Below are 47,685 nucleotides of genomic sequence, written 5' to 3'. Positions count from 1 at the left end.
AGAAGTTTTAACTCTTGACAGAGAAGAAAGAAAAATCTCTTTAGGTATCAAACAATTATCTAAAGATCCTTGGGAAAATATCGAAACTAAATATCCAGTAGGTTCTAAGCATGTAGGAACTGTAAGAAACTTCACTAACTTTGGTGTATTCGTAGAGTTAGAAGAAGGTATCGACGGTCTTATCTACATCTCTGATCTTTCTTGGACTAAGAAAATCAAACATCCATCTGAGTTCTGCAACGTAGGAGATAAGTTAGATGTTGTTGTATTAGAATTAGATACTCAAGCTAGAAGACTTTCTTTAGGTCACAAACAACTTCAAGAAAATCCTTGGGATAAATTCGAAACTAAATATGCTGAAGGAACTGTACACACTGGTACTGCAGTAGAAGTTCATGATAAAGGAGCTTCTGTACAATTCGAAGATGCTGAAGTTGAAGCTTTCTGCCCATCAAGATTATTAGAGAAGGAAGACGGATCTAAAATCAAGAAAGGAGAAACTGCTGAGTTCAAAGTAATCGAATTCAACAAAGAATTCAAGAGAGTAGTTGTTTCTCACACAGGTATCTTCAGAGATGAGGAGAAAAAAGCTGTAAGAGAATCTAAAGCTGTAGTAGGTGGATCTTCTAACAACGAAGAAAAATCAACTCTAGGTGATATCGACGCTCTAGCAGAATTGAAAAAGAGAATGGAAGAAGGTAAATAATCCTTAATCCACTTTTAAATACTAAGCCGCTTCAGAAATGAAGCGGCTTTTTTTGTGGAATAAAACGAGGTTATGTTATCAGATATTTTGTAATTGAAAATTTCACATCGGGCAAACGTCGTTTCATATAATATTTTTTAGTAGGTTTTAAAACTAAATCATCTTTGGGCTATAATTTTAAAAATCCCAATCATGAAAAAGTTTTTCAAAATCCCGAGCATAACTTTAGCTGTAATTGTTATCCTTTATTGTATTGCTATTCCCATTTTTAGAAGTGATTTCGTATTACATCAAAAAGATATTTTTACGCCAACACCGTATCAAAAAGATTCTATAAGTGAGCAAATTAAAGACGCTAATGTTGCTTGGGTTTCCAAAGACTCAGTTCAGTTATTTGCATCGAAATCTTTGGCTTCTAAGGCCGAAATCTCTTTTAAATTAAATCATGTCGACATTCAAAGAAAGTTTATCAATGGTCAAGAATATTTTGATTTTAAACCTGAAAAAGTTGATCGAACGGTGATTTACTTTTTAGGAAATACAGCGAATGTCTTTTCTTATATTGATGATTTTACGGAGCTTGCAAAGTCAAGAAATATCGAAATTTTTGTTCCCGTATATTCTATTAATGGATTTTCTCAAGAGAAAGGCGAGTTGACGACTCAGTTTAAATTGAATCAAGATTTCTTGAATTTTGTTGAAAAAACTGCCAAAGTAGATGTTGTTATTGGACATTCTTTGGGGACGGTTTTTGCCACAAATGTAGCGGTGGATAATAAGATTCCAGAACTTGTTTTGTTAGCGCCAGTTTCTAATACTCAAGATGTGATAAAGAATGCTTATATGCAACTTTCAGGGATTTTGTATCCATTGAGACCTTTTTTCGATATCAAAGTCGGTGATGAGCTTTTGAAAAACGATCTTCCAAAGCGACTTAATCTAACCAAAAAAATAAAACCTTATCAAGGCAAGCTATTGATTTTTCACGGTACAAAAGATGAAAATCTTGCATTTTTCATGGGCGAAAATTTATTCAAGAGTTCTTCTGCGCCGCAAAAGGAATTTATTAGAATTGAAAATGGTGATCACGACGCAGCTTTTGAGAAAAGCAATTGGCAAAACCTGATGCAAAAGCTATAGTTTTTTGATATTTTTGCTCAAGATGACGCGCGCTCAACAAATTTTTCAGCGACTCAACCAAATCCCGCAAACTTATTTTCATGTGGGATTTTGGCTATTGTACATGGTTTATGTATTAGTCGTCAATTATCTCAACTTCGGAAAGCTTGATGTAAAGGAGATTTTGGCGTCTTTATTGCCGCTTATTTTGTTCTTTTATCTCTGTCTTCATGGTTTTAATTTGCTAAAGAAAAACCTCCCAAAAGGCATATTTTGGTTTGTAGGAATTTTCCTTTTGTTGTACGTTATTGGCTATTTTTTGATTGTCGATATATTTCCAAGTATTGGTATTTCGGTGATTGTAAGCACTTTTTCGTGGAAAGCTTATGTCGCAGAGATTATTCCGATTTCGGTTAAATTTTTTATTTATGCTCTGATTTTCTTTTTGATAAGTTCGGTGTTCAAATTCCAAATAAAGTTGGTGAAAGCCGAACAAGAGAAGCATAAAAACGAATTAGAAATTGCAGTATTAAGGCAAAAGGAATTGGAAATGATTGCCGAAAAAAGACAGTATGAATACGCTTTTCTTCGGGCACAGATTAATCCGCATTTTTTGTACAACACGCTGAATGTCCTTTTCTCCCAAGCCTTGAATTATTCCCAAGATTTGGCGGACAATATTTTGAAGTTAAGTGATTTGATGCGTTATTCCTTAGGTCAGGCGGAAGCTGAAACCTCGAAGATTTTGGCGAAAGATGAAATCCATCATTTGAAACTTTTATTGGATATTCATAAACTTAGGTTTTCGGATGATAATTTTATTGATTTTGAAGTGAAAGGAATTGTTGACAAACAACTTGTGCCGCCCTTGTCATTTTTAACGTTGGTCGAAAATGCTTTTAAATATGGCGATCTTCGCAATCCCGAATTTCCTTTAAAAATTGTAATTGAAGGTGAAAAGGATTTTGTCAAAATTGAAGTTTCCAATAAAAAGCGAAAGAATATAACTGAAATCGCCTCAAACCAAATTGGAATCGCTAATTTGAAACAGCGTTTGGATATTTCTTTCGAGCATAAATACAAGATAAATCTTGATGAAGGCGAGGATTTTTATACTTGCGAATTGATAATTTACCAAAACTAACAACATGAGATGCATTGCAATTGATGACGAAAAGCCAGCTTTGGAAGTGATGAAAAACTACATCGCCCGAATTCCTGAATTGATTTTGGTAGACGTTTTTACCAATCCAATCGAAGCGATGTTGGCAATTAAAAAGCAACAAATTGAGTTAGTCTTTTTGGATATTCAGATGCCTGAGTTGACAGGCTTGGAGCTAAAACAGCTCATTGACGACGACATAAAAGTAATTTTTTGTACGGCTTATTCGGAGTTTGCCGTAGAAGGATTCAATGTCAATGCGGTTGATTATTTGTTAAAGCCAATTTCGTTTGATCGTTTCTCCAAAGCGGTTTCCAAAGTTTTAAGTGTACAAAATAATAAAACAGAGGAAGTTTCGGATGACTATATTTTTGTAAAAACCGAACAAAAAGGCAAGATTATTAAAATCAATTTTAAGGAAATCGACTACATCGAATCCTTAGGGAATTATGTTTCTTTCCAGACCGAAAGTGATAAAGTTATTGCTTATTATTCGTTGAAAGAATTAGAAGAACTACTTCCAAAAGCTAATTTTCAAAGAATTCATAAATCCTTCATCATTAACACAGAAAAAATTTCTATGCTAGAAAATGGTTTTGTCATTCTAAAAAACAAAGCCAATAAAACACTAAAAGTGCCAATTGGTAATAGTTATAAGGAATATTTTTTATTGAAGTTGAAGAAAAAGCTTATTTGATAAAAGCTTAAAAGACACTTATTTAATGGACTAATTTTCTTACCTTTGCAACCCTTTATTTTAAAAATAAAAAAGGAGCAAGAAGAAGAAATTATGCAACAGAATAATGTTTTGAAAGGCGTTTTGCTAGTTGGGCTCGGCGCAAGTTTTTACGGAATGTTGGCAACTTTTGTCAAATTATCTTATAAAGAAGGCTTTACCACAGCAGAAGTTACGACTGCACAATTCGTTTTGGGGATTTTGGGAATGCTTTTACTAAATCTTTATCAATCCAAATTTTCAAAAAAATCATTTCCTAGCATCACAAGTGGAGATAAGAAAAAGCTTTTGATTGCAGGGACTTCCATGGGTTGTACGAGTTTATTTTATTATTTAGCAGTGCAATATATTAATGTATCGGTGGCTATTGTTCTATTGATGCAATCGGTTTGGATTAGTGTTGTCATTGAAGCATTTATTAAAAAAGAAATGCCGAGTCTTAGAAAGATTATTTCTGTGGCAATTGTGCTTGCTGGGACACTTTTGGCGACCAACATCATCAACCAAGATATTGCTTTGGATTGGCGCGGTATTATGTGGGGACTTTTGGCTGCTTCATCTTTTGCGACAACCATGTTTGCTGCCAATACGATTGCAACTTACGCTTCGCCACTTCGTAAAACCTTATATATGCTTTGTGGAGGTGGAATTATTGTAAGTCTGTTTTTATTCTTTGGACAGATTGGACCATATTATTTTGATGGACTAAAATCTTTTTATTCTAATTTCTCAGACAATCCAGCAAATATTCGCGCATTTGATTTTAGCATTTTTGTTAAATATGGTTTGATATTATCATTGTTTGGGACAATTTTGCCTCCGATATTATTTAACTCAGGTTTTCCGAAAGCGGGTTTAGGTTTAGGAAGTATTATCAGTTCTATGGAATTGCCAGTTTCTGTTGCCATGGCTTTCATACTTTTAGGAGAAAAAGTTGACGCAATCCAATGGTGCGGAATAGCGATGATTCTTTTTGCGATTGTGCTAATGAATTTGCCTCAGAGAAAGCTAAATTAATAAGTATATGCTTTTAAAATTATAAAATTCGCTCGTTTTTACCTGCGAATTTTTTTATTTCTAAAATTTTGATTATTCTTGCAGTCCTAAATTTTAAGATATTATATTTATGAAGAAAGTTCTATGTTCTTTAGCGGTTGTTTTTAGCCTCGGCTTAGCAACTGCGCAAATCTCAGTTAATGAGAATTTTACAACAACGCCAACTGCTGCAAGTGGTTTCACTTTTGTTGGTTTTAGCGGTTCAGCTACCAATCCTATTCCTTGTTCAAGTGGCAATCGTGCTATGAATAAGTCTTTTTATAGCGGAAGCGCAACTAATGCTACCAACGCTATTGTATACAGCTCCGACAATTCTAACGGTGGAAAACTTACGATATCTTTTCTCTATAAACATCCACCTGGGACAGTTAATGCGTCTGTTAATGGTAGCATGAAGGTTGAATATGCTATTGATAATGGCGAATATCAATTGTTGGACGAAGTAACGCTTAACAAGGTTGAGCAGTTTTGCCAAACTTATACAAAAACGATTGATGATGGTGTTGCTGTAAAGTCTAAAAATTTTAAATTAAAGATATCGGGAACCTATATTAGTGGCGATTATTATCTAGTGGTTGATGATTTGGTGATAACGCAAGCAGCTCCAACTTTGGCAGTTAATGATTTGTCAAAGGAGCAAATTTCAGTATATCCAAATCCAGTAATGGATGTTATTAGTTTATCAGATTTTAAAAATGTGAAGAGAGTTTCGATTTCTGATATTTCTGGAAAGCTTGTTAAAAATGTTGATAATCCTAAAGAATCTATAAATATTTCTGAACTTAAAAAAGGAAATTACATTTTGAACATCCAGACGGTTAATGGACAACAACAAACTCAAAAAATCATCAAAAAATAATTATATGAAAAAAGTTTTATTCTCGTTATCGCTTTTGATGAGCGCTGCTAGTTTTGCACAAATCAACTATACGGAAGGTTTTGAAACTGATAATGGAAATTTTGTAAATACTGGCTTTTTCAGAAGCAAATTCGCTCAAATTTGTAGTGGCGAATATGCGTTAATCCGAAATTTATATACCAATGCACCAACAGGTAATACGGTTTATTCGACGTTTTCTTCTAATGGTGGTGCTATTACAGCAAGCTTTAAATACAGAACATTTTTCTATGCTTTGCAAGGTGGCAAAGTTAATGGCGAAATGATTGTAGAGTATTCTAAAGATGGTGGCGCAAACTATACACAAATTGGTAAAGTAGATTTGACAACAGATATTACAACTTGTGCGACTTTTAGTTATACGATTCCTGAAAACGCTGTTCCAAAAAATGCAGGATTCAAATTTCGAGTAACTGGAAATCAAAAAGCAGATGGTGATTTTTATTTGATTTTGGATGATTTTAGTTTTTCACAATCCAATTTAGCTGTGTCAGATGTTATTAAAAATGATGTTAAAATCTATCCGAATCCAGTTAAAAATATGTTGATGATTAATTCTTCATCGAAATTGACTGAGGCGAAAATTACGGATTTCTCGGGAAGATTAGTACAGTCAAACAATTTGAAAGATAATAAAATCGATGTTTCTGCGCTTAAGGCTGGTAATTACATGATTACAGTAACTGATGAAAATTCTAAACAAACAACCACGAAATTTGTTAAGAATTAAGTATAAAAAAGGCTGTCAATTGACAGCCTTTTATTTTGGTTTTATTTGATTAGAACTTATAATTCAATCCAACTTGGAAAGTATTATTTCTGTTTTTGTGATCCGGATTATCAATGGATGTATTTCCGTTTTTGTTAATGTCAGTGAATCCCGCAACATATCTAGCATTGACACCAATGTTTTTAGTAAAATAATAACCTAGACCAAGACCTGCTCCCATATTGAAAGAGTTGAAATTGTCTTTATCAAGAGTTGTTGTATTGCTATTTCCATTAAGGTCATTTTTAGATTTTGCACTTACCAAAAATCCAAATTCTGGTCCAGCTTCTAAATAAAACTGTGGTGTTGCATTAAACTGGAACATTACCGGAACGGTAATATAATCAAGCTTTAATGAACTAGAATACTTATTACCTAGAGCCGTGTTGTCAACTTTTGCGCCCATTTGGCTATACATAACCTCTGGTTGAATGCTAAATTGCTCTGACAACGGTGCGTTCATAAATACACCTGCGTTGAAACCAACTTTTGATTTTACATCATCATATCCATCACTAGAAATTGAAGAAATGTTAGCTCCCGCTTTGATACCGAATTGTTGTGCGAATGACATCGATCCTACTACAACTGCTAATCCTACAAATAACTTTTTCATAATATTAAATTTTAATTTCAATTTTAAATTTTGTTTTACGACAAGTGTACTTCCAAATACTTTGCCAAAACTTTGATTTATTTCGAAATTTAATTCTATTATTCTTGATTATTTGTTAAAATTTAATTCTTAAATATCTGATTTTTAGTCAGTTGTAAATATTTTACAAAATTGTCAAATTTTACTGTTTTTAACAAAAATTCGGGGTGTTTTTTGACCTATTTTTTCATGTTTTTATAGAAATCTAGTCCCAAAATTAGGTTGGATTCGCTTACTTTTTGATCAAAAATGCCATTACCAATTCCATTAATTAGTGAAAAATTGATGTTGCCATCCGAATTTTTTTTGTCGTTAAACATCAATGCCAAAATATCGTCATCCTTGAACATCGAGATATCAACATAAGGAAAGAATTTCTGAATTTTAGTAATAATTTCGGTGCTCGTTTCTTGACTAATTAAGTTGTTAAGATAAGACAAGTGTGTCTCGATTATCATCCCCAAAGCCACAGCTTCTCCATGCGGAAGAAGTTGGTTGTTGGCAAGATAAAGGCTTTCAATAGCATGACCAACGGTATGTCCGAAGTTTAAGTTTTTACGAATATTTTGTTCTTTAAAATCCTTTTCTACAACTTCTTGTTTTATTTCGGTGCTTCGGAGGATAAAGTTTTCTAAGCTTTCTGCTGTCAACGATTCGATGCTCGTAAGCTCGTCCCAATGTTTTTTGTCTGCAATAAGACCATGTTTTAGCATCTCTGCAAAACCACTTCTAAGTTGTATGAAATCTAAAGTTTCAAGAAATTTTGGATAAATAAAAACCTGCTCAGACTGCGCAAAAGTGCCGATTATATTTTTTAAGAATTGATGATCGATTCCCGTTTTTCCGCCAATCGAAGCATCACACATCGCTAACAAACTTGTCGGAATGTTGATGAATTTAACCCCTCTTTTATAAGTAGAAGCAACGAATCCACCCAAATCGGTGATAACGCCGCCGCCAAGATTAATGACCAAAGCTTTTCTGTCTGCTTCGAATTCCGAAAGGATTTCCCAAAGCTGAACAGCGGTTTCAATATTTTTATGTTCTTCGCCAGCTTCGATTTCGATAATCTCAAACGGGACATCGGTTTCCATATTGGCAAGCAAGGTCGGAAGGCAATATTCATGTGTGTTTTCGTCAACCAAAATAAATATTTTGCTCGTCGAATTTTCGTTTAAAAATTGATTTAATCCGGAGAAATCGTCGTCTAGTAAAGTAATCATAAAAGGCTTTTTGCAAAAATATGAGAATTTTGACGAAGAAGTGGTTTTTAAAATGCATTATTTTTTATCGAATCGAAGTTTAAATGCTAAGGAATGCTTAATTTTGAACTTTCAAATTTATTCAAGATATGAGTATTTTTAACGATACTAAATTGGCCTTTGCGGATAAGACGGATTCGCAACTCAAGAAGGCTTATTGGATGTTCAAAGCGATAGAAAATCCTAGTTTAACAAGTGTTGGCGTTTCTATGCTCAACTTTGTTGTCAGAAATAATTTTCCATTTGTTGATGGTGTTGTCAAGAAAACTTTGTTCGAGCAATTTTGCGGTGGCGAAACGCGTGAAGAAAGTATGGCAGTTGTCAAAACTTTGTTTAAACACAGAATAGGAAGTATTTTCGATTATTCGATTGAAGGCAAAGTAGACGAAGAAACTTTTGATGCTTTTTGCAAGGAGATTAAAGATATTGTTCGTTTTTCGGTTGGTAATCCTGCGATTCCGTTTGTGGTTTTCAAACCAACAGCTTTCGGAAGAATCGATTTATATGAAGAAGTTGGTAAAGGTGCAGAGTTGACGACAAGTCAAAAAGCAGAGTGGGAGCGTGTTGTTAAACGTTTTGATGATGTTTGCAAATTGTGCTACGAAAGTGACAAAAAAGTGATGGTAGATGCTGAGGAAACTTGGATGCAAGGAGCTGCTGATCAACTTTGCGAGGAGATGATGGAGAAGTACAATAAGGAAAAACCAATTGTTTGGAATACCATCCAAATGTACAGAACGGGTCGTCTAGAATATATGGCAGAACATCTTGAAAGAGCGAAGGAAAAAGGCTACTTCATCGGTTACAAAATCGTTCGTGGCGCCTATATGGAGAAAGAAAGAGCGCGTGCTGCGGAAAAAGGCTATCCAGATCCAATCCAACCCAACAAAGAAGCTTCTGATATTAATTACAATGCTGGTATCGACTTTATGATGAATCATCTTGATAGAGTTTCGGCGTTTTTTGGTACGCATAACGAAAAGTCAACAGAGCTCATTATGGACAAAATGCAAGCTAAGGGATTGGAGCACGACAATCCGCATGTGTATTTTGGACAATTGTACGGGATGAGTGATAACATCAGTTTTTATCTTGCGGACAAAGGCTACAATGTTGCAAAATATCTTCCGTATGGACCCGTAAAAGATGTTGTCCCTTATTTAACAAGAAGAGCACAAGAAAATACTTCCGTTGCAGGACAAACTGGGCGTGAGCTTGGTCTTATCGAAAAAGAATTAAAACGTAGAAAACAAGCTTAAGTTTTGTTTTTAAGATAAATAAATCCTCGTCAGTTTTGGTGGGGATTTTTTGTGTTAAATGAGTATATTTATTTTATCAAAGTTTTTAAAATGAAAAAGGTTCTGTTTTCGGTTGCTGTCTTATTTTTATCAAGTCAAATTATGGCACAAAATCAATTCATTCCCAAACCTAAAGAAGTCAAAATTAATGATGGTTTTTTACAATTATCCAATGATTTTGTTATTCAAAGTATTGATTCAAATTCTGAAGCCGATTATTTAAAAAATCAACTAAAAATTAGTATAGGAAAAGATTTTAAAATTGGAAAATCAGGGAAGATTAGGTTGGCGGTTCTTCGAATAAAAGAGCCTACTGATAAGATGGCAGAATCTTATAGCCTTAATATCGATAAAAATGGAATTTCAATAACGGCATTTACCAACGTAGGGGTTTTCCGTGGTGTGCAGACTCTTTTACAGTTGATTGAAGAACATCAATCTGATTTAAAACTTCCTTATTTAGAAATTTCTGATTCTCCAAAATTCGCTTATCGAGGGATGCATCTCGATGTTTGTCGCCATTTTTTTACGGTTGAGGAAGTCAAAAAATATCTCGATTATCTCGCGATGTACAAATACAACAAATTTCATTGGCATTTAACGGACGACCAAGGTTGGAGAATCGAAATCAAAAAATATCCGAAGCTCACTTCTGTTGGCGCTTGGCGTAATGGTTCCCAAGTTGGAGCCTATTCGGATATGAAGTTTGATGACAAAAAATATGGTGGATTTTACACACAAGAACAAATCAAGGATGTTGTAAAATATGCCGAAAAATTGCATATTGATGTTATCCCAGAAATCGAAATGCCGGGACATGCGCAAGCGGCTTTGGCGGCATATCCAGAATTAGGATGTACAAAAGGACCTTTTGAAGTTTGGAAACAATGGGGCGTTTCCGAGGAAATCTATTGTCCAAAAGAAGAAACTTTTAAGTTTTTAGAAGATGTTTTGGACGAAGTGATGCCTCTTTTTCCGTATCGATATATCCATATTGGAGGCGATGAAGCGCCGAAAATCCGTTGGAAGCAAAGCGAGTTTTGTCAAGGTTTGATTAAAAAACTAAACTTAAAAGATGAAATGGGCTTGCAAAGCTATTTCATAACGAGAATGGAGAAATACATCAATTCCAAAGGCAAACAAATCATCGGTTGGGACGAAATTTTAGAAGGTGGTTTAGCTCCCAATGCAACGGTGATGAGTTGGACTGGTGTGCAAGGCGGTATTCATGCTGCAAAAACGGGACACCAAGCGATTATGACACCAACTTCTACTAATTATTTTGATTATTATCAGGGAAGTCCAGATACCGAACCTATTGCGATTGGCGGCGATGTGACTTTGAAAAAAGTTTACGATTACAGCCCAATTCCCAGTGAGTTGTCGGAGCAGGAAAGTGAATTTATCTGGGGAACACAAGGAAATTTGTGGACAGAATATATCTTGGATTTCAAACATGTGGAATATATGATTTTTCCGAGAATGATGGCGCTTTCGGAGGTTGCTTGGGGAACTTCAAATCCAGCTGAGTATAAAGAATTTGAAAACCGAGTGATTCAGCATTTTAATATTTTGGATAAAAAAAGAATCAATTATTCAAAAGCTATTTTTGAAGTTACAGGTAGTGTTTCGGTGAGCAGTCATGGGAAAGTTTTTTATGATTTAACTTCTGCAAATGACCCCAAAAATATTCGATACACAACCGATGGAACAGAGCCTACAAATGCATCCAATGTTTATAAAGATATTTTGGAAATTTATAAAACTGGTACTGTAAAATCTGCCTATTTTGAAAACGGACAACGTCTAAGTTCTGTAACAACGCAGGATTTTAATTTTTCAAAATCTACAGGAAAGTTTATTGAATTAGAAAATCCACCTGCCGAAGCTTACAGCACTGGTGGCAAAAATACTTTAGTAGACGGCGTTTTAGGAAATACCAAAAACTATGGCAAAAATTGGTTAGGCTTCAATGGAACCGATTTGGTAGCAATAATTGATTTTGATGATGTAGCAGAATTTAGCAATTTAAAATTCAATACTTTGGATAGACAAGGAAGCTGGATTTATCTTCCAAAATCGGTGACTATCTCGGTTTCTGACAATGGAAAAAGCTTTACAGAAATCAAAAAAGTTTCTCAAGACGACATTATCAAAAGCAAGGGGATAATGGATATTTCTTTCCCAAAACAAAAGAAAACCTACATCAAAATCGCTATCCAAAATTATGGTGTAATTCCCGATGGACAGGCTGGGGCAGGTAATCCAGCTTGGCTTTTTGTGGATGAGTTGTCGGTGAATTAAAAAAGTTTATCGCTTTTCCCATTTTGAATTGTTTTTGACGAACAGGAATGTTTTAGAATCTTCACTATAAGAATAATTTCGAAGGATGATTTCCACGCTGACTTTTTTCACATTTAGCGGTTGAAGGTCTAGTATTTTTTTCTTAATTTTTAAAGAATCATTATTAAAATGTTGTGTTGCAGTACTAAATTCGTTATTGAAAGCAGTTCCCGTGAAAAGTACTTTTCCATCAATATTATATTGCTCGTCAAAACCAGTTGAAAGGTCAATAAAATAAGGATTTTCTTTAATGTATTTTTGTTCCTCCAATTTTTCTTTTGCAGTCGTTTTACCATCATAACGCTCATCATTTCCGCAAACGCCAAGTATTCTTTGAGTTACTAAAAACAAACTGTCTTTTGGGGACATTGTTTTAGCAATTTCTTGGATCATTTCGCTTTTCAATTGTGCTGCATTTTCAACTTCGGTTTGTTTTAAGTCTTTGGAACCTGAACCGCAAGCGACTGATAATAAAGCAATCGAGAGAAATATAGATTGTTTTTGTATCCTTTTGTTAGTATTTGGAAAAAAGAGTTTCATCATTTTTTAGTTTGTATTATTAATCGGCACTAAAATAAAAAAACAAAAGTGAATCTATTTAGCATTAATTTTTCTTATCACGTAGACGCCTTCGTTATCGTCGGAATTCCACGAAGTTGAATATTTGTAATAAAGAAAGGATGGCGTATTTGCTTTTTTGAATTCATCAGCAACTTCAAAAATAAAAAAGTCCGTTTCTACAGGAGAAAAATTAAGTCCAGCTCCTTTCTGTGCTATCGATTTAAAGGTGATGCTGCTATTTTCGAATTCAAGTTTATTAACAGCCATTCCCGCAAACTGTACTGGAATAATTGTGTAAGGACCATCTTCAACGTCTTCTTTTTTAAAATATAGAGTTTTTATGTTGATGCGTTTACTGTATTTCAATTTGCTTTCTGGCTCGTTGCTAAAATCATATTGATTGCCAGAAGTAAGATAATCACTATAACTGTCATTGTGCTGAATATCTTTTAACAAATAAAGTCGATCGCATTTTTCAGGAATAATATTATCATCAAAACGGATTTCAGGATATTTGTTCATGCGGTATACGGAAGTAAATTCGTTGGTGTAGAGCACAATCCATTGACCATTTTGTCGAAAATACAAAGGATACAGTTTACCACCTAGTAATCCTTTTCGATAACCCCAAAATGCAACATCTGAAGATTGGTAAAGCTTTTCAAACTCACGATTCCAAGTGCCGTCGTCCATATTTCCTTCGGTATTTAAGCTTTTGCTAAATTTCTCTAAAGTCGGTTTGTCTTTTGATAAATCATAAATGCCATGCCAACTCACTACAAAGGAAGACGGAACATTATAGTCCATGTTATCTGGCATTCCGCTTGGGTCAGTCTCTTTCATATCCAAATAATAAACCCGCGAACCGCGACTATCTAGTTTGGTTATTCTCGCGTCTTGTGCAATGAGATAATAATCTTTTTGAGGATGGTAACGGATTTCATTCCAAGTTGAACCTGTCACTTTAAAAAGCTCAAAAGTTTTGTTTTTCAATGTTTTGGATAAGTCTGGAACATTCTTACCTGATGGCATGAAGAAATTTAAGTTGATCATGGTGCATCTGTGTACGAAAAATATGATAAATGCAAAACCTAGCAGTTTCAAAATTCTAGGTCGAGTTAGTTGTATTTTCATCATGCCATCATAAATGTTTAACAATTATGAAGTTAAGAAATTTGGTTTAATACAAAGCTTACTTAATCAGTTTTTAACTTTGAAAAACAAAAAAAATCCTTGCATAACAAAAATGTTATCACAAGGATTCACTATAAATTATGATGCTTATTTTCTATCTAATCATCGAGTTTCCCGCGCCCAAAGCCATATAAAGGTTGATACGTTCGATGCGTTCTTGGAGGTCGAGGTCGATGTTGTTCATTTCTTTTTTAATCAAATCTCTTTGTTTTTGGATAAGATTAAAACTGTTGCTATTACCCACTTTTATTTGCTTTTTGGTAAGCTCAATATTCTTTTGAAGTGAGTTAATGGCTTGGTCCTGAAAAACACTTTGTTTATCAATCGAAGTAAGATTTGCCAAAGCCGATTCTACCTCGTTGAAAGCCGTCAACACCGATTTCGAATATTCTTCTACAACTTGTCGTTGCTCGGAAGTTTTTACTTCGACATTTTTCTTCAATTTTCCACCGTTGAAAATAGGCGTCACCAATCCGCCACCAACTTTTATCAAAGGATTCGAGAATAATCCGTTGATGCTTTCTACGTTGGTTCCTGCTGCACCAAATCCTGCGCTGATGTTTATCGATGGCAATCTTGCTGCTTTTGCTTCCTGAACATCGTAAAATGAACGCTCAATTTGGAATTGTTGCGCCATGATGTCCGAACGTTTTTCCAAAAGTGGTAAAGGGAAACTTGTAGGAATATCGTTATTCAACGCTGAAAATTTAGAATTCACTTTTAAAAGTCCTTCTGGATATTTTCCGCAAAGCATTTCCAAACTTCTACGTGACTGCGAGTTGGCGTTTTTTATCTTTTCTAAATATGAGTTTAACAAAATAATTTCGGTCTCGATATTCGAAATATCCAACTCATTCGCCGTTCCGACTTTCGTTTGAACTTTGTAGATTTTCTTCAAATCTTCGGTCATCTGGATATATTGCGTAATTTTTTGCTCTTGATATTGTCCTGCAATATTTAGGAAATACGATTTAGCAATCATCGCGGCAACCGATTGTTCCAACATTTTCTGTTGATATTGCGCCGAATAATACTGGCTAACACTCGACATCGAAGCCGATTTATTTTTGCCCCACAAATCCAGTTCCCAATTGGCTTTTAGTTGCAGGTTTCCGATGTGCGTCCCACTCACGACGTTATTGCTGGTGTTGGCAAGTGCATTTACGGTCGGATAAAGATTGCTTCCTGCAATGTCCATCGCCAATTCTATCTGGTTCAGTTTTTCTTTAGAAATAATGATATCCGCGTTATGCGCCAAACCTTCTTTAATAAGGCTTTCCAGCTCTGGCGTTTTCAGTTCGTTAATCCAAGTGTAAGAAAAATCGGATACATCTTGGTTTTTATCTTGAATCCACTTGTCGGGGATTTCGATATTTGCTTTTATTTCGCTTTTATTTTTAAGGTTTTCAACTGTTTCAAGTGTCGCGTTTTTGTAACCAATACACGATGTTAAACTCATAAAAATGACTGCTGCTACACTAATTTTTTTAATCATCTTAATGAAGTTTTGGAATGATGTAATTCATCTTACTTGTAATTCTTACCATTACTTTTCTAATTAAATGCAATGGTTTTATATGCTCCGAATACACAACTGCTGTACCACGAGAACCTACTGTCAAAGGAACTTGGTTAGGTTCCAGGGTAAATTTCGCAATCAGTTTTCCATCGGTTTCTGGCAATTGTCTTGCAGTGTCCGGAATCCCCGAAGTTGTCCCAGTTCCGCCAATCATACCGCCAGCATTGTTCATAATCCCTTGGCTCGTTGCGTCGATAACATCTTCCAATTTTGCTTTTACCACTTTTCCGGGAGCGGTTTTAATTGCCAATTCTACTTCATCGCCTTTCTTCACGGCTTCCAATTCGTTTTGAGAGAAAAATGCGATAACCGTTTGCTGTTTTTGAATCAAAACAAATGCAGATTTAAATGGTGCCATCATCGCACCCTCATTTAATTGTACGTTCGGGATAATTCCGTCCGTTGGAGCGACTACTACCGATTGAGAAAGTTTCCATTTCGCTTGGTCAAGTCGCGCTCTGATTTCGGAAACCGATGAGTTTTCGCCATCGTAGGTTGAACCTGTTTTCGTTTGCAGTGAACTTTGCGCAGATTGTGCAGCGGCAATTCTCGATTGTAAATCTTGTGCAGTTGCAATCGCTTGTTCCAAATCAAATTTGTTTGCAGCGCCTGCAGCTACCAATTCTTGATATTGCGTAACACGTTTGTTAGCCAAATTCAATTGAGATTGTAGGCTTGTAATATTTTTTCTTGAAGCTTCAATGTCAGCACTGTACGACGAAACCGTCGCTTGCATATTGCTCAGTTGCGCTTCCAGAGATTTTATTTCTTGTTTAAAAGGTTCTGGATCCAAAGTGAAAAGTGTGTCTCCTTTTTTCACTTCCTGATTGGTTTTTACATACACCTTTTTTACTTTTCCTAAAGTTTGAGTCGTGATGTCCACACTTCGGTTACCTACTTTAACATCCGACGTAATCGGCGTGTAATAGTTTAAACTTAAAATTAAAGCAATAGACCCGAAAATCGGCAACGAAAACACTACAACTTGCGTTGGAAACGTCCACGGAATTAATTTTAATTTCTTGATGAGAAGCCAGCAAATTCCGGCATATATGGCGATTAATATTTCTAACATGATATTTTATACTTGATGATTAGGTGTTTGTTCTATTTGAGGTGTCTCCTTGGCAGCCAATTCTTCCGCTGCTTTTTGTTTTTCCAAAGCTTTTTTAGCCTTTTTTTCTTCTCTGGATAAATGTTGGTCGTAGTCGTAGTTAGCCCAAATTAGCGCTACAGGCCACAACAAACCGCCAAAAATTAAAGAAAGTAAACACATGCTTTTAATAGCATTCAGTTGCGGATGATTTTTCTTTTCCGCAATTTTCTCTGGATAGATGTGGAGTTTCCAGAACAAATAGATTCCACCAAGTGGTAAAACCAGCATCAATAGCCAAGAAACTACGTCTGCAATGTTGTCTTCTATATTTCCCGTTGAGGCATAAGAAAAGCCGCAACACAAGAATAAACACAGTATTGTGATTTGTTTTTTCATAATGTAAAAAGATTGTGGATGTTAAAAACTCGGTATTATCGCAGAGGACAATACCGAGAATCATGAAAGCATGATTTAAAACTAGTGTTTCGTTCCGAATTCTTCACGTAGAACTTCTCGTAAGAAATCGGCATTTTCATGATAAATTTTAATTTGCTGAGGACTTAGAATAGTATCAAAAGCTTTGTCTGCTTTTTTTAGATTCTTTTCTAATTTGCGTTGAGCACTTTTTTTGTTTCTGTTTTTGTCAGAAGAAAAATAAGTATCAAGGTCTTGTCTTACCTCTTCAACCACTTTTTGGTTCACTGCAAAAACGGGTTGCAATTGGTCGTCTGTTAAATCCAACATTCTGGACATTAACATCGTTCTGAAAGTTGCTCCACGAAGGATTTTATTGGTTTGGAAAACCTCAAATTGTGTTGGAGAAAGTACTTCTTTAAGAGCCGTATTTCTTGTTTTTAAAACTTCAGCAAGACCTTTGAAATTTTCTTGTTGAGTTGTGTTTTGTGTAAAACTTTTCTCGTCCAAATTTTCGATGGCTGTTGCTGCATCCAAGTTGATTTTGTAAACTTGTTGAGATTGGTCTTGCGTCATATTTAGGAATGACATCTCGTTGGTGATGTATGCACCCAATTTTTCTACATGTTGAGATTGTGCGTTTACTTTTGTACTTGCGAAAACCATTAATAAGCTAAATGCGCTTACTTTTAAAAAATTCTTAACCACTGTTTTTTGTTTTAAATCGTTAGACATTCATTAAACAATGTAACTTCATGTGTTACAGTGTTTTTGATGGTACAAAATTAGGATGAAGAAATTGCGAAAAAGTATTCTTAAGTTAGTTTTTTTTGAATTTTCTATTTTTTTGAATTCTCGCAGTAAGTCTCGAAAGTGAGTTGGCAGTGATGCCAAGAAAATTGGCAATGTACTTTCTACTGGCGTTTTGTGAAGTGAAAGGACGCTCCGATAGGAAGTCTTCGTAGCGCTCTTCAGGAGCTTTTGTACACAATTGCTCAATGCGAGAAACCATGGCAGCAGCTATATTTTTTAAAGATTCCAAATATATTTTTTGAATTTTTGGAAATCGCTCGCAGACTTCTTCAAATTTTTTAAAATCAAAAAGAAGGAGTTCTGTATCGACTACAGCTTCAATAATATATTTGCTTCTATCGCCTCCCAAATAGACTTCGGGAGTTGTCATAAGTACATTTTCTCGTTCGGAAGGCAAGAAAGGGGAAAATTCATTTCCTAATTCATCAAAATTATACCAACGAATTAGTCCGTTTTTAATTAAGAAAATTTGATTAAAAGTTCTGTCAGGCTCTGCGAGTTTCTCTTTCTTCGCCAATAAAATAGGGGTGCAAATGTCCGCCAACGCCGATAATTCCTCGTCGTTTAAATCTTTGAAAATTTCTATCTTCTTAAGTTGGCTTATTTCTGACATTTGTTATTTGAGTTAAAAATGAAGCTATCTAATTCTGTGCCCAAACTCAGGGATTATCGTTTATTAATAGAATGTTGTGAAAGTCTTAACAGCCCGATCGATTAATATAGATTTAGCTTTTTCCCTTTTTAGTAAAGATAAAAATTTTCTTTTGTATGTGAAGTCGATGAAATTAATTTTAAAATTTGATTTTGTGCAATTCGATAATATTTAGATATTTGTTTAACACTTAATTAAAATCATAATTTATGAGCTCTTCTAGACGCAAGTTTATAAAAAATACAGCATTAGCTTCTTCGGCTTTATTACTTAATCCGATTGATGTTCTAGCAAATTCAACAAACATCGACAACAAGGCAATTAACAAACCAATAGTGATTTCAACTTGGGATTTTGGATTTCATGCAAACGCTGAAGCTTGGAAAATTTTGTCAAAAAATGGAAGAGCATTGGATGCTGTTGAAAAAGGCGTTCGTCTGGTGGAAGATGATCCAACCGAAAGAAGTGTTGGTTATGGAGGACGTCCTGACCGCGATGGCAAAGTGACTTTGGACGCTTGCATCATGGACGAGAATTATAATATTGGTTCGGTTGCAGCTTTAGAACATATCAAAAATCCAATTTCGGTGGCGCGTGCCGTGATGGAAAAAACACCACATGTAATGCTAGTAGCCGATGGCGCATTAGAATTTGCCCTTAGCCAAGGTTTTAAAAAAGAAAATCTTTTGACACCAGAATCCGAAAAAGAATGGAAAGAATGGTTAAAAGAAAGTAAGTATAAACCAATCGTGAATATTGAAAATCATGATACAATTGGGATGATTGCTTTGGATGCAAACGGAAATTTGTCGGGTGCCTGTACAACCAGCGGAATGGCTTACAAAATGCATGGCAGAGTAGGCGATTCGCCGATTATTGGAGCAGGATTGTTTGTTGATAACGAAGTTGGTGCAGCGACGGCAACAGGTCACGGCGAGGAAGTTATAAGAACAGTTGGGACACATCTTGTTGTCGAATTGATGCGACAAGGTCGGACGCCACAAAAAGCCTGTAAGGAAGCTGTGGAACGTATCGTAAACATTGCAAAACGTCGTGGCAAAAACCTAAAAGATATTCAAGTTGGCTTTATTGCCTTGAACAAAAAAGGAGAATACGGCGCTTATTGTATTCAGGACGGTTTTACCTATGCTGTGTACGACCAAAAGGGAAACCGAATGGAAAAACCAGAGTTTAGTTTGAAGTAAGTCATAAAAAAACCGCCGCACATCGTTTTCGATGTGCGGCGGTTTTTTAAATTTATATACAGAAATTTTAAGAATCCCACCAAGTTCCAAATTCCTGATTCTTATTGTTTAAATCCACTTTCTCTCCAATCATTGGTGTAAAGACTTTGAAGCTTTTACCTTGACTATTTTCGGTGATTTTTTCTAAAGGTTCTTTCCAAGAATGCATTGCTAAAGCAAATTTTGAAGAATGGACAGGGATTACATTTTCTGCGCCTAGATCTTCAATCACATGTTGCATCTCGTGTGGCAAAGTATGGATGTAATGCCAACGCTCGTTGTATTGTCCATTTTCGAGAATTGCCCAATCAAAAGGACCAAATTTTTCCCCAATTGTTTTAAAGTGTTTACCATAACCACTGTCGCCACCAACAAAAATATTGTGATGACTCGATTTTAAAACAAAGGAAGACCAAAGGCTAACATTTCGTTTGAGACCTCTTCCCGAAAAATGTCGTGCAGGTGTAGATGTTATGTGGATGTTCTTTTCTAAAACAGCATCTTCGTACCAATCCAATTCGATGAGTTGCTCTTCGTCAAAACCCCAACGTTCTAGATGTGAGCCAACTCCCAAACCACAAATCACTTTTTTAATTTTAGATTTTAAAGATTTTAAAGTTTTAAAATCCAAATGGTCATAATGATCATGAGAAATAATTAAATAATCGATCTCAGGAAAATCATCGGATTGATAAATATCCGAACCTTTGAAAGCTTTTGTCGTACCAGCGATAGGCGAAGCATTGCCACTAAATACTGGATCTACTAAAAATTTAGTCTCGTCAACCTGAAAATAATAAGAAGAATGTCCCATCCAAATCAAAAATTCTTCTTCATTTTTAAGAGATTGCAAATCCGTTTTCTTTGTAGGAATAAGAGTAGTTGGTATTTTGTTGGGTACTTTTTGAGTTAAAAAATCCCACATCACTTTGTGCATTGAATAACCTTCTCCAAAGTTTGGCGTGTGTTCTAGATTTTGGAATTTTCCATTTCGGAAGTTTGCGGATTTTTTTATTCGTTCCAGTCGGAGACCTCGCGCTTTAGAACCAAAAACTGGTTGTTGCATAAAGAGGAAAACAAGAATCGCAATGGCAATTGCCACAATAATAATAAAATTGATCATTTAATTAGAAATATTTTTGACAAGCAAAATCCAATCGTCTTCCAAAAATTTGTAGCCTTGATCATAGACAAATCGATATTCGGAGGCATTTTTATAAACTACAAGTTGCGTGAAATAATCGAAACTAAATCCTAGAGCCAAAAGTTTGGATTTTAATATTTTGGTTTTACCGTCAATATTGCAATCTGTCAAAATACGGTGGTTCTTGCGAAGTTGGTAATTGATATTCCGCATAAGGTTGGTCGTATCTTTGTTGATGCGGTTGTTGTAGCTATTTCTACAAGCATCCGAACAGAATTTTTTGTCTGATCGACCAACGATTTTTTCACCACATTCGGGACAAGTTTGCATGTTGTTATTATTCAGTTTCGAAATTATCAAAAAGTATTCCTTTCAAATCAAATGGACGTTTTGACCGCAATAGAGGAAAATTCTCGACTTTTGCTAAGGAAGAATACCGATGCTCCGAAGATTAATACCTAAATTTACACAAATTAATTCTAATGAAATCAAAAACAATAATACTTGGTTTGCTAGCTATTTCGGGTTTGGTGACAAGCTTTTCTGCTCAAAAGAAATCAACTAAATCATCTGTAAAATCTACGAAAATGCAAGATTCTTATCCATATCAGAAATATGCGAAAGTGAATTTAACAACCGATATTTCTCATTTAACGACCAAAGAAAAGGAGGTTCTGAAATTGATGTTCAAAGCAGCTAAGGTAATGGACGATTTGTTTTGGCAACAAGCCTACGGTGACAAAACTAAATTGTTGTCCAAATTATCTGGCGAAGCGAAAGAGTATGCTGTGATTAATTATGGTCCTTGGGATCGTCTTAATAATGAAAAACCTTTTGTAGCAGGTGTTGGGGCGCGCCCGGAGGGCGCAACGTACTATCCGACTAATATGACAAAGGATGAGTTCGAAAAAGCCAATGTGCCAGACGGAAAATCGTCTTATACTGTTGTTAAAAGAGATACTAATGGCGTATTATATTCGGTTCCGTATTCTATTGAATATAAAACGAAACTTCAAGAAGCTGCCAAATATCTGAATGAAGCTTCTGCAATTGCGGAAGATGCTGGTCTTAAAAATTATCTTAAACTTCGTGCTGAAGCCTTAACGACAGACAATTATTATCCGAGTGATTTGGCTTGGATGGATATGAAGAACTCAAATTTGGATTTGGTTATCGGTCCAATTGAAAATTATGAAGATCAATTATTTGGATACAAATCATCTTTTGAAGCTTATGTTTTGGTGAAAGATGTGGAGTGGAGTAATAAGCTTGCGAAGTTTGTGAAATATCTTCCAGAGTTACAAACCAATCTTCCTGTAAAAGCTGAATACAAAAAGGAAGTTCCGGGGACAGATTCGGATCTTAATGCTTACGATGTCGTTTTCTACGCTGGCGATTGTAATGCTGCTGGGAAGACGATTGCGATTAACTTGCCAAATGATGAGAAAGTTCAGCTAGAAAAAGGAACGCGAAGATTACAACTTAAGAATGCAATGAAAGCTAAGTTTGATAAAATTTTGGTTCCGATTGCAACCTCGCTAATCGATGAAAGTCAACAAAAAAACATCAAATTTGATGCATTCTTTTCTAATGTGATGTTCCATGAAGTGGCACACGGTTTAGGAATTAAAAATATTATTAACGGTAAAGGTTCTGTTCGTGAAGCTTTAAAGGAAGCTAACTCTGCTTTGGAAGAGGGGAAAGCGGATATTCTAGGACTTTATATGGTTAATCAATTGTTGCAGAAAGGCGAATTATCTGGAAGTAAAGAAGATTATTTCGTGACGTTTTTGGCAGGGATTTTCCGTTCGGTGAGATTCGGAGCAAGTTCGGCACACGGAACTGCGAATATGATTGCTTTTAATTATTTTGCTGAAAAAGGAGCTTTCGAAAAATTAGCCAACGGACGATACAAAGTGAACATTCCAAAAATGGAAGCTGCGATGAATGGCTTGTCAGAATTGGTTTTAACCTTACAAGGTAATGGCGATTATAATGGTGTTAAAAAACTTTATGCTGAGAAAGGTATTATTCCAGCAGATTTGCAAAAAGATCTTGACAAACTAAAAACGCAAAACATTCCTGTTGATATTGTATTCGAACAAGGTCCACAAATGTTAGGCTTGAAGTAATTTAAATAACATTAGTTCGAGAAAAGAAAATTAACGTCAGTTTGAGTGGTTTTCAAAGAAAACTGTATCGAAAACAAGTGAATTTTCTTATCATTAAAACTTCTCGATATGCTGCGCGACTCGAAGTGACAGAAGTATTTTATCGCGAACTTGTTTTAAATATTAAAAAAACAGAAGTTATTTTTAGCTTCTGTTTTTTTACTTAAAATTATAACTAAAGAAATAGTGATATATTTTCGATTTTATTTAATATTGTATATTAGAAAAACCAAAATTAAAACTATGAAAACTAAAATCACAATCAGCTTTCTTGTAATCCTTCTCGCAAATTTATGTTTTGCGCAATCTTACAAAATTATCTACGAGCTACAATGGAAACCCGATTCCAAAGCCGACAAAACAGAAACCGAATTAACAACGCTTTTAACAACAAAAGATGGAGTCTCGTATTTTGAATCTTACGATCTGTTTCGTGCAGATTCCACCAAGACCAAAGCGATTTTGGACATGAGAAAACGTGATGATGGGCAATTACGCTTTCCTACGATGAAGGACGATTCAAAGTTTCGAGAATTAGTTGTTAAAGATTTTAAAAACAAAAAATTTCTCACCGAAAGAAAATTTTATAACAAAGCATTTTCAATCGATTACAATTGTCCAATGAAGTGGAAAATAAGCGACGAAAAATCTAAACTTTTCGGTTACAACATACAAAAAGCCGAGCTTAATTTTGGAGGAAGAAGTTGGACGGCATGGTTCACCAACGAAATTCCGATTGCTGATGGACCTTACAAGTTTTATGGATTGCCAGGTTTAATTTTAAAAATTTCGGATAAAACTAATGATTACAAATTCGAAATTGTAGGCATCACAAAAGAAGAAAATAATATTTCGGAAAGACATTTTGGAGATGGATCTCCCGCAAAAGTCAATTTGACACAATGGGACAAATTTTGGAAAGAATATAAAAAACAACCATCTATGATTTTAGCAAATCTTAATACTGCACAAACAACCTACGTCATCGATGGCAAAGATGTTAATGATAAAGATGTGAAAGCTTCTTTTGATAAAAAAGAAAAAGCTCTAATGGCTTATTTCGAAAACAATCCAATAGAGCTTAATTCTACTTGTCAGTAGACTTTTAATTGGCTTATCCTATGAAAGGTACAATTTGATTAAATGGTTTACCAACAATACTTCCGTATAATGATACTAAGAATAAAAGCACAATAACCAGTAATAGAATTGGCTTATATCGGAATTCCGTTCCTTTTTTTACGGCGTATTGATAAGAGAAATAAGTTCCTGCAAGAAATATACTTGTAAATGCAAGCATAATGTAAGTTACCATCATAAGTTTTACTTTTTAATTTTATTTTGGATAAATATAATTTTTTTGACCAATACTTGTCAAGTTTTTCGCGTAAATAAAAGAATTTCGAAAATAAAATATCGTGCTATTGGTTTTTGAAGAATTATGATTAGTTTAGGCTTTGGTAAAAAAAATCTTACAAAAACACAAATGCTAAAGAGAAAAACAGTTTGCCTCGTTATTTTGTTTTTAATAATGCTGTTATTAATTTGGACAAAATATGTGGATTTCGATTCATTTTGGATACATGTTAACCATCGTACATTAGCTTTGAATGAAATGCCTTTCAAAATTATTATCAGCTTAATTATTTCTTTTTTACTGATTTCAATTTTTGAAAAAGATTATGATTATTGGAGTCTATTTAATTTTTCGTGGATAGCGATTTTGGTTTTATTAGTGAACCATTATTTTATTTCATATTACGATTATCGCACTTTGGATTATTTTTGTTCAGAAGAGATTAAAGATTTCGAAACTAAAAAATATACCGACAAATTTGGTTGGGTTAACAATGATTTTATCATAAAAAAAGACACTATTAATCTTGCTCAAAATCCTAGTGTTGATAGTGTCTATGAAGGGGATTTTAAAATCTACAAAAGCCGATTCCAGAAGTATTATTATCTTACAAGGAAGTAAGGAATTTAGTTTTAGCTCTTTTAAAAATAAAACAGAATGAATAAAATAATTGCATCCTTTGTTTTACTAAGCTTAGCATTAATTGCTTGCAAAGACGATAAAAAGATTGAGGAGTCAACAATCCAAGAGCATTCGACAGAAGAAAAGATAAAAAGCTTAAAAGTTTCAAAAATTACTGAGGATCAACTACCAAATGCGGCTGCTTTTCAAGGTATTTTTAAAGAAGCTTACGAATGGGAGGACATGACTGGTAAAAATGTAGCAATTCTTAGCGAAACTGGAATTTTCCGTAACTCAAATATCAAGCATGAAAATGATGGTAGCGATGCCGAATTGTTCGCATATAGTTATAGAATAGAAGGTGAGATGACGCCGCCAAATTGGAAAGTCTACGACTATATCCGCGATTGTCCTGTTGATATTGTTGCCGAATTTATTGATAACACGTTTCAAATTACTGATTTGGATAAAAACGGAATTGCCGAAGTTTGGATGATGTACAAAACCGATTGCCATGGTGATGTAAGTCCATCTGATATGAAAATTATTATGTATGAAGGCTATCAAAAGTTTGCGATGCGTGGCGAAAATAAAATAGAATTTGGACGCGACGATGATAATAATGTGCGATATGTTGGCGGCGAATATAAGTTTGACGAAGCTTTTTTGCAAGGTCCTGAAGCTTTTAGAAAGTTCGCAAAACAACTTTGGAATAAAAATATTATGGCTGGTTCAAAATAGTTGTCTGTATTTTGAAGAAATAGTCTCCAAACTCAAAGATTAGTGAAATGAAAAAGTTACTACTCGTTTTATTTTTTTTAAATCAAATAGCGTCATTTGGCCAACAAATTAAGGAACTTAATTCACAGTATTTTTTGAATTTGGCGAAATTCGAAAATGGAAGCGGTGTTTTGGAAATACTTGAATACACAAATTACGATTTGCATCAAAAATTCAAAGAAGCAAGAAAAAACAATAAACGTCTAAGTGTTGAGGAAGAAAGCAAAGCTTTTGAAAACAAAGTCTTTAAATCCGAAGAAGCTAAATATTTTTTGAATAACGAAGAGGAAAATCAAAAAATTTGGTTTTCTAGTAATAGCAAAGGGGAATTTGTAGGAATTGCCGAAGCTAAAATACCAGACTATGATTCAAAACTAAATCATTATACTTTTCGCTTTCAAAATGGTAAATTGGCAACTACCGAAGTAAAAGATGATTTGGGCAAAGTCATTAAAACCTATGAAATTAACGATTCAATTTTGATAACTAAAGGATACAAAGACAATAAAATAGAGTTTGAAAGTATTTTAAAAAAGAATAAAAAATATCCTAATTCTATAGTTATCAATTACTTTGAAAACGGAAAAGTCAAGTCGGAAGACGATTACATCAGTAATGTAACTAAAACTTATAATGAAAAAGGATTACCTAAATCCTACAAGAATTACGAAACCGACGAACAAATCGAATATGATGAGATGGGGAAAAAACTAAAGCGTTCATATAAGACAAAGGAGGAGCAGTGTTATGAGCTTTATACTAAAGGAATAATTACACAACGGACTTGCAGAAACAAAAACAATACAAAAGATGTTGAATATTCTTTTAAAGATGGGCAACTGGATTACTATTTTGTAACTGAAAATAATGAACTCAAAAAATACGATCGAAATCATAAATTATTAAAAACCGAAAAAGTTACAAGAAATTCAATCTATGTACCATAAATTGATAAATATTTCTTCCATTAGCTACATCCAATGAGATTCATTCCGCAAATGAAGCAAAAATTTTTTTTTAGAATCGCGCTACCATTAATTTTTCTTAGTGGACTGTTTTTTCTAATGAATAAATTAGGATCAACTAAATATAGAAATGAACAAGAATCAAAGCGAAAATTTAACTCTAAAATAGTGAAGATTTTTCGAGACTACGAAAATCATGGTACAGGAACTATACTTCTTAAAAATAATATCAAATATCAAGTGAATGACAATATTTATGACAAGTTAAATATTGGAGATAGCTTAATAAAAGAAAAATTAAATCTAAAAGTAATCAGAAAAGATACAATTTTGAATTTCGATTTAACTTACAAAGAGTGAACGTATTTTAAGGGATTTTAAAAAATCTTGAGATTCTTTTCAATTCTTTATTTCTTCATTTCTTCTTTTAAAATAAGTTCAAAAATCACTCCTCAATAGGATCAAAATTAGAAAAGAAAGTTGCGCCATCATCAGAATGATAAGCTTCTTTTTTCAATAAAATTTCTTTGCCTCCCACAATTTTGTAGCTCGAGATACTATCATCATAATATTCAACTTTTCCAAAAGGCTCCAATTTATTTTTCTTAATTTTTAAAAAATAAGTCGCACTTCCACCGTAAAAAATGTCTGATGTTACACAGTTTCTTTTCTTGTTGTAATGCAGATTTGGATAGTCTGCAGAATTTTCCACATCGATAAGTTTTTGCGTTTTCGGATCGAAAACAAACAATCGATTAACTTCATTAGCGCCACGTGCAGCCTGTGCAAAAGAGATTTTGACATCATTGTAACCATCATTGTTGAGGTCTTCGCTGGTGTCAACAGAGAGAGAGAAATTTTGCTTTTTGAAATGATAATCTTGGAGTTTAGTCCACTTTTTATTTTCTTTTTTAAACAATGAAAAACTAACCAAAGCATCGTCGTTTTGACTTTTCTGGACAACATCCAATTTGTACTGATTGTTTTTAATCACGCTTTTAGAATCCGAAAACTTTTGCGTTTCCTGAAAATAATAAAAACTCGAAAAAACTAAAACAAGGATAAATAGGACTGAAGTTTTCATTAGAATTGTTTTAAAGAAATAAATCTACAAAATTTTCTATTTCAAACACTTATCCGTTTACAAACGACTACAAACGATTTTAAATACTTTATAACCGACTAATGTTTTCGTCTTCTCGCAACTTTGTCACAGAGATTCAGGAAAACATTTGACGACCAAAATCTATTTGTTTAATTAAAATTTTAAAATCATGTCTTTAAGAAATCGCGTGACACTTATCGGTCGCACAGGAAAAGAAGTAGAAATCCACACTTTCGAAAGTAGAGCAAAAAGAGCAAGTCTTAGTCTTGCAACTTCAGATTATTATATCAACCAAAATGGTGAGAAAGTGGAAGAAACCCAATGGCACAATTTAGTAGCTTTTGGGAAAGTCATCGACATTTTAGAAAAATATGTTCCTAAAGGAAAAGAAATTGCTGTCGAGGGCAAAATTATGTATCGTAATTACGAAGATAAAGATGGGATAAAACGACAAATAACCGAAATCCGAATCGAAGAAATTTTGTTGTTAAGTAATTGATAAAAAAAATAACACAGAACTAATCTTCTGTGTTATTTTGATTTTTTAATCGATCATCAACATATTCGATTTCCGTTTTGCCGTGTGCGACAGGTTTTCCATTTTCGCCCAAAGCAACCATCACAATTTTATCAATGGTGATAATGGTTTGATGTGTCATTTTGTTTCGTACTTCACATTTTAGCGTAAGAGAGGTGTGTCCAAATCCAATTGGTAAAAGTCCAATTTCGATAATGTCGCCTTGTTTGGCGGAATTCACGAAATTAATTTCGGACATATATTTGGTTACGGTTTTTTGATTTTCCAGCTGGATAATAGCGTATAGAGCAGCTTCTTCATCGATCCATTCCAAAAGTCGTCCTCCAAAAAGTGTGTGGTTGGGGTTGAGGTCTTCTGGTTTTACCCATTTTCTAGTGTGGTATTTCATAGCGAGATTATTTTGATGACAAAGCTAAGTATTTAGGCTGGTTTTATCGAAGATTCTTGATGAAGTTAATCTATCCCGATAAGTTCTAAAAGTGATAATTTCTATAAGGAAAATTAAAACCAAAAATTCTAAGGACTTGTTTAAATTTTATTGCTAAAATTTTATAGTTATTTTGATATGAATTTTTTATTTCACATTTGAAGATTTAGCAGGTTAAATCAAAAATGAAGAATGAAAAATTCGCGTAAAAGAGCACCGAAATTTTGCAAAGTTTGTCGGGAAATGTTATTGTAAAAATTTCGGCAAAATTGTAAACAAGCACTTAGATTATTAGTAACTTTGCTTTTATCAAAAAGAAGAATTTTTCAAAGCATGAAACCGAGTTTAGCAAAAGGAACAAGAGATTTTACATCACAAGAAGTATTTCGTAGAAAATATATCATTAATAAACTTCAAAAGAATTTTGAACTATTTGGTTTTCAACCTTTAGAAACACCAAGTTTTGAAAATCTTGCCACTTTAACAGGAAAATATGGTGAAGAGGGCGACCGTTTGATTTTTAAAATCTTGAATTCTGGAGATTATGCTTCCAAAACAAAAGAAGAAGATTGGTCAGCGAAAAATTCTCAAAAATTGATTTCTCAAATTTCCGAAAAAGCACTTCGCTATGATTTGACAGTGCCTTTCGCAAGATTTGTAGCAATGAATAACGGACAACTGACTTTCCCATTCAAGCGTTATCAAATTCAACCGGTTTGGCGTGCTGATCGTCCACAGAAAGGTCGTTACAGAGAATTTTATCAATGTGATGCAGATGTTGTTGGCAGCACAAGTCTTTGGCAAGAAGTGGAGTTGTTGAAGTTGTATTTTAAGTCATTTTCGGATCTTAATTTGCCAGTTTCTATCCACATGAATAACCGCAAAATTCTTTCAGGATTGGCAGAATATGCGGGTATTTCGGATCAACTGATTGACTTTACGGTTGCTTTGGACAAATTGGACAAAATCGGTAAAGATGGCGTGGTTAAAGAAATGTTGGAGAAAAATATTTCTCAAGAAGCCATCGCAAAACTAGATTTCCTTTTTGAGCAGGGAAGTGATGCATTAGAAAATCTACTTCAATTGAAAGAACGTTTTGCTAATATCGAAATTGGTCTTCAAGGTGTTGACGAGTTAGAATTTGTTATTCTAAAAGCCCGAGATTTAGGAATTGAAGCAGAGAGTTTGGTGTTTAACATTACGTTGGCTAGAGGTTTAGATTATTATACAGGCGCAATTTTCGAGGTTAAAGCAGATGGTGTCGAGATGGGTTCTATTGGCGGCGGCGGTCGTTACGATAATTTGACAGAAGTTTTTGGCGTTAAGGATATGCCAGGAATCGGAATTTCTTTTGGTTTGGATAGAATCTATTTGGTTTTAGAAGAATTGAATTTATTCCCAAATTTTAATGACAATCAAGTTCAGTATTTGTTTGCAAATTACGGTGATGTAGAAGCGATTGAAGCTTATAAAATTATTTCTAAACTTAGAGATAAAAACATCGCAGCAGAACTTTATCCTGATGCGGCGAAACTAAAAAAGCAATTTACCTATGCTGAGAAAAAAGGAATTTCAAGCCTTGTTTTTCTTGGACAAGAAGAAATTGAAAACGAAACTTTGACGATTAAAAATCTTACAACTGGCGAGCAAAGAACCATTCGTCAAGAAGATTTTTTGAATATTGAATTATAAATAAATGTCCAATTCAAAAGTTTTTCATGTTCTTAACGGTGATTGTCTTGCTGAGACGCTTGGTAAAGTTATCGACAAATCCCAGATGATTATTTGGAGAGAATGTCTTATCGAAGGTCCTGTTAAGAAAGAAAATTTTTGGATAAATCGGCGAAATTTTATTGCTCAAACTTATTCTGAATCCGAAGTTGGTTATCAGCAAAAAGTGATTTCGGAATTTCAAAACTTTGAAAATATCGAAGATGCTTCTGTAATCTACTTTTGGTTTGAAGATGATGTTTTTTGTCAACTTAACTTGTGGTTTTTACTTAGTGAAGTCAAAAAAGATTTGAAGCTTTTCCGTGTTTTTCCAAAAGAAGAATCTTGGGATGGATTTGCAAATCTTACAACAACAGATTTTGAAAATCAAATTGATAAATCAATTGAAATTTCAGAACAAGATATTGCATTGGCGAAAAAATTGTGGAAAGCTTTTTCGGAAGATGATTTAGAAGAATTAAAGAAACTTTCTTCCGAAAACTCAAAAGTCTTTCGAAAGCTGAGTTTAATAGTAGATTCGATCATTGATTTAAAATCTGGAAAAATCCAATCGGAATTAAAAGATCTTTCAGAAAATTATAAAAACTTTGAAGATCTTTTTGAAGAAGTAAAACTAAAATACGGCGTTTTTGGATTTGGAGATTTACAAGTTCAAAATCTTATTAAGTAGCATCAATTTGGAAGTTATTTGCAATTGTACAAAAGCACACATAATAATAGATGATAGACATTGAAATAAAATTTGAAGATTTTCTAATTTCAACAGACAAAAATAAATTAGATATACATGCAATTCATAATTTTTTATCGAATTATTCTGGATGGAGTGACGGAATCCCAATCGAAAAAGTCAAATTATCAGTAGAAAATTCATTGAATTTTGGAATCTATTATCAAGAAAAACAAATTGGTTTTGCTAGGGTAATTTCTGATTTTTCAACAATTGCATATTTAGGAGATGTATACTTATTAGATGAATATAGAGGAAAAGGAATCTCAAAAAAAATGATGGACTTTATAATGTCACATCCAAATTTACAAGGATTAAGAAGATGGATTTTATTAACTTCAACTGCGGATTGGCTATACGAAAAATATGGATTTATTAAAGTTCCAAACCCAGATATTTATATGGAATTATATAATCCAAAGGTATATTCTAAGGGCAAATAACAACTGCAGATAACATTATATTGGCAAAATGGGGGATTTGTTATAATCGAAAGATGTGTAATATTTATCCGCCGCTGCTTTTGCCTCCTACTTGTTTATTTTTTTTCAGAGTGGGCGAACTTTTAGTTTCATATTGTTTTTTTTTCATAATTTGGACAGTCTGAAAAAACATCTGCTCTTTTGGTCTAAACTTGAACATTCGTTCAGATTAAGCGCGCAATTGGCTTCGCCGATTCTTCGACTACGCCAATACTTTTTCCGTTTGCTGCACTTGTATCACAATACTTTATCAAAAATCCAAAGTTTATGAATGAAACTAAAATTAAGCAGAAAGAACAAGATAAAAACTCAGAGGCTTGGAAAAAGTTATGTGAATATATTGAAAAAACCGCGCAGACAAATGCTGATGAATTTTCTCCTTTTGAAGAATTGGGAGCTGATTTATTTTCACAAATTTATTCTCTACCCGAAAGTATTGAAAAATTAAAAAATGTGAAGAAAGTTTGGCTTTACGGAAGTAATTTACAAAGCTTACCACCTCAAATTGGAGGAATGACGTCTCTCGAATATTTTGACCCTTATACATCTTACAATTTACATTGGTTTCCTTATGAAATAACAAAATGTACAAAATTGAAAGATAGTAGAGTTAGTACACGAGCGCTTTATGGGAATTATAAAAATAGATTGCCTTTTCCCGACTTAACAAATAATCCATTTAAGTATAATTCAGAAATAATTAAATGTAGTGTTTGTGAAAAGGAAATTAATCATGAACAAACTAATCAAAAGTGGATTACTTTAAGAATTGGAACTGATGACTTACCATTATTAGTAAATTTATGCTCAATTGATTGCGAACATAATTTGCCGCATCCCGCAAAAGGATATGTAGAGAAACCTCATAAAGGCGGTTTAAACTTAGTGCAACCAACATACAAAGACTGGGAAAATGCAAATGGTAAATCAATGACTTTTGCGGAATGGAAAGAAAAAGATGAAAAGGATAAAAAAAACAAAGAAAGTATTGAAAAAGAACCTGTGAAGCTTTTAAAGTTGATTAAAAAAATATGGCAAAGATAACCAACACTTGCAGCTAACATTTTACTGGAAAAACCTAACGAAGTGGCGTTCGGCGTAATCAAATGCGAGGTTAAATGTATAATAGAACGATTTGTAATATTTATCCGCCACTGCTTTTGCCTTCTACGTGTTTATTTTTTTTCAGAGTCGGCGAACTTTTAGTTTCATATTGTTTTTTTTCATAATTTAGACAATCTGAAAAAGCATCGGCACCATTTGATCTAAACTTGAACATTTGTTTAAATTAAGCCCACAATTGGCTTCGCCGATTCTTCGAATTCGCCAATACTTTTTCCGTTAGCGGTAATTTTACCGAACAAAATACATAATGAAAAAACTACTATTACTCGCCCTAATTTTCGCTCATTTTTTTGCCCTTGCCCAGAATGAGCATAAACTATATCATGAAAATGGAAACTTGGCAGGACAAGGGCACTTAGACAAAAATGGAGAAAAAACAGGTGAATGGAAACTTTATTATAGCAATGGAACTTTTTGGGCAATCGGTAGATATAAACACGGCAAAAAAACAGGTAAGTGGAAGCATAACGCTCTTGATGGAACATTGTGGACTATAGGCCACTATAAAAACGATAATATGGGCAAATGGAAATATTATCACGAAAACGGAAAATTAAAAGAAATTGGAAAATACGAAAACAACAAACGCGCAGGCAATTGGAAACGTTTCTTCGAAAACGGACAATTATGGATGATTGGAAAATATAAAGATGGCGAAAAAACAGGCGAATGGAAATATTACAACGAAAATGGAAAACTCACAAAAACAGAAAATTATTAAATTATGAAAAAAATTTTATTACTATTTGCAATCTTACCATTTTTTATAACTTGCAACGGACAAGGAAAAACAGACCTTTTAAAATTGAATTTAAATGAACCTGTTGAAACATTGATTAGCGAAAACGAAAACACAAACAAATTTATCGGTACAGAAAGTATGGAATATCCTTTTGCGATTTTGGTTGGAGATGCAGATGCTAACAATTTTTCAATTTCAGATGTTCCTATTAAAAAAGTTTATTTTTTGCTCTCTTCCAAAGTTGATTATCACAATGCAAATTCGGAAGGACAGATTTTCAAAACAAAAAAGCAACTTCTTAATAATCTGAACGAGCTTAAAAAGAAAAATATCGACAACAAAATATTTGGTTTCAGAGCAGTAATATCTGACGGAAAAAGCAAAGCAGAAATCAAAAAATTGCTGATTTCAAAATATGGAAAAGGAACAAAAAACCCAAATAATGACAATGGACTATATTGGAACATAAAATCCGAAAATAAATATATTTTTTTTGCACCTGATTATGATAGATTAATTGTTTTGAACAACGCTGATTTATCAAAAACTTGTTATTGGGATAATATGAATGGAATGATAAAGTTTGGAAATGCAGATTGTGATACCGAAACTTATTTTAAGGAAATGGGAGCATATAACGAGTAAAAAAACGACCACTAACATTGTATTGATACAACTTAACGAAGTGTTTCGACGTAGTTAAATGTGAGTATTTGCTATAATAGAGCGATTTGTAATATGTATCTGCCACTGCTTTTGTCTCCTACTTAGGTTTTTTTTTTTCAGAGTCGGCGAACTTTCAGTTTCATATCGTTTTTTTCATAATTTAGACAATCTGAAAGAGCGGCAGTTCCATTTTGGTCTGAACTTGAACATTCGTTCAAATTAAGCCCGCAATTGGCTTTGCCGATTCAATACTTTTTCCAGTAGCTGTAGTGTTAAAAAACAACATGTTAGAATATGAATATTGGTAACATTTTAACAAAAAATTAAATGAGAAAAATTACTTTTTTATTATTTGCTTTACTTCCATATTTTATTTTTTCGCAGCAATCGTTTAACGAATTAAAATGCTTAAAGGGAAATTGGGAAGGTTCTGCTGAAGGACAAAATATTATCGTAAATATTCTTGAAAATGAATCGAAACTTCCATTAATTACATTTACGAATTTTCAAAATGCAAAATTTACTGTTTTAGAAGCTTCGGTTTCTGAAAGCAAAAGAGGAGAAATTTTACTTAATGTTGATAAAGCAACTTTATCGTACTGTGAAAAGTGTGACTTTGTTTATGGAAAAATAAAAATTATCATAAAAAATAAAAACACTATCTTAATTAGTATAAAAGGTGTTGGACCAAATGTTTGGACGAGTTATGATCAATTTGAAGGAATGACAGATATAGAAAATCTAAAGTTATCTAAAAAGGCAAAAAATTAAAGATAAGAATTCAATTACATTTTTAAAATAAATAAATTTAAAAAAAACACTTCCGCTAACATTGTACTGGCAGAACTTAACGAAATGTTTCGACGAAGTCAAATAAGTATCGGCTCAGTTTGGTTGTTCTTAAGCTAAAATTTTTTCAAGACCACAATCGGTTTCTTCGATTCTTCGAATTCGCCAATACTTTTTTCGTTGAGCGTAATTTTGTAAGCACAGTTTCCAATAGAAAAATTTGTTTAAATTACCAATATTTGGTAACTTCGAATTAGAAATTTAAGTAGTTAAATAAAATGGGACGAAATACATCTGTTTCTTTGGGAAATTATTTTGAAGATTTTGTTGATAGTAAAGTTTCTCAAGGAAGATATAAAAACGCAAGCGAAGTAATTAGAGCTGGTTTAAGACTTTTGGAAGAAGAGGAAAATAAAGTTCAAATTTTGAAAAATGCAATTCAAGAGGGAATTGATAGTGGAATTGCAGTAGATTTCGATCCTAAAAAACATTTAGAGTCTTTAAAAGCCAAGATGAAAAATAATGGCTAATTATTTATTGACAAATAAAGCTGTTGAAGATCTTTCCAAAATTTATGAATACACATTTGAATTCTGGTCAGAAAATCAAGCAGATAAATACTATGAAGATTTGATAGATTTTTGTCAACTTCTCGCTGAAAATCCAAATATTGGAAAAAATTATACAGAAGTTGATAAGGAATTTTATGGGTTTTTAGCAAACAAGCATATAATTTTCTACAGAATTTTAAGTCAAACAGAAATTGAAGTAGAAAGAATTCTTGGCGCTGATTTTCTTCAAAGATCACTCAAAAAGGCATTAATCTCCTTATCTCGAATTTACGTTAAATAAAAAAAGACGGCAAAGCCGTCTTTTTCTATCTTTTTTGAAAGAAAATTATTGAGCAGCGTTTTCAACGTCTTGCTTCAATTCTCCCGCTTTGTTTTGTACCTGATCCAAGGCTTCGTTTGCTTTCGACTTCAAATCGTTCCCGAATTTCGTTAAATTATCTTTCGCAGTATTGAATTTGTCTTTCACTGCTTGTTGCTCTTCTGGAGTAGAATTTTTGTATTTCCAATATGCTAAAGCTCCGATTCCTAACAATGCCAATAGGCCATTTTTTGTAGATCCCATAATTTATTTTTTTTAATTATTAACAATTTGATTTTGTATCAATACTAGGAAATAACGTGCCAAAAAACATATGCTGATTCATAATAAAAAGTTAAATTTTGGCGTGCCCATTTGCGCTCACTTGGTTCGACGCTCCGCGTCGCCCGCGTTCGCGCTTCAGGTCGGTCTGCGCGCAGTCGCTGTGATGCTCGGACGGCTCCGCTACGCTCCGTCGCCTCACATCACGAGCTCCAACAATGCGCTTCGCCCTCACGCAGATGGGGGATAATTAGAAAATTTCTAAAACAGAATTTTATATTTTGAAAGCTAAAAAATTGGAATTATTCGGTTATCAAAATATCCAGTTTGCTAGCCAAATCTTTTGTGAGATTTCTTCGCGAAAAAGCCTCAATGTTGGCATTTTCAGAATTGCTATTTCCAGATTTCCAATGCTGATAAACTTGTAAAATATAAGATTTCAAACTTTCAATTTCCGAATAATCAAAATGTTTTCCAGCCTTTGTTTCCTCTAATATTTTTGAAACATCAGCATCACTTGGTCCAAAAGACAGAATTGGTTTTTCTGTCGACAGATACTCGAATAATTTCCCGGGAATAATACCTTTTGAGCTTTCGTTTGGAAAGTTGGTAATTAACAACAAATCCGAATTTTGCATTTCCTGATAAGACTCGCCGTGCGCAAGATAACCGAGGATTTGCAAATGTTTTCCAATTTTTGAAGTCTTTAGATTTTCAAGAATTTTATCATCGAGACGACCAACAAATTTCATTTCGAAATCTTGTTCAAAATCTTGATGTTCTGCCAAAAGTTCGTTGATGGCTTTCCAAAGATTTTCTGGATTTCGCAATTGTTCCAAAACACCAACATAACTCAAACTGAATTTTTCTTTGTTGCTTTTAGATTTATCATCTTGTACAAAACTACTCGTGTCAAAACCGTTTGTAATACAAACCGAATTAGCGCCCATCTTTTTGAAATTTTCGGCATCGCTATAACTTGTTGCTAAAGTCAAATCGGCTGTTTTAAAAACCAATTTTTCGAGATTGCGATGTTTTTGGTCAGACGATTTTGTAAGCTTCAGATGTTTGTAATAGGAGATTTCTGTCCACGGATCACGGAAGTCAGCAATCCATTTTAGATGCGGGATTTCTTTTTTTAATCCCAGTCCAATAAGGTGCAAAGAATGCGGTGGACCAGTTGTTACAATAACATCGATGTTGTTTTCTTGGAGATATTTTTTCAGAAACGCGATGGATGGTTTTACCCAAAACTTTCGTGCGTCAGGAATAAAAAAATTGCCTCGCACAAAAATCGATAGTTTCGACATCAAAGATTGATTTTTACCAACATCAAATTGTCCTGCTTTGTACTTTTTGTTGCCTTTACTAAATTTCTCTGCTAATTGATAAGGCTCCCAAATTTTGGTTCTTACAATCTCTAAGTTTGCAGGAACTTCCTGCAAAAGCGTTTCGTCGACAATCGGATAACTCGGATTTTCTGGTGTGTAGATAATCGGTTCCCAACCAAAGTCAGGAAGATATTTTGCAAATTTTAGCCAACGTTGTACACCTGGACCGCCTGCTGGAGGCCAGTAATAAGAGATTATTAAAACTTTTTTCGAGATTTTCATTAAAGCGCTTTTCGTCATCAAAATCGATTCTGTAAATTTACCTGTTTTTTAATATCGTCCCTAATTTAAGAACGAAAATCATTTTTCTTTTTAAACCATTTTTTTAATACTTGATTATGAAATCCTTTTACGACCAACAATTTAATGCAAGCAACTTTTCCGAAATAGATAAAGGCGATTTTGACCAATGTGTTTTCGATAATTGTGATTTCTCGGATTTTAATTTTTCGGGCTTCAAGTTTTCCGAAAGTCGTTTTGTCAATTGTAATTTGAGTCTTGCGAAGTTGGGCGACACAGCTTTTCGTGATGTAGAATTTATTGATTGCAAAATGTTAGGACTTCATTTTGAAGATTGTAATGATTTTGGATTTTCGATAGATGTGAAGCATTCGGTACTCAATCATTCCTCTTTTTATCAAGTCGATTTGCGAAAGTCAAAGTTTAAAAATGTCGATTTCCAAGAGTGCGAATTTGCAGAAGCTAATCTTTCAAAACTTATTTTGACAGATTGCCGTTTTGATCATGCTCATTTTGAGAGAAGTATTTTGGAAGCTTCGGATTTTCGTTCTGCGTCAGGATTTTCTATTAGTCCAATTGATAATTCTATTAAAAAATCCAAATTTTCTAAAGAGAATATTTCAGGTTTGTTGGATGTATTTGATATTGTGATTGACTAAAAAAACCGACTGAAGTCGGTTGTTGATTAGTTTAATTTCAAGATTTTTTGGTTAATCTGCGTTTTTACCGTAGTCGAGTTTGTCCATAAAGAACTATTTAAGTTAAGAAGTTTTTACATTTTTATGACTTATGAAGTTGATTTTTTACAAATTCCTAAAAAATATTCATGCTTTTTTGTTTTAAAAATGAAGAAAAACATAGAATTAATAGTGTTTTTAGAATCGGTACGTTGTTTGGCTTCGGTTTTATAAATATAAATAAAAATTTTGCAAATTGTATGAGAATGTTGTAAAAATAATTAAAAATTTATTAAAAGATAGTAAAGCTTAGTTTGGTGCTATTTCGAATTTTTTATGATCAATAATCTTTCTCATGAATTTGGACTTTCTAGAATATTAATATTTAACTTTGTCATTCTATTAAATAATTCTATGAAAATTAAACTAATTGCTCTAGCCGCAGTTTTGTCTTTTGGTAATATTTCTGCGCAGTACACTGATATTAATATTGTAAAAGAAGTAAAAGTCAAGCAAAAAGGAGTGGTTGTTTCTGCACATCCTTTGGCTAGTGAAGCAGGTTCTAAAATTTTAAAAGCAGGCGGAAATGCTTTTGACGCTATTATTGCGACACAATTAGCTTTGGCTGTAGTCTATCCACAAGCTGGTAACATTGGTGGTGGCGGATTTTTGGTGGCGACGACTAACAATGGAAAAAAAATCGCCTTGGATTACCGCGAAACCGCGCCAGCAAAGTCTACTTTTAATATGTATTGGGATAAAAAAGGAAATGCAAATACCGATTTGTCGCAGAATGGAAGATTGGCTGTTGGTATACCAGGAAGTATTTCGGGAATGTTTGCCACGCTGCCTTATGCAAAATTGAGTTTTGATAAGTTAATTCAGCCTGCTATAGATTATGCAGAAAAAGGTTTTGCGATTACAGAACAAGAAGCGGGACTACTTAACAAACACAAGGAAGAATTTTCTAAACATAATAAAAATGCGAATGTTTTTGTAAAACAAGAAAATTGGAAAGCTGGTGATATTTTGGTTCAGAAAGAATTGGCGGAAACATTAAAGCGTATCCAGAAAAACGGCGAAAAAGAATTTTATGAAGGTGAAACTGCGAAAATGATTGTTAACGAGATGAAACTTGGAAACGGAATTATTACGGCAGCCGATCTTAAAAATTATAAAACTAAGGAAAGAACACCTTTGACTTTTAACTATAAAGGTCACGAAGTTGTGTCGATGCCTTTGCCATCGAGCGGTGGAATTTTGTTAGCTCAAATGCTAAAAATGTACAGTTATGCTGATGTTAAAAATCCACAGCAAAATGCGATAGAAACGGTGCAACCAATGGTTGAGGCAGAACGTCGTGCCTATGCCGATCGTGCAGAATATATGGGCGATCCAGATTTTATCAAAGATGAAACAACGAAATTGATGAGCGATGCTTACCTACAAAATCGTTGGAAATCTTACAATCCTAATCAAGCGACGCCAAGTAGCGAAGTTGGAAAGATTATTCCGCAAGGAAAGGAAAGTACAGAGACGACGCATATTTCGATTTTGGATAAAGAAGGAAATGCGGTTTCTGTGACGACGACGCTTAATGGATTTTATGGTAGTAAAACAGTCGTTTCGGGTGCGGGATTTTTGTTAAATAACGAAATGGATGACTTCTCTATCAAGCCAGGAGTCCCAAATATGTATGGTGCTGTTGGTGGCGAAGCCAACGCGATTAAAGCGGGAAAAAGAATGTTGTCGTCGATGGCGCCAACTATTTTGATGAAAGATAATAAAGTAAAAATGGTTGTTGGTACACCTGGTGGAACAACGATTCCGACCTCGGTTTTCCAAGCGATTGTGGATGTTGTAGATTTTGGATTAAATGCTAATTTCTCGGTTAATGCGCCTAAATTTCACCAACAATGGTTGCCAGAAACGGTGGCTGTTGAGAAAAATTTCCCTGAGTCGACTGTGAAGTCTTTGGAGAAAATGGGTTACAAAATCGAACGTCGCGAACAAATTGGTAGAACAGAACTTATCCTTGTTGACGATAACAAAAACATTCATGCGGTGGCTGATGGTCGTGGTGACGACTCAGTTGGTGTAGAATAGTTTTTTAAAAATATTTTTTGAAAGGAGTTTAGATTTGAGGTCTAAGCTCCTTTTTTTATTTAAAATAGAAGCAAAAAAAATATTAAAATATCAGATATCATTTAAGCAAGACAAGATTGTGAAGTGTTTTTCCGTTATTCTAAAAAATTTGGAAAGTTATTTTTGTTTGAGATTTGGTCAATTGTTTTTCTAATTTTTTGATTAAGATTTTCATTTTTCGTGATAATATTTTTGTCTAAAAACTTAATTAAATCTTCGTCGGTTTTCGTATTATTAAATGCATTTATTAAGAGTTTCTTTCCTCCTTTTTCTAAAATTAAATCACAGAGAATAGCTCCGATTACATATTGTGGATTTGTTGCGTTATCCAGACTGTAAAAATCAAAGGGTTTTGACAGATTGATTTCTTTATTCTTTTTCAGATATTCATTTACTCGTTTTGTATGATAGATTAAGGGCTTTCCAAAATGCGCTTTATCTTTAGAAATGTACGCAGAAATACCTGTTAACAATAATTCGTTTGCGTTGGGATAAAACTCGTTTATGAAATGGGTAATTTCGTGGTAATGGTTTTCTCCTGATTTTTGTGTCGCATATATAAAGTTGTTTTTACTTTCAAAATAGCCACATTCTTCAGAAGTTCCCTTGCTGAAAATATAGTCGTAGCCTATCATATCATAAATATTATCGCAGTTTTCGGCAATAAAATAAGTGAGCTTTTCTGGCTTAATTTCGAAAGTTTTGCAAAGATTTATATAGAAGTCTTCGGCTTCTGTTGCTCTTTCAAAACTAAAATTATAGGTTGATGGATAGATGTATTTAAAATTTTTTGTCTCGGTGATTTTCCAATCTTTAGTGTACTCAAATATGAAATTGGATAATTTTATGCCGTCATTAGTCTTTTTTGCAATGACATTTGTGATGGCAAAAATCTCTCGATTTTCGGTTTCGAATAATGATTTTATCAAGTACTTGTTTTCAGAAATAGGATTAATGCTTAAAACTCGATTGTCGAAGTTCCAATTCATTAGAGAGGGATTGATAATTCCTGACATATCGAGAATGTTAAAGTTTTTGAGATTTTTTATTTCGCTTGAATCCCAATATTCTTTTGAATTTGTTTTGAGATTGGCTTTCCAAATTTCATTTACTTTGCTTACCTCCGCGTTTTCCAGATTAACATTAAAATTGGTTGAATAAGTCTGAGCATTTGCTTGTAGTGTGAAACAGAAAAGCGCAAGAATATATAGTTGTTTTCTCATTTTTAAAAATTAGTCGTTTTGAAAAGCTGTTTAAATTTGTTTTTTTAGTGATTCAATCCAACCATCCAACATCCAATTCTTTAATTGATATGGATATTCTTCATAGAATTTATTGTCTTCAGTGATTGTGTCGCCATTATCAAAATTAATTTTTGAAGTTAAAAGAAGATTATATGCTTCTTGTTTTTTATTTAGAAAATATAGACATGTTGCCTTGTAAAACTGACTGTCCGAATATTTAGGATAATACTTCAAACTTTGATCAAAATATTCCATTGCCTTGGTATAGTTTTCTTTTTCTAAATAAATGATGCCTAGGTAAAATAATTCGAAGTAGTGCGGGTCAAATTTATTAGCTTTTGAAAAGTCAATGGAGGATTGAATATCCTTTTCGGCAGCGTCTAACTGATTTAATTGAAGTTTGGATAATCCTCGATAAAAATAAAATGTATGATCCATAATAATTCCAGTAGAATAGTGGCTAATTAACAGGTCAAAATCTTGAATGGCACTTTTATAATTTTTCTGAAAAATACATTTTATAAACGCTCTATAAGACAGGTATTTATCATATTTGTCATCATTTTCTACGGCTTTGTCCATGTACTGCATTCCTAGCTCATATTTTTTTTCTTTAAATAAAGGCATTGCTTTTTGCTGTAACAGAAAGGCATCATTTGGTCTTATGGCTAATGCAGAATCTATATATTGTTGATATTTAGGATGATAAATAGAGTGGTTGTAGGCACCTTTTTTAAGATATTTCTCATAAACCTCTTCTTTAGTTTGACCTAATATCGTAGTCACCGAAAATAAAGCGACTAAAAAAATAATATTCTTTTTCAACATTCATTTATTTTTTGATAAAATCAAAGATAGCAGAAAAAGTATCAGTGTAGTGGAGTTATTGTTGGTAATTGATTGAATATCTGTTTTATTGATTGCCAAAAGCTTTATAATGTTAAGAAATATTGAATCTCATTATCTGAGTGATGTTTTTATTGTAGCAGTGAATAAAAAAAGAATTTTAGTTTTTAGTTTTAAATTGATAAATGAGAAAATTTTCAATTATTATTTGTTAATGTGTCTGTTGTTTTAACTTTTTTGATTTATTTTTAGAAAAACAAAATGCATGCTAATATTATTTGGAACAAAGTCTGTTGGAAGGACTATAAAAACTGGAAATTTCCTTTGTCCTCGTTGTCAAACCGAAAGGCAATATCAACTTAGAGAAAATCGAAAATATTTTACACTTTTCTTTGTACCTCTTATTCCACTTGATAAATTACAAGATACGCTGGAATGCAAATATTGTCATACAGCTTATATTCCGCAATCGATATTAGAGCCGTCAGAATATACGCCACAAGTTCTTGCAACAGATGGATTGTCGGAAACAATTAGTTCTTTTGGCGCAAGAATTGGAAGTTTCTTTATAGATTCGGTTTTGTTGGTTCTGCTTAATTTTCCGTTAGCCATGTTGGCGAGTTCGTTGAAAGACTATTTGCCAAAGAATTTTATTTTGACATTTTTGCCCATTTGGTTTTTGTATTTCTTTTTGATGGAGTGGCTTCTAAAAGGTACAGTTGGCAAGAAAATTTGCAAAATAAAGATTGTTTCTGATTCTGATGGAGAAGTTTCTGTGTTTCAATATTTTATTAGAGCATTTGTTAAAATGATTCCAATTGTGAATATTATTGTGTTTTTTAATGATAAACATAAAGGTTGTCATGATTTTGCAGCACAAACTATTGTTGTAGACAAATAATGTTTCAGGTTAAATTTTGGGAGAATCTTATTATTAAAATGTGCTTTGGAAAAAGCTTTGTCTATCCAAAATTTTAAAAGCATAATTCTTATTTTTGCATTATTAAAATTAAAATATGACTTCTTACTTAGAATTTACTTTCAAAATAAAACCAGTACAACCTTGGAGCGAGATATTAATGGCAGAACTTATCGGCATTGGATTCGATAGTTTTACCGAAGAGCTTGACGGGATTTTGGCATATATCCAAGAGGATTTGTACAGTGAAGAAGCTCTGAAAGAGCTTAATCTTCTTAATTCGCCAGATGTCGAAATTTCTTATGAATACAGACAAATGCCTAACATCAACTGGAATGAAGAATGGGAAAAAAACTTTACACCAATTAATATTGATGACAAAGTATTGATAAGAGCAGAATTCCATGAAAGTCAAAATTTACCATACGAAATTATTATTCAGCCGAAGATGTCTTTCGGTACAGGTCATCATGCGACAACGCATTTGATGATTCAGCAGATGTATGATATGAATTTCAAAGACAAAAAAGTTTTGGATATGGGTTGCGGAACTTCGGTGTTGGCAATTTTTGCTAAGCAACGAGGTGCTGGCGAAACTTTGGCAATCGACATCGACGAATGGTCTGTAGAAAATTCTAACGAAAATGCAGAACGTAATAATGTTGATTTGAAAATCGAATTAGGAACTGCCGAGAATCTTGGTAAAGAAAAATTTGATGTTATCTTGGCAAATATCAATCGTAATATATTGATTTCTGATATTCCGACTTATGTTAAAGATTTGAATGACGGCGGCGAATTATTATTGTCAGGACTTTGCTTCTTCGATGTTGATGATATTTTGGAAGTTTGTAAAGCTCAGAATTTAACTTTAGAAAGACAACTGCAAAGAGAAGAGTGGGTAAGTCTTCTTTTGAAAAAATAGTCAACTCTCACGTCTTTGCGTGAGGGCGAAGCGCATTGTTGGAGCTCGTTTTCTGTGATGGACGCTGAGCGAAGATCAGAAACAGCGACTGCGCGAAGACCGACCGAAAAAACACTACGGCGCGGACGACAAAGTCGTCCGCGCCGTAGTGTTTTGAGGGCACGTCCAAAATATTATTTAGTGCGAATCCATTTCCAAAGTTCTTTGGCTGTGGCTTTGTTTCCATACATCAAAATACCGATTCTGTAGATTTTTGCTGCGACAAAAACCATGAAAAGGGTAGAGGCGATTAGCAATGAAATAGACAATAAAATCTGCCAAGCTGGAACGCCAAACGGAATTCTTGCAACCATCGCAACAGGCGACGTGAACGGAATAATCGATAACCAAAATCCAAGAGGTCCATCTGGATTGTTGAAAATCGTGAAACTTCCGTACATACCCAACATCAAAGGCATTATCGCAAATAAAGTAAATTGTTGTGTTTCGGTTTCGTTGTCAACAGCCGAACCAATTGCGGCGTACATCGAGCTGTAGAAGATATATCCACAAAGGAAAAACACGATGAAAACGGCGATAATCAATCCGAAATTCATATCCAATAATGTGTGCGAAACTTGTCCGATAATCTGTTGGATGTCCATTTTGCCCATCGCTTCGCCAGCTTGTCCCTGTACATTGCCTTGCATTGCAGTAAAACCTGTGTTAAGGAACAATGCCGATGTGACAAACATCCCAATCCAAATGATGAACTGCGTCAACGCGACCAATGTTACCCCGATTATTTTTCCCATCATCAATTCGAAAGGTTTAACGGACGAAATGATAATCTCGACAACGCGGTTGTTTTTTTCTTCCAAAACGCTGCGCATCACACGAACACCATAGATGATGATGAACATAAAAGTGGCGTACACCAAAACCATGCTTAGTCCAGTTTTGATACCGAAAGCCATGTCGTTGTCAGGTTTGTTGTTTTCAGCGATGTTTTGTGTTGTGATTTTAAAACCAGAATTAAGGTCAACGATTTGGGTTTCTGAAAGTCCAAGTTCTTTAATTTTTTCTTTTTTCAGAATTTCGCTTAGGTCACTATTAATGGACGCTTTGGTGTCCATTCCGATTTTTTTGTTCGTCAAAAGCTTGGTCGAAGATTCCAGAGCATTTAGATTTTTGTCTTTAACTTCTGGAATTATCAAAAGTCCATCGATACCTTCCATATCTTTAAGCGTCGCTGTAAGAGCAGCTTCTGTGGAGCTCGGCACCATGGTGTAGGTAATGTCTTTAGTTGATTTTAGCTGGTTTGTAAAAATGCCACTTTTGTCGATTACGTTAAAGTGGTATTCTGACTTGTTAGCCTTGAACATAAAAGCGACTAAAACGCCAAAACCAATCATTAGGAGTGGCGCCAAAATCGTAAGAATAATAAAAGATTTTTTCTTAACCTGCGTCAAGTATTCTCTTTTGGTGATAAGTATAATGTTTTTCATTGTTGTCAAAAAATTAGTGCAGATTAGTTAGACTTCACAGCGTTGATGAAAACTTCGTTCATGCTCGGTATTTTTTCGTTGAAGCTTCTCACGTTTCCAATGTTCATCAAATCCTGAAGCAAAAGATTTCTGTTTTCAACGTTTTCAAAATCAAAAGATACCAAAGCATTTTCTTCTTTAACATCTTGCAACTGATGCAGATTGCGGAAGTTTTCGAATTTCGAATTGTCGAAATCTGATAAAGTCACGGCAAAAATATTTTGTTTGAACTGCTCTCTAACATCAAAAACTTTTCCGTCCAAGACTTTGCGAGAATTGTTGATTAGCGCAACATAATCGCACATCTCTTCAACACTTTCCATGCGGTGTGTCGATAGAATAATCGTAGTGCCGTTTTCTTTTAGTTTTAGGATTTGGTCTTTAATAAGATTGGCGTTAACAGGGTCAAAACCAGAAAAAGGCTCATCCAAAATCAACAATTTTGGGCGGTGCAAAACCGTTACCACAAACTGAATTTTCTGTGCCATACCTTTCGATAATTCGCTTAATTTTTTCTTCCACCATTGGTCGATTTCCAACTGCGCAAACCAATATTTCGCTTGTTCTAGCGCATCTTGACGCGTCATCCCTTTCAACTCGCCAAAATAAAGAAGTTGGTCGCCAACCGTCATATTTTTATAAAGTCCGCGCTCTTCGGGCATATAGCCAATTTGTTTGATGTGCTCGGGATTAAGCGGTTGATCGTTGATCCAAACTTGACCTTCGTCAGGTTGCGTAATTTGGTTAATGATACGGATAAAGGAGGTTTTTCCGGCGCCATTAGGACCCAAAAGTCCATAAATACTTGCAGTAGGAACGTTGATGCTGAAATCTTGCAAAGCAACTTTTTTTCCGGCGTTGTAAGTTTTTTTAATGTGTTCTGCTCTTAGCATAATTTTATTTTTTAGGAGCTTTATCACGCTGTCCGCTATATCTTTTTTGGTCACTGAGCGGAGCCGAAGTCACCAAAAAAGGATGCCGCTTCCATCGTGGCTAGGGATTTCTCATCCGTAGAAAGGTTCTCCTTTTTTATTAATTTTTTTTGAATCTATAAAATTAGTCTAAACTTTCCTGAAATGTTACAGAATACTTTAGAAAAAATCAGCTTTCAAAACCCTAGAGCTATGTTTTAAGTTTGACGAAAATATTTGGAGAAAAAGCAACGCTTACAAAACTTCCATTTAAAAGTATAATGATGCTACCCCACTGTCAATTTGAGATTTTGTATTACAGAGATTCCTCCTGCGTTGGAAATCAAAAATTCGGCGTAGTCAATGCCCCCAAAAAAAGAAAGTCTCATTCATAACCTAGCAAAAAATCTTAGGTTATGAATTATTAATTAAACCACTAAAATTAACTTTTGGGTTCTCTACTCTTGATTCTCGATTCTTGTTTCTTGATTCTTGTTTCTTGATTCTCGGTTCTCGGCTCCTGATACCTTGCTCTTGGTTTGCGGCTCTTTATTCTTTATTCTTTATTCTTTATTCTTTATTCTTTATTCTTTTGATTCCAGCCTCTAAAACCTGACTTTCGACACATTTTTTCAATTATTTGTAAAGACTTTTTTCTAGTTTTTTCAGGCATTGTAACTTTGCAACTTCAAATCTTAAAACTCAGTTCAGAAAATGGTAAATTTTGTTTTGATTGCGGTATGCATTATTGCTGGAATGCTTTTCAAAGCAACAAAATC

Annotated in this window: 50 protein-coding genes; 30 read left to right on the top strand and 20 right to left on the bottom strand. The window is 33.9% G+C overall.

Annotation, left to right across the window (positions count from 1 at the left end; translation table 11 throughout):
• The 7 genes from Q1V95_RS03410 to Q1V95_RS03380 all read left to right on the top strand — a co-directional run.
• A partial coding sequence (locus tag Q1V95_RS03410) for a S1 RNA-binding domain-containing protein (RefSeq protein ID WP_300670293.1) occupies positions 1 to 706 on the top strand: 706 nt, incomplete at its 5' end.
• Between the two features lie 192 nt (positions 707 to 898).
• Positions 899 to 1,846 (top strand): alpha/beta hydrolase, encoded by a 948-nt coding sequence (locus tag Q1V95_RS03405; RefSeq protein ID WP_300670292.1) that lies wholly within the window; start codon positions 899 to 901, stop codon positions 1,844 to 1,846.
• Positions 1,847 to 1,868: 22 nt separating this feature from the next.
• Positions 1,869 to 2,969 (top strand): sensor histidine kinase, encoded by a 1,101-nt coding sequence (locus Q1V95_RS03400; protein ID WP_300670288.1) that lies wholly within the window; start codon positions 1,869 to 1,871, stop codon positions 2,967 to 2,969.
• Positions 2,970 to 2,973: 4 nt separating this feature from the next.
• The gene (locus tag Q1V95_RS03395; protein WP_300670284.1) at positions 2,974 to 3,684 is read left to right on the top strand and encodes a LytTR family DNA-binding domain-containing protein; all 711 of its coding nucleotides are present in this window, start codon (positions 2,974 to 2,976) and stop codon (positions 3,682 to 3,684) included.
• A gap of 93 nt (positions 3,685 to 3,777) precedes the next feature.
• Positions 3,778 to 4,740, top strand: a complete 963-nt coding sequence (locus Q1V95_RS03390) for a DMT family transporter (RefSeq protein ID WP_300670282.1) — start codon at positions 3,778 to 3,780, stop codon at positions 4,738 to 4,740.
• Between the two features lie 109 nt (positions 4,741 to 4,849).
• Entirely contained in the window at positions 4,850 to 5,638 is a 789-nt protein-coding gene (locus Q1V95_RS03385; RefSeq protein WP_300670280.1) for a T9SS type A sorting domain-containing protein, read from the top strand.
• 4 nt (positions 5,639 to 5,642) lie between these two features.
• On the top strand, positions 5,643 to 6,407 hold the full coding sequence (locus Q1V95_RS03380) for a T9SS type A sorting domain-containing protein (protein WP_300670278.1): 765 nt from the start codon (positions 5,643 to 5,645) through the stop codon (positions 6,405 to 6,407).
• A 49-nt stretch (positions 6,408 to 6,456) separates the two neighbouring features.
• Here Q1V95_RS03380 and Q1V95_RS03375 read toward each other — a convergent pair whose 3' ends face one another.
• Entirely contained in the window at positions 6,457 to 7,062 is a 606-nt protein-coding gene (locus Q1V95_RS03375) for a porin family protein (protein WP_300670276.1), read from the bottom strand.
• A gap of 218 nt (positions 7,063 to 7,280) precedes the next feature.
• Positions 7,281 to 8,324 carry a 3-dehydroquinate synthase gene (gene aroB, locus Q1V95_RS03370; protein ID WP_300670274.1) on the bottom strand — a complete coding sequence of 348 codons (1,044 nt, stop codon included), beginning with the start codon at positions 8,322 to 8,324 and terminating at the stop codon, positions 7,281 to 7,283.
• Positions 8,325 to 8,452: 128 nt separating this feature from the next.
• Here aroB and Q1V95_RS03365 point away from each other — a divergent pair, with 128 nt between their 5' ends.
• Both Q1V95_RS03365 and Q1V95_RS03360 read left to right on the top strand, forming a co-directional pair.
• Positions 8,453 to 9,622: a proline dehydrogenase family protein gene (locus Q1V95_RS03365; protein WP_300670272.1), complete on the top strand. Its 1,170-nt coding sequence runs from the start codon at positions 8,453 to 8,455 to the stop codon at positions 9,620 to 9,622.
• A gap of 90 nt (positions 9,623 to 9,712) precedes the next feature.
• Entirely contained in the window at positions 9,713 to 11,965 is a 2,253-nt protein-coding gene (locus Q1V95_RS03360; RefSeq protein WP_300670270.1) for a family 20 glycosylhydrolase, read from the top strand.
• A gap of 6 nt (positions 11,966 to 11,971) precedes the next feature.
• Here the strand turns inward: Q1V95_RS03360 and Q1V95_RS03355 are convergent, their stop codons facing one another.
• From Q1V95_RS03355 to Q1V95_RS03325, 7 genes are all read right to left on the bottom strand, one after another.
• Positions 11,972 to 12,547: a hypothetical protein gene (locus Q1V95_RS03355; RefSeq protein WP_300670268.1), complete on the bottom strand. Its 576-nt coding sequence runs from the start codon at positions 12,545 to 12,547 to the stop codon at positions 11,972 to 11,974.
• Between the two features lie 51 nt (positions 12,548 to 12,598).
• Positions 12,599 to 13,618, bottom strand: a complete 1,020-nt coding sequence (locus Q1V95_RS03350) for a hypothetical protein (protein ID WP_300670266.1) — start codon at positions 13,616 to 13,618, stop codon at positions 12,599 to 12,601.
• 235 nt (positions 13,619 to 13,853) lie between these two features.
• Positions 13,854 to 15,254 carry a TolC family protein gene (locus tag Q1V95_RS03345; RefSeq protein WP_300670264.1) on the bottom strand — a complete coding sequence of 467 codons (1,401 nt, stop codon included), beginning with the start codon at positions 15,252 to 15,254 and terminating at the stop codon, positions 13,854 to 13,856.
• 1 nt (position 15,255) lies between these two features.
• Positions 15,256 to 16,413, bottom strand: a complete 1,158-nt coding sequence (locus Q1V95_RS03340) for a biotin/lipoyl-binding protein (protein WP_300670262.1) — start codon at positions 16,411 to 16,413, stop codon at positions 15,256 to 15,258.
• Positions 16,414 to 16,419: 6 nt separating this feature from the next.
• Positions 16,420 to 16,830, bottom strand: coding sequence for a DUF3302 domain-containing protein (locus tag Q1V95_RS03335; protein ID WP_300670260.1), 411 nt, complete (start codon positions 16,828 to 16,830; stop codon positions 16,420 to 16,422).
• An 81-nt stretch (positions 16,831 to 16,911) separates the two neighbouring features.
• Entirely contained in the window at positions 16,912 to 17,556 is a 645-nt protein-coding gene (locus tag Q1V95_RS03330) for a hypothetical protein (protein WP_300670258.1), read from the bottom strand.
• Between the two features lie 112 nt (positions 17,557 to 17,668).
• Positions 17,669 to 18,274 (bottom strand): Crp/Fnr family transcriptional regulator, encoded by a 606-nt coding sequence (locus Q1V95_RS03325; protein WP_300670256.1) that lies wholly within the window; start codon positions 18,272 to 18,274, stop codon positions 17,669 to 17,671.
• Positions 18,275 to 18,522: 248 nt separating this feature from the next.
• On the opposite strand from Q1V95_RS03325, the gene Q1V95_RS03320 reads away from it, so the two are divergent.
• A complete protein-coding gene (locus Q1V95_RS03320; RefSeq protein ID WP_300670254.1) occupies positions 18,523 to 19,518 on the top strand; it encodes a N(4)-(beta-N-acetylglucosaminyl)-L-asparaginase in 996 nt (331 codons plus the stop codon).
• A gap of 67 nt (positions 19,519 to 19,585) precedes the next feature.
• Here Q1V95_RS03320 and Q1V95_RS03315 read toward each other — a convergent pair whose 3' ends face one another.
• Both Q1V95_RS03315 and Q1V95_RS03310 read right to left on the bottom strand, forming a co-directional pair.
• Positions 19,586 to 20,680 carry an MBL fold metallo-hydrolase gene (locus Q1V95_RS03315; RefSeq protein WP_300670252.1) on the bottom strand — a complete coding sequence of 365 codons (1,095 nt, stop codon included), beginning with the start codon at positions 20,678 to 20,680 and terminating at the stop codon, positions 19,586 to 19,588.
• Positions 20,681 to 21,031: a hypothetical protein gene (locus Q1V95_RS03310; RefSeq protein WP_300670295.1), complete on the bottom strand. Its 351-nt coding sequence runs from the start codon at positions 21,029 to 21,031 to the stop codon at positions 20,681 to 20,683.
• Positions 21,032 to 21,183: 152 nt separating this feature from the next.
• On the opposite strand from Q1V95_RS03310, the gene Q1V95_RS03305 reads away from it, so the two are divergent.
• On the top strand, positions 21,184 to 22,833 hold the full coding sequence (locus Q1V95_RS03305) for a Zn-dependent hydrolase (protein WP_300670250.1): 1,650 nt from the start codon (positions 21,184 to 21,186) through the stop codon (positions 22,831 to 22,833).
• 282 nt (positions 22,834 to 23,115) lie between these two features.
• A complete protein-coding gene (locus tag Q1V95_RS03300; RefSeq protein WP_300670248.1) occupies positions 23,116 to 23,973 on the top strand; it encodes a GLPGLI family protein in 858 nt (285 codons plus the stop codon).
• A 13-nt stretch (positions 23,974 to 23,986) separates the two neighbouring features.
• On the opposite strand, the gene Q1V95_RS03295 is transcribed toward Q1V95_RS03300, so the two are convergent.
• On the bottom strand, positions 23,987 to 24,190 hold the full coding sequence (locus tag Q1V95_RS03295; RefSeq protein ID WP_300670245.1) for a hypothetical protein: 204 nt from the start codon (positions 24,188 to 24,190) through the stop codon (positions 23,987 to 23,989).
• A 213-nt stretch (positions 24,191 to 24,403) separates the two neighbouring features.
• On the opposite strand from Q1V95_RS03295, the gene Q1V95_RS03290 reads away from it, so the two are divergent.
• From Q1V95_RS03290 to Q1V95_RS03275, 4 genes are all read left to right on the top strand, one after another.
• Complete coding sequence (locus Q1V95_RS03290) at positions 24,404 to 24,850, top strand: hypothetical protein (protein WP_300670243.1); 447 nt, start codon at positions 24,404 to 24,406, stop codon at positions 24,848 to 24,850.
• Between the two features lie 36 nt (positions 24,851 to 24,886).
• Positions 24,887 to 25,591, top strand: a complete 705-nt coding sequence (locus tag Q1V95_RS03285; RefSeq protein ID WP_300670242.1) for a M949_RS01915 family surface polysaccharide biosynthesis protein — start codon at positions 24,887 to 24,889, stop codon at positions 25,589 to 25,591.
• Positions 25,592 to 25,638: 47 nt separating this feature from the next.
• Positions 25,639 to 26,577, top strand: coding sequence for a hypothetical protein (locus Q1V95_RS03280; RefSeq protein ID WP_300670240.1), 939 nt, complete (start codon positions 25,639 to 25,641; stop codon positions 26,575 to 26,577).
• A 186-nt stretch (positions 26,578 to 26,763) separates the two neighbouring features.
• The gene (locus Q1V95_RS03275; protein ID WP_300670238.1) at positions 26,764 to 26,955 is read left to right on the top strand and encodes a hypothetical protein; all 192 of its coding nucleotides are present in this window, start codon (positions 26,764 to 26,766) and stop codon (positions 26,953 to 26,955) included.
• Between the two features lie 85 nt (positions 26,956 to 27,040).
• On the opposite strand, the gene Q1V95_RS03270 is transcribed toward Q1V95_RS03275, so the two are convergent.
• Positions 27,041 to 27,679: a hypothetical protein gene (locus Q1V95_RS03270; RefSeq protein ID WP_300670236.1), complete on the bottom strand. Its 639-nt coding sequence runs from the start codon at positions 27,677 to 27,679 to the stop codon at positions 27,041 to 27,043.
• A 190-nt stretch (positions 27,680 to 27,869) separates the two neighbouring features.
• On the opposite strand from Q1V95_RS03270, the gene ssb reads away from it, so the two are divergent.
• Entirely contained in the window at positions 27,870 to 28,199 is a 330-nt protein-coding gene (ssb, locus tag Q1V95_RS03265) for a single-stranded DNA-binding protein (RefSeq protein WP_300670235.1), read from the top strand.
• Positions 28,200 to 28,218: 19 nt separating this feature from the next.
• On the opposite strand, the gene Q1V95_RS03260 is transcribed toward ssb, so the two are convergent.
• Positions 28,219 to 28,626 carry a hotdog domain-containing protein gene (locus Q1V95_RS03260; RefSeq protein ID WP_300670233.1) on the bottom strand — a complete coding sequence of 136 codons (408 nt, stop codon included), beginning with the start codon at positions 28,624 to 28,626 and terminating at the stop codon, positions 28,219 to 28,221.
• 372 nt (positions 28,627 to 28,998) lie between these two features.
• Here Q1V95_RS03260 and hisS point away from each other — a divergent pair, with 372 nt between their 5' ends.
• The 9 genes from hisS (at position 28,999) to Q1V95_RS03215 (ending at position 35,782) form a co-directional block, all read left to right on the top strand.
• Positions 28,999 to 30,357, top strand: coding sequence for a histidine--tRNA ligase (gene hisS / locus Q1V95_RS03255; RefSeq protein WP_300670231.1), 1,359 nt, complete (start codon positions 28,999 to 29,001; stop codon positions 30,355 to 30,357).
• 4 nt (positions 30,358 to 30,361) lie between these two features.
• Positions 30,362 to 31,066, top strand: coding sequence for a DUF1835 domain-containing protein (locus Q1V95_RS03250; protein WP_300670229.1), 705 nt, complete (start codon positions 30,362 to 30,364; stop codon positions 31,064 to 31,066).
• A 50-nt stretch (positions 31,067 to 31,116) separates the two neighbouring features.
• Positions 31,117 to 31,569, top strand: coding sequence for a GNAT family N-acetyltransferase (locus Q1V95_RS03245; protein ID WP_300670227.1), 453 nt, complete (start codon positions 31,117 to 31,119; stop codon positions 31,567 to 31,569).
• A gap of 306 nt (positions 31,570 to 31,875) precedes the next feature.
• Entirely contained in the window at positions 31,876 to 32,652 is a 777-nt protein-coding gene (locus Q1V95_RS03240) for a hypothetical protein (protein WP_300670225.1), read from the top strand.
• 328 nt (positions 32,653 to 32,980) lie between these two features.
• Positions 32,981 to 33,454: a hypothetical protein gene (locus tag Q1V95_RS03235; RefSeq protein WP_300670223.1), complete on the top strand. Its 474-nt coding sequence runs from the start codon at positions 32,981 to 32,983 to the stop codon at positions 33,452 to 33,454.
• Between the two features lie 3 nt (positions 33,455 to 33,457).
• Positions 33,458 to 34,120, top strand: a complete 663-nt coding sequence (locus Q1V95_RS03230; protein WP_300670221.1) for a hypothetical protein — start codon at positions 33,458 to 33,460, stop codon at positions 34,118 to 34,120.
• Positions 34,121 to 34,468: 348 nt separating this feature from the next.
• Positions 34,469 to 34,912: a hypothetical protein gene (locus Q1V95_RS03225; RefSeq protein ID WP_300670219.1), complete on the top strand. Its 444-nt coding sequence runs from the start codon at positions 34,469 to 34,471 to the stop codon at positions 34,910 to 34,912.
• Between the two features lie 296 nt (positions 34,913 to 35,208).
• A complete protein-coding gene (locus Q1V95_RS03220; RefSeq protein WP_300670217.1) occupies positions 35,209 to 35,460 on the top strand; it encodes a type II toxin-antitoxin system ParD family antitoxin in 252 nt (83 codons plus the stop codon).
• Positions 35,453 to 35,782, top strand: a complete 330-nt coding sequence (locus tag Q1V95_RS03215) for a type II toxin-antitoxin system RelE/ParE family toxin (RefSeq protein ID WP_300670215.1) — start codon at positions 35,453 to 35,455, stop codon at positions 35,780 to 35,782. Before Q1V95_RS03220 ends, Q1V95_RS03215 begins: the two co-directional genes overlap by 8 nt.
• Positions 35,783 to 35,827: 45 nt before the next feature.
• On the opposite strand, the gene Q1V95_RS03210 is transcribed toward Q1V95_RS03215, so the two are convergent.
• A complete protein-coding gene (locus Q1V95_RS03210; RefSeq protein WP_300670213.1) occupies positions 35,828 to 36,064 on the bottom strand; it encodes a YtxH domain-containing protein in 237 nt (78 codons plus the stop codon).
• A 320-nt stretch (positions 36,065 to 36,384) separates the two neighbouring features.
• Positions 36,385 to 37,695, bottom strand: a complete 1,311-nt coding sequence (locus tag Q1V95_RS03205) for a glycosyltransferase (protein WP_300670211.1) — start codon at positions 37,693 to 37,695, stop codon at positions 36,385 to 36,387.
• 116 nt (positions 37,696 to 37,811) lie between these two features.
• Between Q1V95_RS03205 and Q1V95_RS03200 the strand changes: the two genes are divergently transcribed.
• A complete protein-coding gene (locus tag Q1V95_RS03200; RefSeq protein ID WP_300670210.1) occupies positions 37,812 to 38,372 on the top strand; it encodes a pentapeptide repeat-containing protein in 561 nt (186 codons plus the stop codon).
• A gap of 432 nt (positions 38,373 to 38,804) precedes the next feature.
• Complete coding sequence (gene ggt, locus Q1V95_RS03195; RefSeq protein ID WP_300670209.1) at positions 38,805 to 40,496, top strand: gamma-glutamyltransferase; 1,692 nt, start codon at positions 38,805 to 38,807, stop codon at positions 40,494 to 40,496.
• Between the two features lie 134 nt (positions 40,497 to 40,630).
• Here ggt and Q1V95_RS03190 read toward each other — a convergent pair whose 3' ends face one another.
• A complete protein-coding gene (locus Q1V95_RS03190; protein WP_300670207.1) occupies positions 40,631 to 41,758 on the bottom strand; it encodes a hypothetical protein in 1,128 nt (375 codons plus the stop codon).
• A gap of 30 nt (positions 41,759 to 41,788) precedes the next feature.
• Entirely contained in the window at positions 41,789 to 42,607 is an 819-nt protein-coding gene (locus Q1V95_RS03185; protein WP_300670205.1) for a tetratricopeptide repeat protein, read from the bottom strand.
• Positions 42,608 to 42,890: 283 nt separating this feature from the next.
• Here Q1V95_RS03185 and Q1V95_RS03180 point away from each other — a divergent pair, with 283 nt between their 5' ends.
• Together Q1V95_RS03180 and prmA are read left to right on the top strand one after the other, a co-directional pair.
• Entirely contained in the window at positions 42,891 to 43,526 is a 636-nt protein-coding gene (locus Q1V95_RS03180) for an RDD family protein (RefSeq protein ID WP_300670203.1), read from the top strand.
• A 115-nt stretch (positions 43,527 to 43,641) separates the two neighbouring features.
• Positions 43,642 to 44,469 (top strand): 50S ribosomal protein L11 methyltransferase, encoded by an 828-nt coding sequence (prmA, locus tag Q1V95_RS03175; protein WP_300670201.1) that lies wholly within the window; start codon positions 43,642 to 43,644, stop codon positions 44,467 to 44,469.
• Positions 44,470 to 44,642: 173 nt separating this feature from the next.
• Here prmA and Q1V95_RS03170 read toward each other — a convergent pair whose 3' ends face one another.
• Together Q1V95_RS03170 and Q1V95_RS03165 are read right to left on the bottom strand one after the other, a co-directional pair.
• A complete protein-coding gene (locus Q1V95_RS03170) occupies positions 44,643 to 45,956 on the bottom strand; it encodes an ABC transporter permease (protein WP_300670199.1) in 1,314 nt (437 codons plus the stop codon).
• A 23-nt stretch (positions 45,957 to 45,979) separates the two neighbouring features.
• Positions 45,980 to 46,888 (bottom strand): ATP-binding cassette domain-containing protein, encoded by a 909-nt coding sequence (locus Q1V95_RS03165; RefSeq protein ID WP_079667054.1) that lies wholly within the window; start codon positions 46,886 to 46,888, stop codon positions 45,980 to 45,982.
• Between the last annotated feature and the right edge of the window lie 797 nt (positions 46,889 to 47,685).

Source organism: Soonwooa sp. (assembly GCF_030151385.1).
In the GTDB taxonomy this organism is placed as follows: Bacteria; Bacteroidota; Bacteroidia; order Flavobacteriales; family Weeksellaceae; genus Soonwooa.
This window is presented reverse-complemented; position numbering and strand designations above follow the sequence as displayed.

Excerpts from the sequence above, each read along its gene's own strand:
- Q1V95_RS03270 (WP_300670236.1), bottom strand. The coding sequence starts at position 27,679 with ATGAAAACTTCAGTCCTATTTATCCTTGTTTTAGTTTTTTCGAGTTTT.
- Q1V95_RS03325 (WP_300670256.1), bottom strand. The coding sequence starts at position 18,274 with ATGTCAGAAATAAGCCAACTTAAGAAGATAGAAATTTTCAAAGATTTA.
- Q1V95_RS03245 (WP_300670227.1), top strand. The coding sequence starts at position 31,117 with ATGATAGACATTGAAATAAAATTTGAAGATTTTCTAATTTCAACAGAC.
- Q1V95_RS03185 (WP_300670205.1), bottom strand. The coding sequence starts at position 42,607 with ATGTTGAAAAAGAATATTATTTTTTTAGTCGCTTTATTTTCGGTGACT.
- Q1V95_RS03350 (WP_300670266.1), bottom strand. The coding sequence starts at position 13,618 with ATGATCAACTTAAATTTCTTCATGCCATCAGGTAAGAATGTTCCAGAC.
- Q1V95_RS03295 (WP_300670245.1), bottom strand. The coding sequence starts at position 24,190 with ATGATGGTAACTTACATTATGCTTGCATTTACAAGTATATTTCTTGCA.
- Q1V95_RS03225 (WP_300670219.1), top strand. The coding sequence starts at position 34,469 with ATGAGAAAAATTACTTTTTTATTATTTGCTTTACTTCCATATTTTATT.
- Q1V95_RS03280 (WP_300670240.1), top strand. The coding sequence starts at position 25,639 with ATGAAAAAGTTACTACTCGTTTTATTTTTTTTAAATCAAATAGCGTCA.
- Q1V95_RS03320 (WP_300670254.1), top strand. The coding sequence starts at position 18,523 with ATGAGCTCTTCTAGACGCAAGTTTATAAAAAATACAGCATTAGCTTCT.
- Q1V95_RS03215 (WP_300670215.1), top strand. The coding sequence starts at position 35,453 with ATGGCTAATTATTTATTGACAAATAAAGCTGTTGAAGATCTTTCCAAA.
- Q1V95_RS03220 (WP_300670217.1), top strand. The coding sequence starts at position 35,209 with ATGGGACGAAATACATCTGTTTCTTTGGGAAATTATTTTGAAGATTTT.
- Q1V95_RS03335 (WP_300670260.1), bottom strand. The coding sequence starts at position 16,830 with ATGAAAAAACAAATCACAATACTGTGTTTATTCTTGTGTTGCGGCTTT.
- Q1V95_RS03290 (WP_300670243.1), top strand. The coding sequence starts at position 24,404 with ATGCTGTTATTAATTTGGACAAAATATGTGGATTTCGATTCATTTTGG.
- Q1V95_RS03390 (WP_300670282.1), top strand. The coding sequence starts at position 3,778 with ATGCAACAGAATAATGTTTTGAAAGGCGTTTTGCTAGTTGGGCTCGGC.
- Q1V95_RS03300 (WP_300670248.1), top strand. The coding sequence starts at position 23,116 with ATGAAAACTAAAATCACAATCAGCTTTCTTGTAATCCTTCTCGCAAAT.
- Q1V95_RS03180 (WP_300670203.1), top strand. The coding sequence starts at position 42,891 with ATGCTAATATTATTTGGAACAAAGTCTGTTGGAAGGACTATAAAAACT.
- ggt (WP_300670209.1), top strand. The coding sequence starts at position 38,805 with ATGAAAATTAAACTAATTGCTCTAGCCGCAGTTTTGTCTTTTGGTAAT.
- Q1V95_RS03355 (WP_300670268.1), bottom strand. The coding sequence starts at position 12,547 with ATGATGAAACTCTTTTTTCCAAATACTAACAAAAGGATACAAAAACAA.
- Q1V95_RS03385 (WP_300670280.1), top strand. The coding sequence starts at position 4,850 with ATGAAGAAAGTTCTATGTTCTTTAGCGGTTGTTTTTAGCCTCGGCTTA.
- Q1V95_RS03230 (WP_300670221.1), top strand. The coding sequence starts at position 33,458 with ATGAAAAAAATTTTATTACTATTTGCAATCTTACCATTTTTTATAACT.
- hisS (WP_300670231.1), top strand. The coding sequence starts at position 28,999 with ATGAAACCGAGTTTAGCAAAAGGAACAAGAGATTTTACATCACAAGAA.
- Q1V95_RS03405 (WP_300670292.1), top strand. The coding sequence starts at position 899 with ATGAAAAAGTTTTTCAAAATCCCGAGCATAACTTTAGCTGTAATTGTT.
- Q1V95_RS03400 (WP_300670288.1), top strand. The coding sequence starts at position 1,869 with ATGACGCGCGCTCAACAAATTTTTCAGCGACTCAACCAAATCCCGCAA.
- Q1V95_RS03375 (WP_300670276.1), bottom strand. The coding sequence starts at position 7,062 with ATGAAAAAGTTATTTGTAGGATTAGCAGTTGTAGTAGGATCGATGTCA.
- aroB (WP_300670274.1), bottom strand. The coding sequence starts at position 8,324 with ATGATTACTTTACTAGACGACGATTTCTCCGGATTAAATCAATTTTTA.
- Q1V95_RS03210 (WP_300670213.1), bottom strand. The coding sequence starts at position 36,064 with ATGGGATCTACAAAAAATGGCCTATTGGCATTGTTAGGAATCGGAGCT.
- Q1V95_RS03285 (WP_300670242.1), top strand. The coding sequence starts at position 24,887 with ATGAATAAAATAATTGCATCCTTTGTTTTACTAAGCTTAGCATTAATT.
- Q1V95_RS03305 (WP_300670250.1), top strand. The coding sequence starts at position 21,184 with ATGAAATCAAAAACAATAATACTTGGTTTGCTAGCTATTTCGGGTTTG.
- Q1V95_RS03205 (WP_300670211.1), bottom strand. The coding sequence starts at position 37,695 with ATGAAAATCTCGAAAAAAGTTTTAATAATCTCTTATTACTGGCCTCCA.
- Q1V95_RS03360 (WP_300670270.1), top strand. The coding sequence starts at position 9,713 with ATGAAAAAGGTTCTGTTTTCGGTTGCTGTCTTATTTTTATCAAGTCAA.
- Q1V95_RS03190 (WP_300670207.1), bottom strand. The coding sequence starts at position 41,758 with ATGAGAAAACAACTATATATTCTTGCGCTTTTCTGTTTCACACTACAA.
- Q1V95_RS03200 (WP_300670210.1), top strand. The coding sequence starts at position 37,812 with ATGAAATCCTTTTACGACCAACAATTTAATGCAAGCAACTTTTCCGAA.
- Q1V95_RS03235 (WP_300670223.1), top strand. The coding sequence starts at position 32,981 with ATGAAAAAACTACTATTACTCGCCCTAATTTTCGCTCATTTTTTTGCC.
- Q1V95_RS03345 (WP_300670264.1), bottom strand. The coding sequence starts at position 15,254 with ATGATTAAAAAAATTAGTGTAGCAGCAGTCATTTTTATGAGTTTAACA.
- Q1V95_RS03365 (WP_300670272.1), top strand. The coding sequence starts at position 8,453 with ATGAGTATTTTTAACGATACTAAATTGGCCTTTGCGGATAAGACGGAT.
- ssb (WP_300670235.1), top strand. The coding sequence starts at position 27,870 with ATGTCTTTAAGAAATCGCGTGACACTTATCGGTCGCACAGGAAAAGAA.
- Q1V95_RS03250 (WP_300670229.1), top strand. The coding sequence starts at position 30,362 with ATGTCCAATTCAAAAGTTTTTCATGTTCTTAACGGTGATTGTCTTGCT.
- Q1V95_RS03340 (WP_300670262.1), bottom strand. The coding sequence starts at position 16,413 with ATGTTAGAAATATTAATCGCCATATATGCCGGAATTTGCTGGCTTCTC.
- Q1V95_RS03310 (WP_300670295.1), bottom strand. The coding sequence starts at position 21,031 with ATGCAAACTTGTCCCGAATGTGGTGAAAAAATCGTTGGTCGATCAGAC.
- Q1V95_RS03395 (WP_300670284.1), top strand. The coding sequence starts at position 2,974 with ATGAGATGCATTGCAATTGATGACGAAAAGCCAGCTTTGGAAGTGATG.
- Q1V95_RS03240 (WP_300670225.1), top strand. The coding sequence starts at position 31,876 with ATGAATGAAACTAAAATTAAGCAGAAAGAACAAGATAAAAACTCAGAG.
- Q1V95_RS03165 (WP_079667054.1), bottom strand. The coding sequence starts at position 46,888 with ATGCTAAGAGCAGAACACATTAAAAAAACTTACAACGCCGGAAAAAAA.
- Q1V95_RS03380 (WP_300670278.1), top strand. The coding sequence starts at position 5,643 with ATGAAAAAAGTTTTATTCTCGTTATCGCTTTTGATGAGCGCTGCTAGT.
- Q1V95_RS03315 (WP_300670252.1), bottom strand. The coding sequence starts at position 20,680 with ATGATCAATTTTATTATTATTGTGGCAATTGCCATTGCGATTCTTGTT.
- Q1V95_RS03170 (WP_300670199.1), bottom strand. The coding sequence starts at position 45,956 with ATGAAAAACATTATACTTATCACCAAAAGAGAATACTTGACGCAGGTT.
- prmA (WP_300670201.1), top strand. The coding sequence starts at position 43,642 with ATGACTTCTTACTTAGAATTTACTTTCAAAATAAAACCAGTACAACCT.
- Q1V95_RS03260 (WP_300670233.1), bottom strand. The coding sequence starts at position 28,626 with ATGAAATACCACACTAGAAAATGGGTAAAACCAGAAGACCTCAACCCC.